Here is a 55,322-nt window from a genome sequence, read left to right on the forward strand (position 1 = left end):
GCTCACGGTCGCCGCCGCGAGACTCAAGAACGCCTGCAGCGAAGCCATGTCGATGCCGTCGAAGCGCGCGGGATCGAGCGCGTCGAGCGTCAGCAAGCCCCACGCGCGCCCGTTGATGACGAGCGGGCAGCCGAGACAATCGTGCACCTCCAGATCGCCGCTCACGCCCTTGACCAGTCCGTCGTAGGGATCGGGCAAGTCCGAGCCGGCGGCGAAGCGCGTCGGTTCAGCGCGCGCGAGAATGCGTGCGAACCGCGGGTGGTCGCTCACGCGAAAGCGCCGGCCGAGCGTATCGCCCGAAAGACCGTCGATGGCGAGCGGCACGAGCGTATCGCCGTCGAGCCGCAACAGCGCGGACGCATCGCTCGGAAACAGCGCGCGCGATGTGTGCAGCAAACGGCGGTAGCGCTCGGTGTCGGGCATCTCGCTCGACAGGTCCTCGATAAGCGGAACGAGCGCATCGAGCAGCACGCGTGAAGTCATTGCGACTACGTCAGCAGTCCTTTTGACTAGAGTCGAATCGACCATGTTTGATAATAAATGATTGATTTATCGACGATTCTACTCTGGCACGGATCGTGTATAGATTCTGCCGAAGAATTCAGACGCGAAAGCGCCCCGCTTTCGCCTTTATCACACGAGGAAACGAACAATGCTGTCAGCAGAACACCGTGCCATCGTCAAAGCGACCGTTCCCCTTCTGGAAAGCGGCGGCGAAGCCCTCACCACGCACTTCTATAACAAGATGCTCAGCGAGTATCCCGAGGTCCGCCCGATGTTCAACCAGGCGCACCAGGCAAGCGGCGCGCAACCACGCGCGCTCGCCAACGGCGTGCTGATGTACGCACGGCACATCGACGAACTCGAGAAGCTCGACGGGCTCGTCGGCCAGATCATCAACAAGCACGTCGCGCTGGACATCCAGCCGGAACATTATCCGATCGTCGGACGCTGCCTGCTCGCGTCGATCCGTGAGGTGCTCGGCGCGGAAATCGCCACCGACGCCGTCATCGAGGCGTGGGCCGCCGCCTACGGGCAACTTGCGGATCTGCTGATCGGACTCGAGGAAGGCATCTACAGCGAGCGCGAAAACGCGCCGGGCGGCTGGCGCGGCACGCGGCGTTTCGTCGTCGCGCGCAAGGAGAAGGAAAGCGACGAGATCACGTCCTTCTATCTCGTGCCGGAAGACGGCGGCGCGCTGCTCGACTTCCATCCGGGTCAGTACATCGGCTTGCGCCTGTTCATCGACGGCGAGGAACTGCGCCGCAACTACTCGCTCTCGGCCGCACCGAACGGCCGCGAATATCGCATCAGCGTGAAGCGTGAGGCGAATGGCAAGGTGTCGAATTTCCTGCATGAACACGTCGGCGAAAACAGCGTGCTCGATCTCTATCCGCCCGCAGGCGACTTCAAGCTCGAACACAACGACAAGCCGCTCGTGCTCATCAGCGGCGGGGTCGGCATCACGCCGACGCTCGCGATGCTGCAAGCCGCGCTCAAAACGCAACGCCCGGTGCACTTCATCCACTCGGCGCGGCACGGCGGCGTGCACGCGTTCCGTGCGGCGATCGAGGAACTGGCGGCGCGCCATCCGCAACTGAAGCGCTTCTACTGCTACGAGCACAAGCGCGATGGCGATCTCGAAGCGCACGGCATCGGCTTTGTCGACGAAAAGCTGCTCGATACGTGGCTGCCGAAGAACCGCGATGTCGATGCCTACTTCCTCGGGCCGAAGGCGTTCATGAAGGCGGTGAAAAAGCATCTGAAGGCGCTCGGCGTGCCCGAAGCGCAGAGCCGCTACGAGTTCTTCGGCCCGGCCGCCGCGCTCGACTGATTCCGTGCGTGGTGCGGCCCTCTCGACCCGCGGCGCATTTGGCCGCGGGGTTTTTTTGCGCGTTCCAGCCTTTGCAAGTGGTTACCTCGATTTTGTAGAAACCGGCCATTTCAAAAGGCCGGCCAGACGCCTAATCTGCTCTTGCCGCGTCGATCTGGCGCACTTTCAGAACCCAGGCAAAGAGGATACGCAAATGGAACCCCGTCTCGACTTCTACAAAGCCAATCCCGCAGCAATCAAGGCGCTGGTCGGCGTCGAGGAGCGCATCGCGAAGTCCGCGCTCGAGAAATCGCTGACCGAACTGGTACGGCTGCGCGCATCGCAGATCAACGGCTGCGCGTTTTGCGTCGACATGCATACGACCGATGCGCGCAAGGGCGGCGAAACTGATCGGCGGCTGGCGACGGTCGTTGTCTGGCGCGAGACGCCGTTCTTCACCGATCGCGAACGCGCCGCGCTCGAATGGACCGAGGCGTTGACGCTGGTGTCGCAAGACCACGTACCCGATGCCGTGTGGGAAGCCGTGAAGCCCCATTTCAGCGACGATGAAATTGTCGACCTGACGCTGCTCGTTTCCGCGATCAATAGCTGGAACCGTTTCGCGATCGCTTTCCGCAAGCTGCCGGCGTGAGGGCATCGACATGAGAAAGCGCGAAATTCTCGTGCTGGCGGCCGCGCTGACGATCGGTGCAGCGAGCGCCGGCGCGCACGACGCGGCGGGCGCGGAACTCGTCACGCCGATGATCAAGCAGGCCGTGCCGGAAGTGGCCGGCAAGAACGTGCTGATGGCGACCGTCTCGTACAAGCCGGGACAGTCGTCGGAGGCGCACATGCATCCGGGGTCGATCTTCGCTTACGTGCTGGAGGGCCGCGTGACTTCGCAGCTCGAAGGCGGAAGCGCGAAGACGTATGGCCCCGGCGAATCGTGGTACGAACCGCCGGGCGCGCATCACATCGTGTCGAAGAATGCGAGCGCGACGAAGCCGGCAAAGCTGCTCGTGTTCGCGATCGTCGGCGATGGCGATCCGGTCAAGCAGCCGATCCCGCATTGAGGACAACATGAAGATCGCAGAACCCGACACCGTTTTCATCGCGACGCCGCAGAAGCGTTCGCCGGAGCATCGGCCGCGTTTCGCGCTGTTCGATCTCGGCTTCCGGCCGTTCTACCTGTGCGGCGCGGCGTTCGGCGCGCTCTCGGTGACGGTGTGGCTACTGGTGCTGTCGGGCGTGCCGCTCTTCGGCGGCTATCTGCTGCGCGCGGATCCGGTCGCTTGGCACGCGCACGAGATGGTGTTCGGGTTCGCGGCGGCGATCGTCGCCGGCTTTCTGCTGACGGCCGTGCGCGCGTGGACCGGACGCGACACGGCCAAGGGCGCGACACTCGCATCGCTCGTGCTGCTGTGGCTCGCCGGGCGCGTGCTCGTGTGGAGCGGCCCGGCGCTGCCGGCGGCGATCGTCGATAGCGCGTTCCTGCCGGTCGCCGCGATTCTGCTGCTGCGGGTGCTCGTCGAGGCGGGCAACCGGCGCAACTACTTCATCGCGGTCGTTGTGTTCGCGTTCGGCGCGCTGAACGCCGCGTTCCACGCGTTCGCGATCGACGCGCGCCCCGATCTCGCGATGCGCGCGGTGTGTGCGTCGGCGGGCATCGTCGTGTTGCTCGTCGGCGTGATCGGCGGACGCGTGATCCCGATGTTCACCGCCAATGCAATGCCCGGTTTCATCGCACGGCGCTGGCGCTTCGTCGAGTTGATGGCCGCGCCGCTCACGATCGCGGCGTTTGTCGCGGACGCCTTCGCGCTCGATGGCGCGATCGTCGCGCCGATCGCCTTGCTGGCCTGCGGCGTGCATCTCGCGCGGATGATCGGCTGGCGCTCGTACGCGGTGCGCGGCCGGCCGATTCTCGCGATCCTGCATCTCGCTTATGCGTGGCTGCCGCTCGGCTTCGCACTGCTCGCGCTGTCGGCGCTCGGATGGACACGCGTGCCGCACAGTCTCGCGATGCATGCGTTCGCGGCTGGCGCGATCGGCGGCGCGATCATCGCGATGATCACGCGCACCGCGCGCGGGCATACCGGACGGCCGCTCGTCGCGGACACGCGCGATGTCGCGTGCTACGCGCTCGTGATGTCAGCGGGCGCACTGCGCGTGCTCGGGCCGCTCGTCGCGCCTTCGTGGCATTCGACGTGGGTCTTTGCGGCTGGGTCGTGCTGGGTTCTTGCGTTCGGGCTCTACGTCGCCGCTTATGCCGCGCCGCTCTTCAAGCCGCGTGCGGATGGCAAGCCAGGTTGAGACGGCGACGGATTTTGACATCGGGAAGCGAGGGTTCCGCGAGAATCGCGTCCGGCTTTCCCGATTCCGATTCCGATCCCGCCATGAAGCACCTTCGTTCTCTTTGCGCCGCGGCGACGCTCATCGCCGCTTTGCTCGCCCTGTCCGGCTGCGGCCTCTTCGGATGCAGCGGCTTTGCCACCAACGGCGGCGGCTTCGGCGGCTGCAGCGTCGGCACGCGGTTCTGATTCGATGGCGCGAGGCGGGCGACAAGCCGGGTCGCAAGGATCATCGTCATCACAGCGCAACGCCGCCCGCGGCCTTCGCCTTTTTGGCGCCCGAATACCTCGCCTTCAATCCGAGCGCCTGCTTCTCGATCAAATACCAAGAGAGCGCGCCCGCGAGCCAGGAACCGGGCAGCGCGATCAGCATCATCTGTAGCGCGGAGCCGTCCGGATAGAAGTGATTCACGACCTGCTGAATCGGCCAGCCATAGAGATAGATCCCGTACGAATAGTCTTCGATGGGTCCGAGATTGAGCTTTGGCGCGAAGGCGATCATGAACACGCCATAGGCAATCACCGCGCCGCAGGCAATCTCGAACGCCGGCTGACGGTAGGAAAGCACCGCCGCAAGCAGCAGCGCGAAGAGACCCTGGCGGTTCAGCGGGATGAAATCCCGGTTGACGTAGAGAAAGACACCAGCGGCGAAAAACACGGCAACGCGAAGGTTGGACGGATCGCCCGTGATGAACGGCATGTACGTCGGCGCGAAGAGTCCGATCGCGACCAGGGCGGCGATGCAGAGGTTAGCGACCCATCGACTGCGAAGCGCGCCGAGCGCGCCGAACACCAGTACCAGGACGTAAAGCCGGACCTCGACCCAGATGCTCCACAGCGTTCCGTTCACGGCGTTCCGCGCGTGATTGTCCGCGAAGACGCCGGGCAAGCGCTCGGCATACTCATACAGAGAGGCGTTGCGCCAGACAAAGCCGTACGTCTCGGGTGACTCGAAGTAGATTCCGCGCGAAAGCGTCGTCAACGACGGACCGAGCACGAAGGCGAGCAGCGCCATGCAAACGACCAGCGCCGGGAACAGACGCAGGGCGCGCGAGATGACGAAGTCTTTCACGCTGTGCCGACGATCGAAGCTGAACGTGATGAGAAATCCGCTGATGACGAAAAAGATATGCAGACCGAGATCGCCCGAATATCGGTAATGCAGGATCGACGTCGTGAAATCTCTGAGACCGTTGGTCGTGGCGGCAAGCGCGAACGAATGCCCATAGACAACGAGCGAAGCGGCGATAAGACGCAACAGCAGGAAATTATTACTGTCCTCTCGGCCGTTCTTATTAAAAGCTTGTCCCAGCGTTCTCATGAATGCCGCCTATTTGGAAGGCGGAATTGTAACGCGGTGTGACACAAATTAATAAGTTGCCGAAGCGGCGGCCCGTTTGACCCGCTCCCTTCTCCGCGCGGCTTCAGCCGAAGACGCGCGGAGAGAACCTTCACACGAGCACTGCCCGGCCACGAACCGGCACAAGGACGTTCGCGGACGACAGTGAAAACCAGGCTAATTTCAGGAAGATATCTGGTTCGTTTTGGTTAGCCCTTGTTGCATGAGACTTTGCTGGTTCTGCGAATGCGCATTGCGCATTGGCTTCAGCACGAAAAGCGCGAGCAGCGCCGATATCGCCGCCATCCCCGCCGCAAGCATGAACACGGCGTGCCAGCTGCCGGTCATCGTCGTGATGACGCTCGAGAACGGCACCAGCAACGCCGCCGTGCCCTTCGCCGTGTACAGCAGGCCCGCGTTCGTCGCCGCGAACTTCGGACCGAAGGTATCGCCGCACGTCGCCGGGAAGAGACTGTAGATTTCGCCCCACGCGAAGAACACGATGCCCGTCAGCACGACAAACGCGATCGGGCTATGCCCGTACTTCGACAACGCGACGATGCCCACCGCCTCGATCGCGAACGCGACGAACATCGTGTTTTCCCGTCCGATGCGATCCGAGACCCAACCGAAGAACGGCCGCGTCAGACCGTTGAGCACGCGGTCGATCGTGAGCGCGAAGGTCAGCGCGGGCAAGGTCAAGCCGAGTATCGACACGGGCGAATCGTGCAAGCCGAAGTCCTTCGCGATCGGACCGAGCTGCGCGGTCGCCATCAGGCCGCCGGCGGCCATCATCACGAACATCAGATACATGACCCAGAAGATCGGCGACTGCAGCACCTGCTTCGGACTCGCGTTGTAGACCGCGGCCTTGACCGTGCTCTTCACCGTCGCGAGCAACTGCGCGGGCGGCGCATAGAGCGCCATGCCGAGCAGGAAGACCACGAGGCCCTGGCCGAGACCGAACCACAGGAACGTCGCTTCATAGCCGCTCGATTTGATCATGTGCGCGATCGGCACGACGGTCGCGGCGGAACCCATCCCGAAGCCTGCCGCCGTGATGCCCGCAGCAAGTCCGCGCCGCGTCGGGAACCACTTGAGCGCGTTGCCGACGCACGTGCCGTACACCGCGCCCGCACCCACGCCACCGACCGCCGCGGCGAAGTACAGAAGCGGCAGCGACGACGCCACCGAGTTGATCGCCCACGCGATCGCGCATAGCAGCCCGCCACCGACCACCACCGGCCTTGGACCGTACTTGTCGACGAGATAACCCTCGATAGGCACGAGCCATGTCTCCGTCACGACGAAGATCGTAAACGCCACCTGAATGGCCGCGCGGCCCCAGTGGTACTTCTCGTCGATCGGATTGACGAAGAGCGTCCAGCCGTACTGCATGTTCGCGATCATCGCCATGCAAATCACGCCGAAAACCAACTGCACCCACGGCGACGCGAGGCGCGACGCCTTGTCATCGCGGCCCATCTGGTTCATTCCCATGCCTGTCTCCTTGGCAAATATGCCTTGTGTATGCGGACGTCGAACGACGCCTCCCGCGACGCCCATTCATGCTGCGCGCATATACACAGTATGTGATATATCAAGTAAGTCAAGCGAAAGAAATGGCGGGGTTTTCACTTAGAGGATGAAACGGTGTAAGCGCATGAAAGCTGCAGTGAGCGCGGATCGTACAGACGAAAAAAAGCCCGGCAGAGGGAGACCTGCCGGGCGATGAGCGTGGGCGAGACATGGCAATCCGCAGCACGCCCTCTCTTTATAAATGAAAGTTAAACGTAATGTAAACGGGTATTTTTGTAGGGTTTACGCTGCGGTGTTTTTAGGCGTTTTCAGAACACGTTCACAGGGACATTGACCATCAGCCGGTAGACGTCGCTCGTGCCGTCCGGATAGTACGCGCTATTGCTGTGATGATGCATGTAGTAGAACTTGATCGACGTGTTCTTGAACTTGCCGTCGGGAATCGTGTAGCTCGGGATCACGCCGATTTCGTAGTGCGTACCGCTGATCGGCTTGCCGTTCACCAGATAGTTAGCCGCCTGAGCGCTGTCGCCGTTAGCCATCGCGCTGCCATCCGCGCCCCAGCCGTAAGCACCCCACAACGCGAACTTCGCGCCGGGCAGGCCGTATTCCTTGAGGTTGAGCGAATACGACAGGCTCACCGATTTTTCATGCGGCTGGTTGTAGTCGACATCGAGCGAATTCGACAGATAATCGCCCGCAGATTGCCCCATGTAGTCGAACGTCTGATCGCTCACGATCTGCTGGAACGCGAACTGCACCGTATGCGCGCCGTGCGTGCCGGCGAGCGCGAGCGAATACGCGTTATTGTTGATCGACCCTTGACGCTTGTCGCCGATCGCGCCGGTGTAGTAGTAGTTCAACGAACCCGTCCAGCGGATGCTCTTCGGATCGCCGATGCTCTGCGTCGCCGTCAGGTAGTACTGCTGCCATACGTTGTTCGCGACGCTGCCGTAGAGCGAGACGGCCGTATCGTCACCGTGTGTCCAGTCGCCGCCGAAGTACGTGAACTGCGAGACGTGCGTGCCGCCGTATTCCGTCGTGAGGCCGGTGACGGTCGTCATGCCGCGCGCGATCACGCCATCGACCGTGCCGGCCTTGAGCGTCAGGTTCTTGATCTCGTCGCTGGCAAGCGAGAAGCCGCGATACGTCGGCGGCAACGCGCGGTTGTCGTGCGGCACGAGGAACGGGTTATCGAAGAGTTGCTGACCGTATTTAAGCACCGTGTTCGACACGCGCGCCTTCACGTCCCACACGCCCGGATACGCCCACGCGAGCTGGTTCGCGCCGCTCGGGTCGCCGCTCGAGGAAACGTGCACGCGATTGCCCGCGCCCTGCCCGCCGTTCAGCTTGAACGCACCGAAGAGCGACACGTCCGCACCCACGCCGATCAGCCCTTTCGTATAGCCCGACTCGAACACGGCCTGCGCACCGAGGACCCACGCGTCCTTCTTGCCTGCGCCCTTGAATTCGTCATGCTCTGTGAAGGACCGCATCAACAGATTCAAGTGCGACTCCTCGATGAATCCCTTCGATTTCGCCTGATTGCTGACGGGCGCATCGGCTTCCGTGTTGGGCGGCGAATCCGGTGCCAGCGCCTTTTGACGCGTGAGCAGATCATCGTCGGCGGATGGCTGCTGCGCCTGCGCGGTCTGCGTCGGCGCCTGTTGCGCATGTGCCGGAACGGCTGCGGCGATATAAGCGCCGAAAAGCAAAATGGACAATGCCGCTGACGTTTTTTGTTTTTTCATGAAAAGTATCTCCACTGACTCGACCCGCGAACTACATGAAATGAACAACTAGAAAGGATTCCGAATTACCTGATGAAGTGAACCGTGCCCGTCGATCGCGAAGGATCGGCACGAACGGTCCGTTCAGGGACGCGCTAGTAAAAGAGAAAGTGTCCCTTTACGCCGGGGCCATCACGCATACAGACAGGCGGCCGACGAACTCTCACCAAGCGCGCGCAACACCGGTACTTCGCGTGCGCAACGCGCGTCGGCCATCGGACAGCGCGTATGAAACACGCAGCCCGAAGGCGGATCGATCGGGCTCGGAATGTCGCCCGACAGAATCTGCACGGTCTTTGCGCGCTCGACGGCCGGATCGGGTACCGGTACCGCCGACAGCAACGCCCGCGTATACGGATGGCGCGGCGTGTCATAGAGCGCGTGCTTCTCCGCGAGCTCCATCACGCGGCCGAGATACATCACCATCACGCGATCGGAGATGTGCCGCACCACGGCCAGATCGTGCGCGATGAAGATGAGCGCGAGCTTCATCTCTTTTTGCAGCGACTTCAGCAGATTGACGATCTGCGCCTGAATCGACACATCGAGCGCGGACACCGGTTCATCGCAGATGACGAGCTTCGGCTCGACGATCAGCGCCCGCGCAATGCCAATGCGCTGACACTGCCCGCCCGAAAACTCGTGCGGATAGCGGTTGATCATCTGCTCGCGCAGACCGACCTTGGCCATCATCGCGCGCACGCGTTCTTCGACTTCGCGCGTGTTCATGCCCGGTCGATGCTCGACGAGCGGCTCCGCGATGATCTGCCCGATCGTCATGCGCGGATCGAGCGATGCGAGCGGGTCCTGAAAGATCATCTGCACGTCGCCGCGCACGCGATGCCATTCACGCGTCGAAGCGCCCGACAAGCGCGCGCCCATCCACACGATGTCGCCGCTCGTCGCGGGAATGAGATTGAGGATCGCGCGCGACAACGTGGACTTGCCGCAACCCGATTCGCCGACGACGCCGAGCGTCTCGCCCGCCTCGAGATCGAAGCTCACGCCGTCGACGGCCTTTAGCGTGCGGCGCGCCGCCCACGGCAGACGGTTCTTCGGCTTCACCTGAAAATGCACGCGCATGTCGCGCACGGAGAGAATCGTCGCGTCAGACATGGCTCGCTTCCTTCTTGATCAGATGAACCGGACGATGACAGGCCCGCAGCCAGCCCGGTCCGATCGCCTTCAGCGCGGGCGCATCGACGGCGCATTCATCGCTTGCATCGGCGCATCGTTCGTGGAACGGACAGCCCGCCGGCGGATGGGCCATGTTCGGCGGATTACCGGGGATGCCGGTCAGCTCGCCGCCGTCGTGATCGAGACGCGGCAACGCGCGCAACAGGCCGACCGTGTACGGATGCGAAGGCTGCGCGAACAACGTGTTCGCATCGCACTGTTCCATCACACGCCCGCCGTACATCACCATGACTTTTTCGCACAAGCCGGCGACGACGCCGAGATCGTGCGTGATCAATACGATCGACGTGCCGAAGTCATGCTGGAGATTGCGCAACAATTGCAGAATCTGCGCTTGCACGGTGACGTCGAGCGCGGTGGTCGGCTCGTCGGCGAACAGCACTTCGGGCTCGCACAGCAACGCCATTGCGATCATCACCCGCTGACGCATGCCGCCCGACAACTCGTGCGGATACTGCCCGATGCGATGCGCGGCCTCGGGAATGCGCACGGCTTCGAGCATCGAGATTGCGCGCTTCTTCGCTTCGCGGCGCGTGACGTTCTTGTGCAGTTCGAGCACTTCGGTCATCTGCCGCTCGATCGTGAGATACGGATTGAGCGAGCTCATCGGATCCTGGAAGATCATCGACAGGCGATTGCCGCGGATGCGGTTCATCGCGCGATTCGTCATGCCGATGAGATTCTCGCCGCGATACATCGCGCGTCCGCTCGCGCGCCCATTCGATGCGAGCAGGCCGAGCATCGCGAGCACGCTCTGGCTCTTGCCCGAGCCCGACTCGCCGACAATGCCGAGCGTCTCGCCCTCTTCCAGCGTGAAATTCACGCCGTTGACGGCGCGCACGGCGGCGTCGTGCGTCCTGAATTCGACTTGCAGATCGTTGACTTCGAGTAGCGGCATGGCTCACCTGTCCTTCGGATCGAGCGCGTCGCGCAGCCCGTCGCCGACAAAGTTGATGCAGTAAAGCGTGATCGAGAGCAGCGCCGCCGGGAACAGCAGAATCCACGGCGACGACTCCATCACGCCGACGCCGTCTTGAATCAGCACGCCCCAGCTCGTCATCGGTTCCTGCACGCCGAGGCCGAGGAACGACAGCACGGATTCCGTGAGGATGACGGCAGGCACGGTGACAGTCGTATAGATCGCGACGATGCCGAGCAGATTCGGCACCACATGCCGCGCGATGATGCGCCGCGTCGGCACGCCGATCGCGCGCGCCGCTTCGACATATTCCTTGGAGCGGATCGACAGCGTCTGGCCGCGCACGACGCGCGCCATGTCCATCCACGAAAAGATCGTGATGGTGATGACGACGAGATAGAACTCGCGGCCGAGCAGCGTCACCATCAGGATAGCGATGAGCAGATACGGAATCGCGTACATCATGTCGACGATACGCATCATCGCGTTATCGACGCGTCCGCCGACGAAGCCCGCGACCGCGCCCCACAGGATGCCGAGCGTCACCGACGTGAGCGTGGCGAGTGCGCCGATCATCAGGGACACGCGCCCGCCGATCAGGCAGCGCACGAGCAGATCGCGGCCAGTGTCGTCGGTGCCGAACAGATGCCAGTTGGCGAGCGTCGGCGCGACGCTCGTCGCGTTCCAGTCGGTCGAATCGAATTCGTTCGGCAACAACCACGGTCCGACGATGCACGCGAGCGTGATCAGCACGAGCAGCACGAGACTCACGACCGCCGCCTTGTTGCGCAGGAAACGCGCGCGCGCGTCCTGCCACGGGCTGCGGCCGGCGACCGCCCTTTCGAGCATCGGTGCAAGAGAAGCAGATTTCATCGCGCGCCCTTTCAGTAACGAATCTTCGGATCGAGCCACGCATACGCGAGATCGACCAGCAGGTTGAGCAGCACGGCCACCACCGTGACGAGCACGACGAGTCCGAGCACGAGCGTGTAATCGCGATTGGCCGCGCCGTTCACGATCAGCTTGCCGATGCCCGGCAGCGAGAACACCGATTCCGTGACGACCGCCGCCGTGATCGACGAGATCGCGAGCGGGCCGATCACCGAGACGACAGGAATGAGCGTCGGCTTCAGCGCATGGCGCAGCACGATGGTGCGCATCGGCAAGCCTTTCGCGCGCGCGGTGCGGATGTAGTTCGTGTTCAGCACTTCGATCAGACTCGCGCGCGTCACGCGGCCGACCGTGGCGACGTTGATCATCACGAGCAGCGCGACGGGCAGCGCCATATAGCGCAACTGGAAGTCGTTCCAGCCGCCCGCGGGCAGCCACTTGAGCAGGATCGCGAAGACGAGGATCAACACCGGCCCGAGCACGAACGACGGGAACGCATTGCCCGCGTTGCTGGCGAGCATCAGCACATAGTCCGCGATGCTATTGCGGCGCAGTGCCGCGGCGATGCCGAGCGCGACGCCGATCACGATGGCAAGCAGCATCGACACGCCGCCGATCGTCAGCGACACCGGCAGCGCACGAAGCACGAGATCGTTCACGCTCCAGTCGGCATAACGGAACGACGCACCGAGATCGCCGTGCAGAAGGTCTCGAAGATAGAACACATACTGCTTCCACAGCGGCTCGTCGAGGTGATACTTCGCCTGCAGATTCGCGAGCACTTCCGCCGGAATCTTGCGCTCACCATCGAACGGACCGCCCGGCGTTGCGTGCAGGAGCAGATAGCAGATCGTCACGACGATCAGCAGCGTCGGCAGCGTGAGCAACACGCGCCGCAAGGTATAGGACCACATGAAAGGCTCCTTGCCGTCAGTGCTTGACGATGTAGAGATCCTTGCTGCCGTAATGATCCATCGGATTCTTCAGCGAGTATCCGCCGACGTAGCTCTTCACGAGGCGCGGCAGGCCGTATTGCAGGAGCGGCAGCATCGGATAGTCGTCCATTACGATCTTCGCGGCCTGCGTCTGCAACTGCGTGCGCTTGGCTTGATCCGTGGTTTCGCCGGCTTCCTTGATGAGCGCGTCGGCCTTCGGGTTGCAGCTGAAATTGTCGTTCTGTTCCGACTTGCATTGCACGAGCGTGAGGAAGGTCGTCGCGTCGTTGTAATCGGCGACCCAGCCGTTGCGTGCGATCTGATAGTCGCCTTCATGGCGCTTCTTCAACAGCACCTTGAACTCCATCGATTCGATGTCCATCGTGAGGCCGAGCTTCGACTTCCATTCCGATGCGACGAAGATCGCCATCTTCTTGTTGTAATCGCTCGTGTTCATCGCGAATCGCAGCTTCGTTCCGGGCTTCACGCCCGCCTGTTCGAGCAGCTTCTTGGCTTCCTCGACCCGCTTGGCCATCGGCCACGTCGCCCATTCGTAATTCGACACGTCGGCGCCGCTCACGCCCTTCGGCAGCAGGCCGTAAAGCGGCGTCTGACCATCGGCGGTCACGCGTTGCGCGAGCAGGTCGCGGTCGATGACCATCGAGAGCGCCTTGCGCACGCGCACGTCCTTCAGCAGCGGATCGCGATTGTTGAAGCTGTAGTAGCGCGTGCCGAGAATCAGCGAGTTGCGGATGTCCTTCGGGAACTGCTGGCTGTACTTCGCATAGGTGCCGGTCGGAAGCTGATACGTCATGTCGTTCTCGCCGGACTGGAACAGCTTGACGTCGGTGTTCTCGTCTTCGACCGGCAGATACGTGACTTGCGTCAGTTGAACGTTCGCCTTGTCCCAGTAGTTCGCGTTCTTCGTCAGCACGAGCTTGCTGTTGACCTGCCAGTCCTTCAACTGGAACGCGCCGTTGCTGACGATGTTGCCCGGCTTCGTCCATTCCTTGCCGAATTTCTCGATCGTCGCGCGATGCACCGGCCCGAGGTTCGGATTCGACATCAGTTCCGGCAGGAACGGCACGGGTCCGGCGGTCTTGATTTCGACGGTGCTCGCGTCGATGGCGCGCACCCCGAGCGCGCTCGCCGGCTTCTTGCCCGCGGCGATATCCGCGCCGTTCAGCAGGAACGGGCCGTACACGCTCGCATACGACGACGCCGTTTTCGGGTCGAGGAAGCGCTGGCAGCCGTACACGAAATCGTTTGCGGTGACGGCGTCGCCATTGGACCAGCGGGCGTTCTTGCGCAGATGGAAAATCCAGGTCGTCGCGTCCTTCTGTTCCCATTTTTCCGCGACACCGGGCACGACCGTGCCGTCCGAATTCGTCGCGGTCAGGCTCTCGAACAGGTCGCGCGAGACGTTGGCCGCCACCACGGTTTCGACCAGCGCCGGATCGAGCGTCTCGACCTCCGAGCCGTTGTTGCGCACGAGTTCCTGCTTCGCGGCGAGCGCAACACCCGGCGGCACGATGGCGGCCGACGCGTTCAGCGCGGAGAACGCGAGCAGCGCCGCGGCGGCGGCGAGTTTCGTGCGTTGGATCGATGCGTGGGGAACGGCAAAAAACGTCATGGGGAATCCTCTTTCCTGTCTCGTTTATCGATTGTTGCCTTTCGCCGGGCTTTCGAAATTTGGCAGTCCTTCGTGTAGCGGATCGTTTATCGCCGTTGGGATAAACAAAGCAGCTTCAAGCCCGGAGAATCTAACGTATTGCTTTCTATCTTCTGTCGGCGCGCCAATGCCGATAACTCGTTGAAAACCGCGCGTCTGGCGGATATTTCTTACGTAGACGCTTTCATTCGTGCTTCAGGCTGGCGGCGAGTATTTCGTATCAATAAGACGGATGCCACTCACATGTGCTTATAGTCACTAAATTTTTCGAATAGTCGTTCAATTTGTTGGTTTAACGCACTTTCGGGCTTTGGTTAGCTGAACAGGGTTAAGGCAGCAAGTGTTTGTTTCCTATAAGATTGCGTCGCCGTATAACCGCCGCTTCAGAGCCGTCCGAAAGATGATCCGTTTCCGCCAGATCGAGGCATTTCGCAGCCTCATCATGACCGGCACCAGTGTCGGCGCAGCAAAAAAACTCCATGTGACGCAGCCCGCAATCAGCCGCCTGATCGCCGATCTCGAAGCCGATCTGGGCTTCAGCCTGTTCTCGCGCATCGGCGGCCGTCTCAATCCGACGACCGCCGGCCTGCGCTTCTACAAGTCCGTCGAGGAGAACTTCCTCGGCCTGGAGCGCTTGAAGCAGGTCGCCGCAATGATTCGCGAGGAAGCTTCAGACAGCCTCACGGTCGCATGCATGCCCGTGCTCGCGACCACGCTTTTGCCGCCCGTACTCGCCGATTTCACCGAACGTCATCCCGGCGTGCCGATCAAGGTCGATTCGGTGAAAGTGCCGGAAGTGCTGGTGAACCTGCAGAACCACAAGGCCGATGTCGCGTTGAGCCTGGCGTTTCCGGCGGTCGCGGGCATCGAGGTGGAGACGCTGCTCAAGGCGCGCGCGTCGTGCGCGATGCCCACGACGCACAAGCTCGCGAAGAAGAAGATCGTGCGCCCTTCCGACTTGCGCGGCGAAAAGCTCATCGGCTGGCTGCCGAACGCGCGCCAGCCGTACGAGGCGGAGCAATCGCTGATTTCATCGACGGAAGACCGGCCGCGTTACACCGTTTTCACCGACACGGCGCACACGCGTTACGCGATGGTGGCGGGCGGGCTCGGCATTTCGATCGTCGAGCCGTTCGCGGCCAAGGTCTGGCGCGCGCACGGCGTGGTCGTGCGGCCGTTCGAGACCGACATCGAGTATGAATACGTGCTGTCGTATCCGAGCAGCGGCATCCGCTCCGATCTCGTCGCATCGTTCCGAAGTTCGGTGAAGCGCGTGGTCGAGCACTATTCGTTCGAGGCCGCCGAAGAAGCGCCTATCGCGGAGGACTGACGCGCCGCGCGCCACTCGGCCGCCGATCGGTTTTCCGTTTCATACTCTCGTCTGTTGCGCCCGCTTCAAACCCTCATCCATACGGAGCACACATGCACGATCTGAAAGGCAAGTCGATTCTCATCACCGGCGCGAGCACCGGCATAGGCGCGGCGGCGGCGCGGGCGTTCGCGCAATACGGCGCGAATGTCGCGGTGCACTACAACAGCTCGAAAGACAAGGCCGAGGAAGTCGCGAAGGACGTGCGCGCGCTCGGCGTCACGGCGATCACCGTCGGCGCGGATGTGCGCGATTCAAAAGCCATCGATGCCGCCGTCGCGCAAGTCGCCGATACCTTCGGCAAGATCGACGTGCTCATCAATAACGCGGGCAGTCTCGTGAAACGCGAGCCGATCGCGTCCGCGAGCGACGAGCTCTTCGACGAGATCATGCACATCAACGCGCGCTCGGTCGTCGCGTTCACGCGCGCGGCGCTGCCGTCGCTGCGCTCGGGCGGCGGCGGCTCGATCATCAACGTGACATCGGTGGCGGCGCGCAACGGCGGCGGGCCGGGCGCGCTCCTCTACGCGGCGTCGAAGGGCTTCGTCAGCACCATCACCAAGGGCATGGCGAAGGAACTGATGCCGGATCGCATCCGCGTGAATGCGGTCGCGCCCGGCGTGATCCAGACGCCGTTTCAGGAGCGCTTCACATCGCCGGAACAACTCGAATCCTTCCGCAAGGCAATTCCGATGGGCTTCATCGGCGAGCCGGACGATTGTAGCGGCGCGTTCCTCTATCTTGCGTCGGAAGCGATGTCGCGCTATGTGACGGGCCAGATCATCGACGTGAACGGCGGCCAGTTGATGCCCTGAGCGTCGCGCGGCTCGTGGTATATAAAGCGCTGGTCTTTCGTCGCATGCAATAAAGGAGAACGCAGGAGATGCTTTTGAAAAAGGAACTTCGCATCCGCTCGGTCGCACTCGGCGCCATCGTCGCGTCGGCGCTCATGACGGCGGGATTCGTCGAGACGGCGCCGGCTTACGCAAAAACCACCGACAATCAGCCGGCGGTGCTGACCGCGTCGGCTGTCGCGGTCGCCGACAAATACGCCGCCGACACCGCGGAACAAATCTTCAAGCTCGGCGGCAATGCGGTCGATGCGGCCGTCGCGATCGCCTTCACGCTCGCCGTTACGTATCCGGAAGCGGGCAATATCGGCGGCGGTGGCTTCATGACGCTCTACGTCGATCATCGTCCGTACTTCCTCGACTATCGCGAGCGCGCGCCGCTTTCGGCCACGCGCAACATGTATCTCGACGACAAGGGCGAGGTCATCAAGGGCATGAGCCTCATCGGGCATCGCGCGGTGGGCGTGCCGGGCACGGTCCAGGGCATGTGGGAAGCGCAGAAGCGCTTCGGCAAGTTGAAGTGGAAACAGGTGCTCGCGCCGGCCATCAAGTACGCGCAGGACGGCTTCGAAGTCGACGATCAGCTCGTCTCGCGACGCGACAACGCATCGAAGGAGTTCGCCGGCAAGACCAACTTCGATCTGTACTTCGGCAGCATGAAGGCCGGTCAGGTGTTCAAGCAGCCGGATCTCGCCAAGACCTTGCAGCGCATCTCCGATAAAGGCGCGAAAGGCTTCTACGAAGGCGAAACCGCCGAGCTGATCGCCAAGTCGATGGAAGGCCACGGCCTCATCACGACGCGCGACCTGAAGGACTACAAGGCGGTGTGGCGTCAGCCGATCACGGCAAGCTGGAACGGCTATCGCGTGATCACCGCGCCGCCGCCGAGCTCCGGCGGCGTCGGCCTCGTGCAGTTGCTCAAGATGAAGGCCGACCTCAAGGACAAGTTCCAGGACGTGCCGCTCGATTCCGCGCAGTACATCCATCTCGTGGCCGAAATCGAGAAGCGCGTGTTCGCGGACCGCGCGCAATATCTCGGCGATCCGGACTTCTACAAGGTGCCGGTCGCGCAGCTCACCAACGACGACTACATCCTGAAGCGTGCGCAGGAAGTCAATCCCGACAAACCTTCGGACACGAAGAGCGTGCAGCCGGGACTCGGCACGTCGATGCCCGAGAAGGCGGAAACGACGCACTTTTCGGTCGTCGACAAATGGGGCAACGCGGTGTCGAACACGTACACGATCAACGGGTATTTCGGCTCGGGCGTGATCGCGGAAGGCACGGGCGTCGTGCTCAACGACGAAATGGACGACTTCGCGTCGAAGCCGGGCGTGCCGAACATGTTCGGCGTCGTCGGCAGCGATGCGAACGCCATCGCGCCGAAAAAGCGTCCGCTTTCGTCGATGACGCCGACCATCCTCACGAAGGACGACAAGGTCGCGATGGTGATCGGCACGCCGGGCGGCTCGCGCATTTTCACGTCGATTTTCCAGGTCATCACGAACGTGTACGACTTCGACATGCCGCTGGCGGAAGCCGTCGGCGCGACGCGATTCCATCATCAGTTGCTGCCGCCGGACACGATCTATCAGGAGCCGTTCCATCAGCTCGACGCGAGCGTCGTCAAGCAGCTCGAAGACAAGGGCTACAAGTTCACGATGCAGAACTTCAATGGCGACATTCAGGCGATCCGCATCGACGGCGACAAGCCCGAACCGATGTCCGATCCGCGCGGACGCGGCGTGTCGCGCGTCATCCAGTAACGCGCCTTACAACGTCGAACGAGTAAAATAGCGGCCCGGTCCGGACTAGGCGTTTCCCCTAGTCCGGCCTTTTTTCGCTCATGCGGGAGCCCCGTCCCGCGCGGGATTCGCGGCATATAAGCCGCTCGGCATGAGCGGCATGTTTTTCATGGGATTGGACCCCGCGTTCTGTTCCCCTAGTCTCTGTCCTGACCGAGTGCAGCCATCAGAGCGCGTCACCCGGCATTCATCCAGAACTACATACGAGACGACCCTGACGATGGACCCGCGGTGCCGGCGAGCTGACAAGCGCGGCGCACGGCGTTCCGTTTCAGCGTGCTGATAAAGGAGCAGCTCATGTTGGAATCCTCCGCCCAGCAGCTTGGCGACATCGACATCACCCCCACAGAACGAGAGGAAAGCGTTCAGACCGCCAGCGGCGGATTTCTCGATCGCTATTTCGGCATTTCCAAAACCGGCAGCACGGAAAAACGCGAGATCGTCGCGGGCGTTACGACGTTCCTCGCGATGGTCTACTCCGTGTTCGTCGTGCCGGGCATGCTCGGCAAGGCCGGCTTCGACACGAGCGCGGTGTTCGTCGCGGTGTGCCTCACGACCGCGTTCGGCTCGCTGCTGATGGGCGTGTGGGCGCGTCTGCCGATCGCGATCGGCTGCGCAATCTCGCTGACTGCGTTCACGGCCTTCGGTCTCGTGCTCGGCAAGGGATTGACGCCGAACATCGCGCTCGGCGCCGTGTTCCTGATGGGCGTCGTGTTCACCGCGATCTCCGTCACCGGCGTGCGTTCGTGGATCCTGCGCAATCTGCCGACGGGCGTCGCGCACGGCACGGGCATCGGCATCGGCTTGTTCCTGCTGCTGATCGCATCGAACGATGTCGGGCTCATCATCAAGAATCCCGCGCCCGGCATGCCGGTGTCGCTCGGGCATATCACGGCGTTTCCGGTGCTGATGTCGGTGGCGGGCCTCGCCGCGATCTTCGGTCTGGAGCGCCGGCGCGTGCCGGGCGGCATCCTGCTGGTGGTGATCGGCCTGTCGGCGATCGGCCTGATCTTCGATCCGTCCGTGCGCTTTCATGGCGTGTTCGCGCTGCCGGCGTTGTCGGCGCCGGGCCATGCATCGCTGATCGGTGCGATGGACATCAAGGGAGCACTCTCGATGGCCGTACTGCCGAGCGTGCTCGCGCTCGTGATGACCGCCGTGTTCGACGCGACCGGCACGATCCGCGCGGTCGCGGGCCAAGCGGGCCAGATCGACAAGAACGGACGCATCGTCAACGGCGGCCGCGCGCTGACCGCCGATTCGCTCAGCTCGATCTTCTCCGCCTGCTTCGGCGGCGCGCCGGCTGCGGCGTATATCGAATCGTCGGTGGGCGTGGCGGCGGGCGCGAAGACGGGTCTCGCGGCAAGCGTCGTCGGCGTGCTGTTCCTGGTGGTGATGTTCCTGTCGCCGATCGCCGCGCTCGTGCCTTCCTACGCGACGGCGCCTGCGCTGATGTACGTCGGCCTGCTGATGCTCGGCAACGTGAGCAAGCTGCATTTCGAGGACACGGTCGACACGATGTCGGGCCTCGTTTGCGCGGTGTATATCGTGCTGTCGGCGAATATCGTGACGGGCATCATGCTCGGCTTTTGCACGCTCGTGATCGGCCGCATCGTCGCGGGCGAATGGCGCAAGCTGAATGTCGGCACGGTGGCGATCGCGGTCGTGCTCGCGGTTTTCTATCTCGGCGGCTGGGCGATCTGATCGACGGCTCGATCGCGTGAAGCGAAACGGCGCGCTACCCGAGAGGACAGCGCGCCGTTTTTCATGGCCGTGTTACTTCGTGACGAGCGCGACGGAACCCGTCTCCAACAACGACTTCAAATTCGACAGAATCTTCGGCCATCCGCCCGACACGGCCTCGATGAACGGTTTGCTCTCGCTGACGTGCGTGACCGTGAGCTTGACCGCATCGCCGAGCGCCTCGATGTTGTAGGTGCAGCGCGACCAGCCCGCGTCCTTCAGATCGTCGCGAAATTCGTTGCGCCATTTCAGCACGAGGCGTTTGCCCGGCTCGGCTTCGAGCACTTCTCCGGCATCCGCGACGCGTCCATCGGAAAACAGCATCTTCCACGCGGAGCCTGCTGACCAGTCGGATTCCTGATGCATCCCGAACCAGTACTGCCGAACGAACTCAGGCGTCGTCAGCGCTTCCCACAGCTTTCCCGGCGTCGTGCGGATGTAGGTCACATACACAAACGTGTCGCTACTCATGATCGTCTCCTTCAAGCGTGCGTTTCAGGTCGGACAAAGCGTCCAGCCGCGGACGCTCGAACTTGCTGATCCAGCGTTGCGCGATCTCGTGGATCGGCACCGGATTAAGGAAATGACGCTTCTCGCGGCCATGACGCTGCGTCGACACGAGATTCGCGTCTTCGAGTATCGCGAGATGCTTCGACACGGCCTGCCGCGTCATGACGAGGCCGTCGCATAAATCGCCGAGCGTCTGGCCGTTCGCCTCGCGAAGCCGGTCGAGCAGTTGCCTGCGGCTCGCGTCGGCGAGCGCGCGAAAAACCGAATCGTCATCCATGAACGGATTATGCAACCATTTGGTTGCATGTCAAGCGCAAAAACGACAACGCCCCGGAAGCTCTTCACTTCCGGGGCGTTGCGGATGATGCTCTTGACCGGGATGCTGTCGCGCGCGGCTTACTTGCGGCGATACGATTCGACGAGAATCTCGCAGTTCTGAAGATGCAGTTGCAGCGCACGGTTCCACTCACGACGCACCGCAGCCTTTGCCGCGCGCAGCCAGGAACCGAACGAAACGACCAGGGATTGTTGTGCGGTGGTTTTCATGTGGGTCTCTCAGGGTAAGTAGCTAGGGAATAACCCTAACTATACGCTTTTCTCGCTGCACCGCAACACGTTTTCAAAAAAGCAACAGGGTATTCCCTAAGTCGATCGGTCAATTTTTCTCCGGCGCGTCGGGCGCCAACTGCACGCCCTTTTTGAAGATGAAGCAGCCGTAACCCCGAGATTCGCCGGTGGCGATCACGCAATACGCGTTCTTCGCGCGCTCGTAGAAGGCAAAACGCTCGATCGACGCCAGCGGCACGGCGCGCCCCTCGGCGTCATCGACTTCACGCTGCGCTTCGCGTTGCACGGCGGGCAGCGCGGCCGCGTCGCCGACGACCTCCATGCGCTGAGCAGGATGATCGACGAACGTATCGAGCGGCAGCACCGACAGCACCGCCCGCACCGCGCGCGGCGAACTCACGCCGTCGAGCCGCAGCACGCGCCCGAGCACCGTCTGTCGCGCGACGGAATCGGCGGGAAAGTTGGCGTCGCAGATCACGACTTCGTCGCCGTGACCCATCGCGCAGAGCGCGTGCAGGATGTCCGCGTTGAGCAGCGGATCGATGTTCTCGAGCATGTTTCTTGTTCTCCATGACGTAAGGCCGGCCGAATCTATGGTACCCGCCGCCGCGCAACCGAGGCGCAGCTAAGGCACGAGCAGGTCGCCCTGCCGCGCCGCGTCCGCGCCCGCGATGCGCGCGACCAGCATTCCCGCCGTCGCGAAGCGCGTCCAGTGCCGCGCGTAGAGCAGCCCTTCCGTCTGCGCCACGAGCGGCACGAGGCGATCGTCGAGCGGATCGAGCACGTCGGCGATGACGTCGCCCGCGCGAATCCGCTCGCCGATTTCCCGCCGATGCAGAATCACGCCCGACATCGGCGCGTGGATGTACTCGCATCCCGCAAGCGGGGTCGCGGGATTGCGCAGCGGCGGCGGCTTCGGCGCATCGCCTGCGATCATGCCGATGTGCGTCAGATAATCGACGATCGCCTGTGCATCGCGCGCCGCCATCTCGTGCGACACGTCCCGCACGCCGCGCAGTTCGAGCGTGACGGATTGCGCGCCCATCGGAATCGGAAAGCGCTCGCCGAGCGCACCGCGCAGATAGCGCCACGCCGCCGTGCACGCCTCGTCGAACGGCTCGCCGCCCGACACGTCCGCAAGCAATTGCGCCTCGCTGCCGAGATAGCGCGCGAGCGGTTCGATCGCGGGCCACGCGCCGGGCGTCGTGTAGAGATGCGCGACGGCTTCCCAGTCGCAATGCAGGTCGATGACGAGATCCGCGTCGCACGCGAGTTTCATCAGCTCGATGCGTTGCGATTCGAGCTCGGTCGCCGCTTCGAGCGCCGCCAGATGCTCGCGCAGCGCCGCGCGGATGAGCCGAGCGTTCCGCGTCGCGTCGCCCGTCAGACGGTTCTTGAGTTCGAGCGCCAATTCCGCGCCGAACTCGGGAAAGCGCCGGTTGAAGTCCTGCCCCGAGCGCATCTCGAAGCGGCCCATTTGCGTGCCGAACCAATGCTGGTTCAATCCCGCCGGATTCGCGACCGGCACGACTACGACACGCGCGTTCAGTTTCCCCGCTGCTTCCAGTTCGGCGAAGCGCCGCTTGAGATACCACGCGACGACCATGCCCGGCAATTCGTCGGCATGCAGCGAAGCCTGGATATAGACCTTCGGCGCCGCGTCGCCGTCTTGCGGACCGAATCGATAGCTCGTGATCGCGCGCCCTGTGCCGAGCGACGCGCCGACGAGCGGATGATGATGAACCTGCATCTTCGATGTATCTCTCGTCGAAAGCGAAAAGAAAAGGCATCGCGAACGATGCCTTTCCGGTCGAAAACGAATGCGGCGGACGGCGCTTACTGGATCGAGATATCCGTCTCGAAATACTTCGCCATGATGCGCTTGAACGTGCCGTTCTTCTTGATCTCGGCGAACGCGTTGTTCAGGCCGTTCTTCAGATCGGCGTCGCCCTTGCGCAGACCGATGGCCGTGCCCGGACCGATGATCGCCTTGTCCTCGACGATCGGGCCGACGAGCGCGAACGGCTTGCCCTGCGGCTTCTTCAGAAAGCCGATGGCGGCTTGCGCGGCGTCGGTGAAGATCGCGTCGATGCGGCCCGCGACGAGATCGGCCTCGACCTGTTCCTGATCGCCGTAAGCCACGACGGTCACGCCTTGCGGCTCCCATTTCACTTTCGCGTAACGCTCCTGCACCGTGCCTTGCTCGACGCCGACGCGCTTGCCCTTCAATGCCTGCGGCGTCGGCAGGATGCCCGAGCCGGCGCGCGCGACGAGTTGCGCGTGCGTGTCATAGAGCGGATCGGTGAAATCGATCTGCTTCAGGCGCTCTTCGGTGATGCCCATGTCGGACAACACGGCGTCGAATTTGCGGGCCTTGAGGCCGGGAATCATGCCGTCGAAATTGTTTTCGACCCACACGCACTTGACCTTCATCTGCGCGCAGAGCGCATTGCCGAGATCGATATCGAAGCCGGCGAGCTTGCCGTCGGCCTGCTTGGATTCGAACGGCGGATAGGACGGATCGACGGCGAAACGGATTTGCGTGATTTCCTTCGCTTGCGCCGAGAACGACACGGCGGCGAGTGCTGCAAGCATCGCGAACGATGCGGACTTCTTCAATGACATGCTTTTCCTTCAGGACTTTCGATGAGACCGCGAAACGTCGCGCGCGGACGCGCGCGAAAAACCGTGAATGGTAACAAAATCGCACGATTGATCGGACGACGCGCGTCAAGGCACGACCGAAAGAAACAGGAAAGCCGCAAAGATCACGAGATGCACGACGCCTTGGAGCACGGTCGAGCGGCCCGTGCCGAGCGTAATGACGGACACGAGCAGCGTGAGCGCGAGCATGACGATTTCCTTGGGCGCGAGCCCGAGCGAAATCGGCTGGCCCATGAAGATCGACACGACGGCCACTGTGGGAATGGTCAATCCGATGCTCGCGAGCGCCGAACCGAGCGCGAGATTCAAGCTCGTCTGGAGGCGGTTCAGGCGCGCCGCGCGCAAGGCGGCGAGTCCTTCCGGCAGCAGCACGAGCGCGGCGATCACCACGCCGACCACAGCCTCGGGCGCGCCCGCCGCCGCGACGCCCGCTTCCACCGCCGGCGACAGCAGCTTCGCCAGCCCGACCACCGAAACCAGCGAAAGCATCAGAAAGATGAGCGCGACCCACGCCTCCCGGTTGCTCGGCGGCGGCGCGTGCGGCGCCTCGTCCTCGTCCTGCACGCCCGCGGCGACCGGCGGCGTGAACGGCAGGAAATAATCGCGATGGCGGATCGTCTGCACGAACACGAACGTCACGTACAGCACGAGCGAAATCACGCCGACGAAGATCAGTTGCGACGTCGAAAGCGCGGGACCGGCGACCGTGCTCGTGAAATTCGGCAAGACCAGTGTAAGCACGGAAAGCGCGCACAGGATCGCGAGCGCGGCGCTCGCGCCTTGCAGCTGAAAATCCTGCACGTGATGCCGCAAGCCGCCGATCAGCAGACACAGCCCGACGATCCCGCAACTGCAGATCATGATCGCGGCGAACACCGTGTCGCGCGGCAGACCGGCTTTTTCCGGGCCCCCGGAAAGCATCACGGAGACGATCAGCGCGACTTCGATCACCGTGACGGCGACCGCGAGCACCAGCGTGCCGAACGGCTCGCCGACGCGATGCGCGACCACTTCCGCGTGATGCACCGCCGCGAACACGGCGAACGCCAGCGCGATGGCCGCGAGCACGATCAGCGCGCCGCTGTGTATGAAAGCGGCCGCGGCCAGCACGACGAGCGCGAGAATCGGGGAAACGAGGGTCCAGTCCAGCTTGAATTTCATCGGCGCTCCGGGCGGATCGGTTGAATGGGATCGTCGGCTCTTGCGATGTAGCCACGAGGTTGCAGCAAAAACGCGCCGAATGCATCGGACCTGCGCGAGCGCCGCGCGTGCGAAGGGATTGCCGTGACAAAGGGCCGCAGACCATCGGCATCATAGCGAAAACGCAACCGCGCGCCTTCGGCACGAACGGGTGTATTTATTGCGCAATTGTCAGAGAATAACGGCTCCAGTGGTTACGTTAAGCACGGAGACACATGCTCGTCGCACCGATACCCGAGAACGAATCCGCCCGCCTTGCCACCCTGCGCACGCTCGGCATCCTCGATACGCCCGCCGAAGAACGCTTCGACCGGTTGACGCGTCTCGCGCGCCGCGTCTTCGACGTACCCATCGCGCTCGTCTCGCTCATCGACGAAAACCGTCAGTGGTTCAAGTCGTGCGCGGGTCTCGGCGTGCAGGAAACCTCGCGCGACATTTCTTTCTGCGGACACGCGATCCTGCAAGACGACGTCTTCATGATTCCCGACGCCCGCGCAGACGTCCGCTTTCACGACAACCCGCTCGTCTCGGGCCATCCGGGCATCCGTTTCTACGCCGGTCAGCCGCTCATGGTGCCCAACGGCAGCAAGCTCGGCACACTCTGTCTCATTGACACGCGCCCGCGCGAGCTGGACGGCGACGAACGCGGCCTGTTGCGCGATCTCGCGCATATCGCGGAACAGGAGATCGCGGCGATCGAGCTCGCGACCGTCGACGAGCTGACGCTCATCGCGAACCGGCGCGGCTTCGAAGCGCTCGCGCAGCATGCGCTGAACGTCTGCAAGCGCCTTGAGCGCGACGCGTCGCTGCTCTTCTTCGATCTCGACGATTTCAAGCAGATCAACGACACCTTCGGTCATGCGGAAGGGGATCGCGCGCTCGTGACCTTCGCCGCCGCGCTGCGCGAATCGCTGCGGGAGAGCGATGTCATCGGCCGTCTGGGCGGCGACGAATTCGTCGCCCTTCTGACCGACGCCCGCGAAGACGAAACGCGCCGCGCGCTCGATCGCCTGCGCGAATTGCTCGCGGCGAGCAATGCGGCATCGGCGCCGGGTTATCGGATTCGCTTCAGCGTCGGGCAGACACAGTTCGACGCCGCTCGGCATTCGTCGGTGATCGATCTGCTCGCGGCAAGCGACAGCAAGATGTACGCGCAGAAAGCCGCGCGCAAAAGCGCTCCGGCGCGCTAGCGCCAACGAGCATTGCGATCTGTGCATTGATCCGAAAGAGATTGCGCTTATTCAAATAAAAGGCGTCGCAGGCAGCGATTGTCCAGCGCGACGCCAAACGAAATACTTATTCAACGCGCCGAAAATACGGCGGGAATAAGTTCGACGTCAAAAAACGTAATAATTGCGTCAGCCGGGCACGAAGCAAAAACCGAAAATCAGTGTTTCAGTTGAACTGACGCACTTCCATCATATAATTTATTTCAATCGGCAAAGAAAATTTACGCGGACTAAATCATGTTCCTATAACAAAAAGGTATTCTCTGATGATTATCTCGTCGAATTTCAATCATCAATTCAGGAGAAGACAATGACGACTATCTTCGCGAAACTCGCGCTGTGCGCCGCGGTTGCAGGCGCGTTATGCAGCATGGTAAGCGCATCGGCGAAGGAAACGGCGACCGCGCATAAACCAGATCCCGCCGCAATGGAAGCGCTGGCCAAAATGAGCGCTTATATGCAAACCGTGAAGCAGTTCGTTCTGGATGTCGATTCGACGACAGATCAAATCATGGTGGACGGTAAAACGGCACAATTGGTCCAGTTGTCGCACACGACGAAGCTGACCGTAAATCGCCCCGATCATCTCAAGGCGGATATTTCCGGCGGTGCGCCTGGCAGCAGTCGTCACGCCTATTTCGACGGAAAGCACTTCACGCTTTACACTGAGCCGGGCAAATACTATGCGACGGTGCCGGCGCCGGCCACCATCAAGGAACTGATCAACGATCTCGGCGACAAGTACGGAATCGAATTGCCGTTAAGCGATATTTTCACGCTGGGAGCGAATCCGGACGACATGAAAAGAGTGCTTTCCGCCGCCTATCTCGGTGACGAGACAATAAACGGCGCGACGTGCTCACATTATGCATACCACGAAAAATCGGTCGATTGGCAGCTCTGGGTTCAGAAAGGCGATAAACCGCTGCCGTGCAAGTTGAATATCGTGACATTGTCGGACAAGGAGCGGCCGCAATACACGGCGATTTATCGCTGGAACCTCAATCCTGAAATCGGAAATGGCGCATTCGCATTCTCGGCCCCTGAGAACGCGCGCGAAATCAAAATCGTGCAGGTCAAAGACACGCAATAATCGATTAATGTAGAGATCATCATCATGAATTTGAAGAACTTCTCAAGCACGGCATGCGCGGCGCTCTTACTGGCAGCAATCGCGTCGACGGCAAGCGCCTTTCAAGTCCGCGGCGGCGCTCAAACGTCCGTGAATAGCGGCGCCTGGCAGAGCGCGCATGAAACCAATGTCGCGACACGGCAAGCCAACCGCACGACGCGTGAGGGCAACCGGCAGGACACCGTTCAGCAGGTCAGTTCGAACCGAACGAACGCGGCGACAAACATCAGCAATAACCGGATGAATGCGGCGCAGAACATCAGTGACAACCACGGCTGCTGCTACAACAACGGCGGCTGGTACAACGACCATCCGGTGGCAACCGCTGCCGCCGTCACGACAACCGTGGTCGCGACGGCAGCCATAGTCGGCTCCATCGTTCATACACTGCCGCCCAGTTGCTCCGCGATCAGCGTCAACGGCGTGACGTATCAGCAATGCGGCTCGACGTGGTATCAGCCGCAATACTCGGGCACGTCCGTTCAGTACGTGGTGGTCAACGCGCCTCACTGACCGGCGGTCGAGTTCGCTTCACTCGCTGCCGCTCTCGCGGAAATACAGGCGGCGCGGCAGGCCCCACACGATCAGCATCGCGCCCAGCAGGCACGCGCATGCGATCGCATAGAGGCCGGGCGTCGCGCTGCCGGTCATCGTCTTCACTTTGCCGACCATGTACGGACTGATGATCCCGCCGAACTGCCCGATCGAATTGATGAGCGCGATGCCGCTCGCCGCCGCGATGCCGGTGAGAAAGCGCGTCGGCAGAATCCAGAACAGCCCGAGCGACGTAATGATGCCCGTCGCGGCGATCGTGAGGCCGATCACGAGCATCACCGTGTTCGTCGGGAAGAAGCCGCACAGCACGTAACCGATCGTGCCCGCGAGCGCGCATGCGCCGAGGTGCCAGCGCCGTTCGCCGGTCCGGTCCGAATGCTTGCCGATCAGGATCATGCCGATGCCCGCGACCGCGTAAGGCAGCATCGAGATCAGGCCGATCATGAACGGATCGCTCGTGCCCGCGGTTTTCACGAGCTGCGGCATCCAAAAGACGAGCCCGTAGATGCCCATCGCGAGGAACAGATAGATGAGCGCCATCACGAGCGTGACGGGCTGGCTGAACGCGGCCTTCAGCGAATGCACTTCGCCGACTTTCGGATCGCGCGCGAGTTGCGCTTTCAGCGCGCGCTTTTCGCCGGCGTCGAGCCACTTTGCGTGATCGACGTCGTCATCGACGAACGCGAGCACGACAAAGCCGAGCAGCACCGACGGAATGCCTTCGAGCAGAAAGAGCCATTGCCATCCGGGCATGCCGTTCAGGCCATCGCAGAACTTCATGATCGCGCCCGACAGCGGGCTGCCGATGATCCCGCACAGCGCGATCGACGCCATGAAAAACGAGTTGATGCGCCCGCGCCGCGACGACGGAAACCACTTCGTGAAGAAGTACAGCGCGCCCGGCACGAAGCCCGCTTCGAGCGCGCCGATCAGAAAGCGCAGCACGTAGAACCACGTTTCGCTGCGCACGAACATCATGCACGCCGACGCGATGCCCCACGTAATCATGATGCGCGCGATCCAGCGCTTCGCCCCGACGCGATGCAAAACGATATTGCTTGGCACTTCGAATAAAAAGTATCCGACGAAGAATACGCTCGCCCCGAAGCCGTACATGGCGTCGGAGAAGCCGAGCTCGCTTTGCATCTGCAGCTTCGCAAAGCTGATGTTGATGCGATCGAGATACGAAAACACGAAGCACGCCACGAACAGCGGCACGAAGCGCCAGAACACTTTCTTGTAGATGCGGCTGTCGTCGAGCGTCGCCTCGCGCGGGGCGGCGAAGGTATTCATGTGGCTTGTCTCCTTGATTTTCTTGTCTTGACGCGTGTGTTCAGTAAGTCGCGCGTCCTCCGGAGAGATCGAAGACCGCGCCCGTCGTGAACGAGTTCTCCGACGAAGCGAGGAACGCGACCATCGATGCGATCTCGTTCACTTCGACGAAGCGTCCGCGCGGAATCTTCGACAGCATGTAGTCGATGTGCTCCTGCTTCATCTGCTCGAAGATTTTCGTGCGCGCGGCGGCGGGCGTCACGGCGTTCACCGCGATATCGAGGCCGGCCGTTTCCTTGCCGAGACTCTTCGTCAGCGCGATCACGCCCGCCTTCGCCGCACTGTACGCCGACGCGTTCGGATTGCCTTCCTTGCCCGCGATCGACGCGATGTTGACGATGCGTCCATAGCCGCGCGCGATCATCGCCCTGACGATCGCCTGATTCACATGGAACGCCGCGTTGAGGTCGACGTCGATCACGCGCGACCATTCTTCCGGCGCGTAATCGGCGACCGTCGCGTTCGCGCCCGCGATGCCCGCGCTGTGCACGAGCACGTCGATTTGCCCGAAGCGCTCCAGCGTGCGCGACGTCGCGTTGGCAACTGCATCGCGATCCGTCAGATCGACGAGCACGGTCTGAACGTCGCCCAGACGCGCGCGGGCATTCGCCAGCGCGGCTTCATCGCGATCCCACAACGAGACGCGCGCGCCGCCTTCGAATAGACGCTGCGCCACCGCGTAGCCGATGCCCTGCGCGCCGCCCGTCACGACAGCCGCGCGATTCGTGAAGTCGTATCGGTTCATGCGTCCACCGTGCGTTGTTGTTGAACGCCCAGACCTTCGATGCCGAGGCGCATCGTCTGTCCCGCGCGCAAATAGATGGCGTCCGGCTTCTGCCCCATGCCGACGCCCGGCGGCGTGCCCGTCGAAATGACATCGCCCGGTTGCAGGCTCATGAAGCGCGAGAGATACGCGACGATCTCGCCGACCTTGAAGATCATCGTGCTCGTGTTGCCGTTCTGATAACGCTTGCCGTCGACTTCGAGCCAGAGCGGGAGCTTGTGCGGATCGGGCACTTCGTCGGCGGTGACGAGCCACGGACCGATCGGGCCGAACGTATCGCAGCCCTTGCCCTTGTCCCAGGTGCCGCCGCGCTCGATCTGATATTCGCGCTCGGAGACATCGTTGATGACGCAATAACCGGCGACGTGACTCATCGCATCGGCTTCGTCGATATACGCGCCGCCCTTGCCGATCACGACGCCCAGTTCCACTTCCCAATCGGTCTTCTTCGAGCCGCGTGGAATGCGCACATCGTCGTTCGGGCCGACGACCGCCGAGAGCCACTTGTTGAACACGACCGGCTCCGACGGCACCGGCAGATTCGATTCCGCCGCGTGATCGGCGTAATTGAGCCCGATGCAGATGAACTTGCCGATGCGTCCGACACACGGCCCGATGCGTTCGTTCGAAGGCACGACGGGCAGCGTCGATGGATCGAGCTTCGCGAGACGTGCGAGCGATTCGGGCAGGAGCGCATCGCCCGCGATATCGCCGACGACGCCGGACAAGTCGCGGATCGCGCCGCTGGAATCGAGAAGGCCGGGTTTTTCGCGGCCGGGAGCGCCGTATCGCAGCAGCTTCATGAGTCGGTATTTCCTTGACGAGGTGAACGGAACCCACAATGTAGAGAACGCTGCATCGCTTGAATAATGAAAGCTGCTGCCGGGGCAATAACTTTCCGTTATCTTCTCGTTGTCCCTATGCCTGCCGAAACCATGCTGCCGAATGCCGATTCCATCGCCGCGCGCTTGCGGCTCAAGCAACTGCGCCTGCTGATCGCGCTCGACGATCATGGCTCGCTGCATCGCGCCGCCGACGAAATGGCGCTTACGCAGCCCGGCGCGACCAAGGCGCTGCGCGAGATCGAAGCGACGCTCGGCGCCACGCTCTTCACGCGTTCGGCGCAAGGCATTCAGCCGAACGAACTCGGGCGCTGCGTGATCCGCTATGCGCGGCTGATTCACATGGACGTCGCGCATTTACGCGAGGAAATGGCGGGCATTCTGCAAGGCACGGGCGGACGGCTCGCCATCGGCGCGATCACCGGCGCGGTGTCGGGCGTGCTCGTCGATGCACTCGCGCGACTGCGCGAGCGGCAGCCGGCGCTGACCATCGAAGTCGTCGAAGACACGAGCGCGCGCCTGCTCGCGCTGCTGGATCAAGGCAGGCTCGACGTCGCGATCTGCCGTGCGAGCGTCGCGCGTCAGCCGGATCATTACCACTACGTCGAGTTGCGCGACGAACCGCTCGCGATCGTCGCGGGCGTCTCCCATGCGCTCGTCGATGCACCGCGCGTCGAGTTGAGCGAACTCGCTTCGAGCCGATGGATCGTCTATCCGGCCATCATGCCGATCCGCAGCCTCTACGAGCGCGAGTTCAAGGAAGCGGGGCTGCCGCTGCCCTTGCATCCGATCGAAACGGCATCGACCATCACGACCGTCCTGCTGCTGCAGCGCGATCCGACGCTCGTCGCGATGATGCCGCTCGACATGGCGACGTTTCTCGCCGGACACGGACTCGCGAAGCGGCTTGCCATCGCGGTGCGTTCGCGCACGGAGCCGTATGGCGTCGTGACCAGAAAAGGCGCGGCATTGCCGGCGCCCGCGCGGCTCATCATCGAGGAACTGACGCGCGAAAAAAACGCGGACGGGTGATGTGCCCGTCCGCGTTTTCGGCTTCGACTGCCACGCCGCTTACGACACCAGCTCGGCGTTCAACGTGATCTTCGCGTTGCCCGCAAACAGCTTCGACACCGGACAGCCCTCTTTCGCGGCCTGCGCAGCCTTGTCGAAAGCGGCTTTGTCGGCGCCGGGAATCTTCGCCTTGAGATCGAGCTGGCAGGCGGTGATCGTGAAGCCGTCGCCGTCTTTATCGAGCGTCACGGTCGACTTGGTTTCGAGGCTCTCGGCCTTCATGCCGGCCAGCTCGAGTTGCAGCGAGAGCGCCATCGTGAAGCAGCCCGCGTGCGCCGCGCCGATCAGCTCTTCCGGATTGGTGCCCGGACCTTCCTCGAAGCGCGACTTGAAGCCGTACGGCGCCTCGTTGAGCACGCCGGTCTGCGTCGAGATGAAACCCTTGCCGTCCTTGATGCCGCCGCTCCATTTTGCCGATGCTGTCTTTTGCACGAGAGTTCTCCAGAAGATGAATTGGAACCGACGATTCGCACGCGCCGTGCCCGAACGGCGCCCTTCGATAGCCCGAGCGCTTGCATCGTAGCCGATCGCTCGAGCGGGTGCAGGGAGCCTGCGCATTGGACTATCATCGCCCGTTCGCGTTTAACACAACACCACATCACATGGGTCCACCTACCGAACGCATCACCGAAGACCGCACGCCGCCCGATCACGTCGATGTCGTCGTCGTGGGCGGCGGCGTCATCGGCATCAGCACGGCGCGCGCGCTCGCCGAAAAAGGCTTGTCGGTCGCCGTGTGCGAAAAGGGCTATATCGCCGGCGAGCAATCGAGCCGCAACTGGGGATGGTGCCGCGCGACGCATCGCGACCTGCGCGAACTCGAACTGAGCCTCGAAAGCCTCAAGCTCTGGCGGCGCATCGATGCGGAACTGGGCATCGACACCGGCTTTCGCGAATGCGGCATTCTCTACGCCGCCGACGATGCCAAAGCCCTCGCCGATCACGAAGCATGGCTCGCGCGCGCCGTCGCGCTCGTCGGCCGCGACGCGCTCGATTCGCGTATCACGTCGCCCGACGAAACCGGCGCGTTGATGTCCGGCACGTCGCGACGCTTCGCGGGCGGCATCTACACACCGAGCGATGGCCGCGCGGAACCGCAACGCGCCGTGCCCGCCATGGCCGCAGCGCTGCGCGAACGCGGCGTGAAAGTGCTCACGCCCTGTGCGGTGCGCGGCATCGAAACGAGCGGCGGCGCGATACACGGCGTGGTCACGGAACACGGACGCATCCGCTGTTCGAGCGTGGTCATCGCGGGCGGCGCGTGGACGCGCTATTTCGCGGGCAGTCTCGGCGTAGATGTGCCGCAACTCATGGTGCGTTCGTCGGTCATGCGCACCGCGCCGCTCGACGGCGGACCCGACGTCAGCGCGTGCAATCAGGAAATGGGCTATCGCAAGCGTCTGGACGGCGGCTACACCATCGCGAATGCGTTTCACAGCTATCACGACATCACGCCCGACAGCTTTCGGCTCCTCGTCAAATTCCTGCCCGCGCTCAGGAGCCAGATCGGTTCGATCAAGCTCGGACTCAACGCGCGCTTCTTCGAGGAACTTCGACGCCCGCGCCGCTGGCCGCTCGACCGGCCGACCGTCTTCGAAACCGCGCGCACGCTCGATCCGGTGCCGGTCGAATCGTTCAACGAAGCGGCGGTCACGGAGTTCCGCAAGCTCTTTCCGGCGCTGAATCCATTGCGCATCGAACAAGCGTGGGCGGGCTATATCGACGTGACGCCAGATGCCGTGCCGGTCATCTCCCGCGTGGATGGCAAACCGGGGCTTTTCATCGCGACGGGTTTCTCGGGGCACGGCTTCGGCATCGGTCCGGGCGCGGGCCGACTGATGGCGGATATCGTCGCGAACGACGCACCGATCGTCGATCCGCGCGCGTTTCGCCTGTCGCGCTTCTTCGACGGCAGCAAGATCGAGCTCGACGGCGGATTCTGATGCGTCGCGCGACCGCGCGTCGGCCGCGCGCACGCGCTAACATACCGGTTTTGCGGACGTCGCCGGAGACGCGGCGTTCGCCCGGTTCAGTCAAACGGCGCAAACACGCGCCGTTCGTTTTTGAGGCTCACATGGCATCCACGTCAGTTCTTTATATCGACGTCTGGTCGGACTTCGTGTGTCCGTTCTGCTATCTCGAGACGCCCGTGCTCGACCAGTTCCGCAACGCATACGGCGATGCGGTCGAGATTCGCTGGCACGCGTTCGAATTGCGTCCGGAGCCGACGCCGCTCGTCGATCCGAACAGCGAGCAGATCGTCGAATCGTGGGAGAAATCGGTGCGTCCGCTCGCGGAAGAACGCGGCGTGACGATGCGTATGCCGCCGGTCGCGCCGCGCAGCCGCAAGGCATTCGAGACGGCGATGTTCGCGCGCGAATCCGGCCGCTACGATCTCGTGCATCGGGCGATTTTCAAGGCGTATTTCGAGGAAGGCATCGATATCGGCGATACCGACGCGCTGCTCGACATCGCGGCGACCTGCGGCGTGGATCCCGAACTGCTCGAGGAAGCGCTCGATGACGGCACGTACACCGATCTCGTGATCGAAGACGAAGAGTTCGCGAAGAAGCTCGGCGTGACGGGCGTGCCGTTCGCTGTGCTGTCGCGCGAGCCCGCGCCCGGCCAGGAACCGCCGCCGCCGATCGCGCTGCGCGGCGCCGCGCCGATTCAGCATTTCGAGGCGGCGGTCGAGCGGCTCTTTCCCGACGGCTTTCCGGGCGCCTGAAGCGCGTCGAGGCCGCTTAGCTGTGCTCGGCCATGAACGATTTCAGCGCGATCCGCTGCGACGGTTCGAGCGTTTCGAACTCGAGCCCGTACGCCGCGCTGCCATCGGCAGGATCGGTCGCGCCGACATGGCGCACGATCGCGATGGTCTCGATCTTCACCTCGACGCCATCGGTCCTGAACTGAAATGAAAGTTGCAGACGCTCGCCCATGTGCGCGACCGGATTCGCGACGGTCAGCGACATGCCGTACGGACTGATGTCGCTCACGCGGCCCAGTTGCAGGGCGCTCTGCGGCTCCCCGACGGCCGCGAAATGCGCCGCGAGACGAGTCGGCATCCGCGCGAACTTGCGCGTGCGCAATCGGCGGATCGCGCCCGGCGCCGATAGCACCGCGTAATTGAACGGCTCGCGGCAGGTGGCATCGACGGTGCAGGCGAAGCGGAACACGCCCCGCCCCGTCAGCGCGACCAGATCGACCTGCTCGCCCAGCGTCAGAACGAGCGGATCGAATCCCGCCATCAAAGGCTGCGTCACGAAGAGCGAACGCTCGCCATTGCGGCGCGGCGTCGAAAAGCCGATCACGCGGCTCGCGTACATGGCAGAACCCGTGCCGCCCGTGCCGCGCAAGCCGACCCGCGCGCCGATCGTGAGACCGATGTCCTCCAGCGTCAGCGGCCCGTCCTTCGCGAACTCTTCCTCGGGCGCGCTCGGCGCTGCCGCCTGAATCGCACGATTCGGCTCGAAGTGCCGGAACATGAATTCGAGCGCCGCGCCGTCCGGCACGACGGCGCCGGCGTCGAACAAGATCGCGCCATCTGCGGCGACGATCGGCCATTCGAGCGGCGTGCCAAGCGGAATCTCGGACGGTTCGAGACGCGCCAGCGACTGGCGCGCATCTGCGACGGTTTCTTCGGTCATCTTATCGGACGATTCTTAGGTGTTTTCCGCAATCGTCGTGCTTGCCGGGGTTGCCGTCAAGTGCTGTATGGCAAGTTTTACGTTAGCGTACTGATATTTTTTCCGCGCGATGGATTTTCTACCGGGCCAAGCGTCGGCATGAGTTTATGCGCACAAAGTTTCGCTGCGACTCATGTTCAGCGAACCGTAGCGCCCGATTCGGCCGAATGAGGAACGGGTTTTTGCGGCGAATTCGTCACGCTTTCGATGGCAGCCAGCACTTGCGGCACGTCGGGAGGTGCGCCCTCTTCGCCGATCGACACCGACCGTCCGGGATCATTCACGCCGAAATGCTCTCGCGAGGTCGCGGCAAACAACATGACGGTGCGGCGCTGCAAGGCGTGCGCGAGATGCACGAGCCCGGTATCCGCGCCGACAACGAGTTCAGACGCCTGAATCCAGTGCGCGCATTCCACGACCGACAGCTTCGGCAGCACGGTCGCACCCGGCACGAGCGCGGCGATGGCTCGCGCCTCGTCCTGCTCGCGCTCCGTTCCCCACGGCAGCGCGATCGAATAACCGCGCGCGGTCAGCCAGCGGCCGACTTCGCCCCAATGCGACTGCGGCCACTTCTTCACGTCCGCCGACGTCGCATGAAACAGCATCGCGATGCGCGCGTCGCGCGGAATGTTCAGCTCGCGGGTGAGCGCGGGCAGGCGGATGTTGAAGTCGGGCGGGTCTTCCAGACGATAGCCGAGCGCATCCGCGACGCTCACGCGCATGCCGCGCCAGGCATCGGTGAGCGGACGCGGACCGAAGCGCGCGTTGTACGCGAAAGCCGCGCCGCGCTCGCCGAGATCCTGATTCAGATACCCGTAACGCCGCCGTCCGCGCGCGATGAACGCGATGATCGCGCTCTTGTAGACACCGTGAATATCGACGATCACGTCGTATTTTTCCGCGCGCAACTCACCGATCGACGCGCCGATCTCCTTCAGATCGTTCCAGCTGCGCGCCTTCTTGAACTTGCGCAAGGGCGCGCTCAGCACGCGATCGACGCCGGGATTCCAGCGGATGATATCGGCGAAGGCGGCGTCCGCGGCCCAGTCGATTTTGGCGGAAGGAAACGCGCGCCGCAGATCGGCAACGACGGGTAGCGTCTCGACGATATCGCCGAGAGACGTGACTTTGACGATCAGAATTCGCTTCATGAACGGGACGAGAATGTTCCGGTGCGAGTCGCGGCCAGCGGCAATGCTGGGCCGAACCCGGAAAACCAGCGATTCTAATGAATTTGAGACGAACGCGATGTCAGCGTTTGTAAGGACTATCCGGAAACGGACGCTGCGACGGCTTCAGAATAGACCAATTCACAGCGTCCGGTTGCCGCGACGCGCGCCCGTCGATCAGAGCGAACGCGTCGAGAACGTGTCGCACTGGGCGACATCGCCCGATGACATGCCGCGCCGCAGCCAACGCTGGCGTTGCGCGCTCGTCCCGTGCGTGAACGCCTCGGGCACGACGCGACCTTGCGATTGCTGTTGCAGACGGTCATCGCCGATCGCGGCCGCCGCGTTCAAGCCTTGCTCGAAATCGCCCGGCTCGATCAGCTTCGCGTTCTCGCGCTGCGCGACCGCGGCCCAGACGCCCGCGAAGCAATCCGCCTGCAACTCGACGCGCACCGACAGCGCGTTCGCCTGCTCGCGCGACATTTGCGAGCGCGCCTGATCGACCTTGTTCATGATGCCGAGCACGTTCTGAACGTGATGCCCGACTTCATGCGCGATCACATACGCCTGCGCGAAATCGCCACTCGCGCCGAAGCGGTCGCGCAACTCGCGATAGAACGAAAGATCGATGTACACCTTGCGGTCGTTCGGGCAATAGAACGGGCCCATGGCTGCCTGCCCGGTGCCGCACGCGGTTTGCGTGGCGCCGGAAAACATCACGAGCCGCGGCGCCGGATAGTCCTGATTGAACTGCGCGCGAAAGATGTGCTGCCACGTCTGTTCCGTGTTGCCGAGCACGCGGCGCACGAACACGGCGCCGGGATCGTTGGCCGGTTGCGCATTGGACGGTGCGGCCTGCTGTTGCGGCGCGTTGCCATGCAGAACTTGCGCGCCGTTGATGATCGTCATCGGATTGATGCCGAAGAAATACGACGCCGCGAGCGCCACGACGATCGTCCCGATGCCGATCGATCCGCCGCCCATTCGAAAACCGCCCCCGCCGCGCCGGTCCTCTACATTCTGACTTTCCTGCTGGTCATCGAGGCGCATGATGCTTCTCCTTCCTACGCGCACGTCGCGCGTGTCAAAAGCGATTATGGTAACCGCGCCTGTCGCACGTCCCGTGCCGCGACAACGTAAAAGTTCTTTCTGAACCGATCAAAACCGGCGCCTCTTGCGCGCGGCGATTCCAGTGCGGTCGATTGTCGCGAAAACGCGTGCGCGATCTTGCCGCGCCGCACTATATCTCCATCTCGAAATCATCGAGAAATCAATCCGATAGCGGTGCTAAACCCTTGAAACTGCGGCATTGCGCGCAATGACAATTCACTGACGCAGCGCAACACCCGTCTCGAAATAGAGCTAAGCTCCGGCCCGTCGCACGTCTCGATCAGCACAGGACACAACCGCTCCCGACTGCGGGCGCGCGTGAATTTCAAGGCACAAGTCATCATGCATTCGACTCCCGAAGCACTCGATCTGGCGCGCATCCAGTTCGCGTTCACCGTCTCGTTCCACATCATCTTTCCGGCGCTTTCCATCGGGCTCGCGAGTTTCATCGCCGTGCTCGAAGGCGCGTGGCTCAAAACCGGCAAGCCGGTCTACAAGGAGCTGTGTCTCTTCTGGTCGAAAGTCTTTGCCGTCGCGTTCGGCATGGGCGTCGTGTCGGGCGTCGTCATGGCGTACGAATTCGGCACCAACTGGGGCGGCTTTTCGAGCTTCGCCGGTCCGATCACCGGGCCGCTGCTCACCTATGAAGTGATGACCGCGTTCTTCCTCGAAGCGGGCTTCCTCGGCATCATGCTGTTCGGCTGGAACAAGGTCGGCCCGAAGGCGCACTTCGGCGCAACGCTGATGGTCGCCATCGGCACGCTCATCTCCACCTTCTGGATTCTCGCCTCGAATAGCTGGATGCAGACGCCGCAGGGCTTTCGCATCGAAGGCGATCATGTCGTACCGGTCGACTGGTGGGCGATCATCTTCAATCCGTCGTTTCCGTACCGGCTCGCGCATATGGCGATTGCGGCGTTCATCGTGGCGGCGCTCGTCGTGGCCGCGACCGGCGCGTGGCATCTGCTGAAAGGCCGGCGCGATCCGGCCATCAAGAAGATGTTTTCGATGTCGCTCTGGCTGCTGCTCGCCCTGACGCCGATTCAGGCGCTCGTCGGCGACGCGCACGGCCTCAACACGCGCGAACATCAGCCGGCGAAGATCGCGGCGATCGAAGGCATCTGGGAAACGGAGAAAGGCGGCACCGCGCTCAATCTCTTCGGCATTCCCGACATGGAAGCCGAAACGACGAAATACGCCGTGCAGATTCCGCATCTCGGCAGCCTGATCCTCACGCATAGCTGGGACGGCGAGATTCGCGGCCTGAAGGAATTCCCGAAGGAAGATCGTCCGAACTCGACGCTCGTGTTCTGGAGCTTCCGCGTGATGGCCGGACTCGGCGTGCTGATGATCGTGATGTCGTTCGCGGCGTGGTGGCTGCATCGCAGGCGCAAGCTGTTCGAGGCGCGCTGGTTCCATCGCTTTGCGCTTGCGATGGGTCCGAGCGGATTCATCACGCTGCTCGCGGGCTGGGTCACGACCGAAGCCGGACGCCAGCCTTGGGTCGTGTACGGCGTGATGCGTACTGCCGATGCCGTCTCGCCGGTCACGGCGCAGCAAGTCGGCGTGTCGCTGCTCGCGTTCGTGATCGTCTACACGATCGTCTTCGGCACGGGCATCTACTACTTGCTGAAGCTGCTGCGTCACGGCCCCGCGTTGCCGGGCGCGTCGACGCAGCCGTCGGACGGCAGCGCGCGGCGTCCGCTCAGCCTTCCGAATCAGTCCATCGAAGGAGCTTAAGAACATGGACCTCACACTCGCCTGGGCCGCGATCATCGCGTTCGGCCTGTTCCTTTACGTCGTGCTCGACGGCTTCGACCTCGGCATCGGCATTCTCTTCCCGTTCTTTCCGGATCAGCACGATCGCGACGTGATGATGAACACCGTCGCGCCCGTCTGGGACGGCAACGAAACGTGGCTCGTGCTCGGCGGCGCGGGATTGTTCGCCGCGTTCCCGATGGTTTATTCGACCGTGCTGTCCGCGCTGTATCTGCCGCTCGTGCTGATGCTCGTGTGCCTGATTTTCCGCGGCGTGTCGTTCGAAATCCGCGCGAAGGCGCAGCGCACGAAGCATATGTGGGATCTGGCGTTCATCGGTGGATCGGCGGGCGCGACGTTCTTTCAGGGCGTGGCGCTCGGCGCGTTTCTCGACGGCATTCCGGTCGCCGACGGCCGTTTTTCCGGCGATGCCTTCGGCTGGTTCACGCCCTTCTCGATCTTCACGGGCGGCGCGCTGGTCGTCACTTATGCGCTGCTCGGCGCGTGCTGGCTGATCGCGAAAACGGAAGGCGATCTGCAGCGGCGGATGTATCGCGTCGTGTGGCCGCTGACCGTTCTGCAACTCGCGACGATCGCGGTCGTCAGCATCTGGACGCCGTTGCAAGACGCGGGCATCGCGTCGCGCTGGTTCGATTCGCCGTGGTTCTATCGCATGTTGCCGGTGCCCGTGCTCGTCGCGGTTTGCGCGTGGGCGATGCGCCGCTCGATCGCATCGCGTCACGAGAAGCGGCCGTTTGCCGTCGCGCTCGGCTTCGTGTTTCTCGGCTACTCGGGTCTGGTGCTGAGCGTGTCGCCGCACGAGATTTTCCCCGGCGTTTCGATCTGGGATGCGGCCGCGCCCCGTTCGAGCCAGCTCTTCACGATCGTCGGCGCGGCGGTGATTCTGCCTGTGATCGTCGCTTACACGACGCTAGGCTATTGGGTCTTCAGAGGAAAGGTGCGTCATGGCGAACATCACTACCATTGAGCGCGCGCGCAAGGTGTTCTGGTTCGTCGCATTGTGGATGGCGGGCGTCGGCGGCGCGATGCTGCTCGCGCTGCCGTTCAAGTTGCTGATCAAGGCGGGCGCGGCGATTCATTGAGGCGCCGCGCGCGTTCAGAACACCGCCGCCGCAATCACCCCGCCAACGATCCCGAACACCACGACCGACGCCGCCACGAACGCGAGCACGCGCGGCGGAAACGACCGCGCGAGCATCGCGAGCGACGGCACGCTGACGGGCGGCAAGGTCATCAAGAGCGCGCCGGCCGGTCCCGTCGCCATGCCGAGCGAAAGCATCGCCTGAATGATGGGCACTTCGCCGGCGGTCGGAATCACGAAGAGCGTGCCCGCGACGGCAAACGCCGCGATCCACCACATGCCGTTGCCGATATCCGGACCGATGTGCGGAAAGAGCCAGGCGCGCGCCGCGCCAAGCAGCAGCACGAGCACGATGTATTCGGGCACGAGCCGCAACGTCATGCGTCCGAGAATTTTGATCCAGCGCGAAAACGCCGTGCCCGGCTCGTCCTCTTCGATCAGCTTGGCAAGCGCCTGACGCGACGACGACGCCTGCGCCGGCGTCACCATCCGGTTGATCGCGTAGCCGAGGCCGAACACCATCAGCACGCCGAGCACGAGCCGCAAACCGGTCCACTGCCAGCCGAGCACGAAGCCCATGAAAACCAGCGCCGCCGGATTGAGCACGGTATTGCCGAGCCAGAACGCGACGGCCGCGCCCGGCGCCGCTTCGCGCGCACGCAGCCCCGCGACGACGGGCGCGGCGCAACACGTGCACATCATGCCGGGCAAGGACATCAACCCGCCGTTCACGACGCTGCCGAAGTTGTGCTCGCCCAGCGCCCGCGCGACCCAGCGCGGCGGAATCAGCGCCTGCACCGCGGAGCCGAGCAGAAGGCCGAGCACCATCGCCTGCCAGATAGCCTTGCCGTAGGCGATCGCGTAGTCGAGCGCGGCTTGCCACGACGGCTCCGGCGCGCTCGCCGACGTGCCCATCAGAATGGATTTGCCGATCGAATGCTGGCTCGCCGCGACGAACGCGCGGTTGTAGTACGGAAACCATTTCACGTAGAACAGGCCCACGACGGCGATCAGCAGGAATACCAGCCAGCCGCGTGCGACGCGAGGTTGTGAAAACGTGGTCATATCTTTTTCTTTCGAGTGATGAGGTTGAATCAGAGCGCGGGCGTCGTCTCGGCGAGCCGGGCGAGCAAGGCTTTCGCCTGATCGACGCTGTCCGCGTCGTTCGGACGGAACAGCACGTGCGCCGCATGCGGCAGCTTCGTATAGAGCGCCTGGCTGCTGCGTCCATACGCCGGATCGTAATGACGGTCGATCAGTTCGGCGAAAAGCTCCGCGCGCGCGTTGTCATCGATCAGCCGATGCCAGTGCGCGACGCGCTCCCGGCTATGCAGCGCGACGAGCTTCGACAATTGCGCCTTGAAAAACGCGGGATCGTCGAAAAGATGCGCGTAATCCTGCAGCAAGAACGCGATGCGGTCCTCGCGCCGCGCCTCGACTTCCACGCACGATGCCGCGTGCAGATTGTCGAGGATGGCGTCGGGCATCGTGATCGATCCGATGCGCCGCCCTTCCGCTTCGACAAAAACCGGTTTCGCCGGATCGAAGCCCGAAAGCGTCTTCAGGAGCGCCGAATCGAACGCTTTTTGCGTCGGCTGCGGGCGTCCCGGCAGCGCGCCGAGCAAGGAACCGCGATGCGCGGCGAGTCCTTCGAGATCGAGCGTCTGCGCGCCCGCCGCGTCGAGCGCCTTCAGCAGCCGCGTCTTGCCGCTGCCCGTATGGCCGATCAGCGCGACATAGCGAAAACGTCCGGGCAGCGTGCCGAGCCGCTCGATCACGTCGCGCCGATAGCTCTTGTAGCCGCCGTCGAGTTGCCGGGCCTGCCAGCCGATCATGTTGAGCCACGTCGTCATCGAGCCGGAGCGCTTGCCGCCGCGCCAGCAATAGACGAGCGGACGCCAGTTGCGCGGCTTGTCGGCGAAGATCGTGTCGAGATGCATCGCGATATTGCGCGCGACCATCGCCGCGCCGACGCGCGTCGCCTCGAACGGCGAGACCTGCTTGTACATCGTCCCGACGATCACGCGCTCTTCGTTGCTGAGCACGGGCGCGTTGATCGCGCCGGGAATGTGATCCTCGGCGAATTCGAGCGGTGTGCGGACGTCGACGATTTCATCGAACTCGCTCAGGCGATCGATGGGAACGAGCAGGTTTTTCACGGGCTTGCGGGCGGGTTTTGGCTGAATCGAGCGAAAAATTATCGCATGCGGGCGGATTTCGGCCCGGACGCGCTTTTTTTGACCGACGCGCGATGCCCACGAAAGCGGCTAAAGTGCATGAATCGATGCTTCCGAGAGGAAAGCGATGAGCTTTCACGAGACGATTGGCGCGCGCCGCTACCGCTTCGACGATCTGAAGACGCTGCTCGCGCGCGCCAGCCCGCGGCGCTCCGGCGACGAACTCGCGGGCATCGCGGCCGCCACCGAGGAAGAACGCGTGGCCGCGAAAATCGCGCTCGCGCAGTTGCCGCTCGCCGCGTTTCTCGACGAGCCGCTCATTCCCTACGAGGACGACGAAGTCACGCGCCTCATCGTCGATACGCATTCGCGCGAAGCGTTCGCGCCGATCGCGCACCTGGCGGTCGGCGAATTCCGCGAGTGGCTGCTCGCCGATACCACCGACACCGCCGCGCTCGAACGCATCACGATGGGCGTGACGCCGGAGATGGCCGCCGCCGTTTCCAAGCTGATGCGCAATCAGGATCTGATCCTCGCTGCCAGAAAACGCCCGGTCGTCACGCGCTTTCGCACGACGATCGGCCTGCCGGGGCATCTCTCGGTGCGCCTGCAGCCGAATCATCCGACCGACGATCCGAAGGGCATCGCCGCATCGATGCTCGACGGCCTGTTGTACGGCTGCGGCGATGCCGTCATCGGCGTGAATCCCGCATCGGATTCGCCCGCCGCCATCGGCAAGCTGCTTGCGATGATGGACGATTTCCGCCAGCGCTACGACGTGCCGATGCAGTCGTGCATCCTCACGCACGTCACCAACACGCTCGCCGCCATCGAGCAAGGCGCGCCCGTCGATCTCGTGTTCCAGTCCGTCGCGGGCACGGAGCGCGCGAACGCGAGCTTCGGCGTGTCGCTCGCGTTGCTGGAGGAAGCGCGCGACGCGGCGCTCTCGCTCAAACGCGGGACCGTCGGCGATAACGTCATGTACTTCGAGACGGGGCAAGGCAGCGCGCTGTCGGCGAACGCGCATCACGGCGTCGATCAGCAGACCTGCGAAGCGCGCGCGTACGCGGTCGCGCGCCGCTTCCAACCGCTTCTGACGAACACGGTGGTCGGCTTCATCGGCCCGGAATATCTCTATGACGGACGGCAGATCATCCGCGCGGGACTCGAAGACCACTTCTGCGGCAAGCTGCTCGGCGTGCCGATGGGCTGCGACATCTGCTATACGAATCACGCCGAAGCCGATCAGGACGACATGGACACGCTCCTCACGCTGCTCGGCGTGGCGAACGTCAACTTCATCATGGGCGTGCCGGGCGCGGACGACGTGATGCTCAATTATCAAAGCACGTCGTTCCATGACGCGCTCTATATCCGCCGCGCGCTGAACCTGAAACGGGCGCCGGAATTCGAAGCGTGGCTCGCGAAGATGCGCGTCACCGATGGCCGCGGCAATCTGCTCGCCGCGCCCACGCAACCTTTGCTCGACTGGATCGACTCATGACGAACGCCGATGCCTGGGACGCGCTGCGGCGCTTCACCAACGCGCGCATCGCGCTCGGCCGCGCGGGCAGCAGCCTGCCGACCGCGCCCTTGCTCGCATTCGAACTCGCGCATGCGCAGGCGCGCGACGCGGTGCATCAGCCGCTCGATACGGCCGCGTTGCGCGAAGCCGTTCGCGCCGCCGGCTTCGATACGCTCGATGCGCAAAGCGCCGCGCCGGATCGCGATCGCTATCTGCGTCGGCCGGATCTGGGCCGCGTGCTGAACGATGAAAGCGCGCAACGGCTTGCAGCGCACGCATCCGAAAGCGATATCGTTTTCGTCGCCGCCGATGGCTTGTCGGCCTTCGCCGCGCAACGTCACGTCGCGCCCTTGCTTGCGACATTGCGTGCGCGGCTCGACGGCTGGAACGTCGGTCCCGTCGTGATCGCGACGCAGGCGCGCGTCGCCCTCGGCGATCGCATCGGTGAGCTTTTGCGGGCGCAGATCGTCGTCGTAATGATCGGCGAACGGCCGGGGCTCAGTTCGCCCGACAGCCTCGGTCTTTACGTGACCTACGCGCCGCGCGCCGGACGCAACGACGCCGAGCGCAACTGCATATCGAATGTGCGGCCCGAAGGACTCGACTACGAAATCGCCGCATTCAAGCTGATGTGGCTGCTGAACGAAGCGCGCCGCCTGAAGCTCACCGGCGTCGGGCTGAAGGATCACAGCGGCGCGTTGCCCGCGTCCGACGCGAAATTGCCAGCCGATTAAACGCGCAACTTCCGATACAGCGTCGTGCGCGATATGCCGAGCGCGCGCGCCGTCGCGGATACATTGCCGCCGTGCGCCTTGAGCGCGGCGCTCACCGCGCTCGCTTCGATGTCGACAAGACGCGCGCCGTTCGCGGGCGGCGTTGCGTTATCGAATTTGGGCTGTTCGCCGAGTTCATCGACGAAATCGTGCGGAAGATGTTCGATGCGGATATGCGTGTCGTGATCGTCGAGCATCGCGGACGCCGTGCGCAGGACGTTGCTCAACTGCCGTATGTTGCCCGGCCACGGATGACGCGCGAAGAGCGCGAGCACGTCGTCGTCGACGTGCACGACGCGCCCGGCGAAACGCTCGTGCCGCAGAATCTTGTCGACGACCGCGCGCAGGTCGGAGCGCGCGGCAAGCGGCGGCAGCGTCACCGAAAGACCGTTGATCCGGTAATACAAATCTTCGCGGAATTCGCCCTGCGCGACGCGCTCGCGCAGCTTGCGATTGCTCGCGCAGACGAGCATGAAATCGACCGGCACCGCGCGCGCGGCGCCGAGCGGCTCGACGACGCGTTCCTGCAGCACGCGCAGCAGACGGCTTTGCATCGCGAGCGGCATGTCGCCGATTTCATCGAGAAAGAGCGTGCCGCCGTTCGCCTGCACGATCTTGCCGATCGCGCCGCGCTTCGCCGCGCCCGTGAACGCGCCCTGCGCATAGCCGAAAAGCTCCGATTCGATCAGCGTCTCCGGCAGCGATGCGCAGTTCACCGCAACGAACGGCCCCGCGCGGCGCGGCGAATCGTCGTGGATCGCGCGCGCGAGCATTTCCTTGCCCGCGCCCGTTTCACCGCCGATCAGAATCGGTATGTTCTTGCCGATGACCTTGCGCACGCGCGCGACGATGTCGTTCATCTGCGCATCGCCGGTACAGAGATCGGCGAGGCTCGAACCGGCGCGCTCGCGTGTGGGAATCGTGCTCGTCGTGCTCGGGACGCTCGACATGTTCCGCGCGTGAAAATCGACGCTCGCGAACACCGCGACGCCGCTATGCAGTTCGAGCCGGCAAGGCGCATCGCCCGCGCGCGCGATGAGTTCATCGACGCGCTCGCCGAACAGCGCATCGAGCGTCTGCGAACGCAAAGCGCCGAGTTCGAGACCGAGCTGAAACTGCGCGCTGCGGTTCGCGCAGAGCAGGCGCCCGTCGAGATCGAATACGGCGATGCCTTCCATCAACGTGCCGATGAACTCGGGCCGGCTATGGAAACGGATGCGCAGGCCGTCGCTGAAGCCGCTCGCGATCAGTCGGTTCTCGATCATCTGCGCGGACATTTTCACGAGCGCCATCGTGTGCTGGTGATAGCCGCGTCGGTCGCCGGTGACATCGAGCACGCCGGAGAGATTGCCGTGCGGATCGAGGATCGGCACGCTGGAACACGTCAGAAAGTGATTGGCGCGCAGGTAGTGCTGGTCGCCGTGCACGGTGACGGCCGTGCGCTCGGCGATCGTCGTGCCGATCGCGTTCGTGCCCTGATGCTCCTCGCTCCAGAGCGCGCCCGCGCGCAGCGCGACTTTTTCGGCCCGCGCGAGGAAGTCGTCGTCGCCGAGTGAATGCAGGATCAATCCGCTCGCGTCGGTGAGCGCGATCATGCTGTGCGTATTGGCGATCTGCGCGTACAGCGTTTCCATCACCGGCAGCGCGTGAGCGAAGAGCGCACGGCTTTCATCGAGCTTGACGGCGAGCTCCGTGCCCGACAGCACGGCGTAATCCGGGCGCATCGTCTCGCACAGCCCGAACGTGGCCGAGCGCTCGTGCGAATGACGGATGACGTCGCGTTGCGCCGGCTGCAAGGCCGCGCCGATGGCATGCTGCATCGCCTCCTCCTTTTCGATTCACGGTCGCGTGAATGTCTTCTCGGGGCAATGTAACACCGTCGCCGCACGCGGGTCGATGCGAGGAACCACGCGGTACGGCGCCCGGCGCTTTCCCGCGCTACAGCACGAGCGAGCCCGCCGAAATCGCGACGACGAGGAATATGACGAACAGAATCAGGAAGATGAAGAAGCAGATCTTCGCGATGCCCGCCGCACCCGACGATACGCGCGTGAAGCCGAAGAATCCGGCGACGACAGAAATGATCGCGAAAAGAATGGCGAGCTTGAGCATGGCAGATCCGATTTTTGTGTTGTGTTCGGTGACTGTTTGCAAGACCTGTGCCTCGGTTCTTCGCGGGCGGTGCTTATCGGAGTCGGCGGCAAAATCAGACGGTTAGTTGCAATGAAAGCGCGATAAAAAAGCGGGCAGTTCGACTGCCCGCTTCGAAGAGATCACCGTATGCCGCGCGCCCGATTGTCGGCTGCGGCGACCGTCGCGGGTGCGGCGGCGGCCGTCCCCGGGACAGGCTGACGGGTGCCGAGCCAGTTCGAGATCCGCTGATGCACATGCGGCACGGCAAGCAGCGCGCCGATCGCGATGGCGTCGGCGGCGAGTCCGGCAGGCACGTTGATGAGGCCATCGGTCAACGTGAACAGGATCGAATCGACGACGAGCGAAATCACCGTTCCCGCTACGAATGACACCATGCCCGCGCGTCCCAATGCGCCGACCCACGGCAGGCGCGTCGCCACCGCCTTGACGACGCCGTAGCGCGCCAGATTCGCCGCGATCCACGCGATGGCGAGGAAATTCACGACGCGCGGACCAGCAAGGTCGCGCTTGAAGGCGCTGTCCAGCACCGGCGGCAGCACGAGCAGCTTGTAGTACGCCATGCCGGCGATCAGCGCCACGGCGCCCGCGCTCACGATCCAGCCGAAGCGGTTCGCGCTCACGCGTTGATAGATCGGCTGGCAGCGCGCCAGCACGCCGAGCACGAACATCAACTGCCAGGCGGCGGGATTGAAGTCCCACAGATTGTCGTCGACGGACGGCATGAATTCGCCGATCTGCGCCGCGAACGCCCACAACGCGAGGCTTAGACCGAGCAGCAGCCAAGGCTTGCTGCGCGCGAGCGGCAGCATGAGCGGCACGGCGAGTGCGAAGAGCGCGTACATCGGCAGGACGGCCGAGAGATAAGGCTGGCGCTCGAATGTGAGAATTTCCGCGATCGAGGAAACCGGCTGCGACATCAGCGTGTCCAGATCATGCAGCGCGAGATTCGGCGCGTGGCCAAAAAAGGGCCGCAGCAGGAACGAAGCGACGAGCATCAGCGCCGCCGTGACGAGAAACGCGCGATAAAGCTCGAACGCGCGTTTCACGAAGCGCCTGCGCGCCGCGCTTTCGGAGCGGCGCTCCGCGAGCGACGCGTAGGCCGTCGCCGTGGCGAAGCCGCCGAGGAACACGAAGACTTCGGCGGCGTCATTGAGCGCGAAGGCATGCAGCGTGAAACGCGACACCATGCTGCCGCCGATATGATCGACGACGATGATCAGCAGTACCAGTCCCCGGAAGAAGTCCAGCTCGACGAGACGTTTTGATTTTTGCTGCATGCGGCTTGCTCAGTGTCCTTGCGGCGACAGTTAAACACGGCCGCGGACACGCGGCGCGAAAGCATTGGAGTTTACCCGTATTTGCGGCAGTGCATCACGCGAACAAATGCAAATAAGCGTTTCAAATCCGATATTTGTCGGTTTGAACAACATCTCGCGTCGAGGATTGTCACCGGCTGGTTTCGATCAGGCGCAAGCTTTCAAGTTCATTTCATTTTTCCCGCCGAACAGGCTAATATCTCGCCCTCATCTCGAACGCTCCCGAACCATGGACTATCTCGTTGCCCTTCTCGCCGATCCCGCCGCCTGGGCCGCACTCGCGACGCTCGTCGTCATGGAAGTCGTGCTCGGCATCGACAACCTGATCTTCATTTCGATCCTGACCAACAAGCTGCCCGCGGCGCACCGCGAACGCACGCAGCGCATCGGCATCGCGCTCGCGCTCGTGATGCGGCTCGGCCTGCTCGGCACGGTCGCGCTGATCGTCCGCCTCACCACGCCGATCTTCGAAGCGTTCGGGCACGGCTTTTCCTGGCGCGACCTGATTCTCATCGCGGGCGGCGTGTTTCTCGTCTGGAAGGCGACGACGGAAATCCGCCACCACGTCACGCACGACGCCGACGAACACGCCGGCCCCGCGTCGGGCAAGAGCCTGACGCCGCTGTCGGCGATCGGCCAGATCCTGCTGCTCGATCTCGTGTTCTCCATCGACAGCATCGTGACGGCGGTCGGCATGACCGAGCACATTCCGATCATGTTCGTCGCGGTGATCGCCGCCGTCACCGTGATGCTGTTCGCGGCCGGTCCGCTGTCGCGCTTCATCGAGCGCAATCCGACGATCGTCATGCTCGCGCTCGGCTTCCTGCTCGTGATCGGGATGACGCTGATCGCCGAAGGCTTCGGAACACACGTGCCGAAGGGCTACATCTATGCGGCGATGGCGTTCTCGGCGCTGGTCGAGGGCCTGAACATGCTCGCGCGGCGCGCCAAGGGACGCGTTCGCGAGTAACGCGCGCGGGCGGACGTTCGCTAAAGTTTCGGCGCCATCCGGCCGATATCGGACGGATGAGCACCCAACCCGCTTCCATCGAACGCGCGCCCGGTCGGCGCTGGCTCAACGGCTCGCGCGTGAGCGCTTATTGCGCGACGATCCTCGTCGTGCTCCAGTGTTACGGGCTCGTTCTCGCCGTGCGCAGTGCCGTGGCGGAGAAAGGTCATCCGGCCGGCTGGGACTTTCTGACGTTCTGGTCGGCTGCGCGCCTCGCGCTCGCGGGGCATCCGCTCGACGCCTATTCGGCGGACGCGATCAAGCACGTCGCGCAGCAACTGGGGCCGCACATCATCCTGCCGGGGCCGTGGTTCTATCCGCCGAACTTTCTGCTGCTGGTGCAGCCGTTCGGCTTGCTGTCGGCGCCGCTTGCCTACGCGCTGTTCGCTTCGATTTCGTCGGTCGTCTTCGTGCTGCTGGCCCGCCGCGCGCTGCCGATCCCCGACATGATCATGTGGATCGTCGCGTTTCCCGGCCTCTGGCTCAACGCGGCCCAAGGACAGAATGCCGCGCTCACCGCGAGTCTCGCGCTCGCCGCATTTCTCTCGATGCCAAAACGGCCGATGCTCGCGGGCGTCTTCATCGGCCTGCTTTCGATCAAGCCGCATCTGGCCATCCTGTTTCCGCTCGCGCTGGCGTGCGCGGGCATGTGGACGACCTTCATCGCCGCCGCGCTGACGACGATCCTGTTCACCACGGTTTCGGTCGCCGTCTTCGGCCTCGACATCCTGCCGGTCTTTCTCCACGGACTGCACGATGCCAACGGTTTCACCGCGAGCGGCAGTCTTCCTTGGTTCCAGATGGCGAGCCTCTTCGCGAGCCTGCGCATGGCGCACGTCGCGACCGGTCCCGCCTATGTCGCGCAGGCGTGTCAGGCGACCGTGGCGATCTGCGCCGTCGCGTGGGTATGGCGCAATGCGAAAGGACTGGAAGTTCGCGCGACGGCGCTCGTCGCCGCGACGTTCATGATCAGCCCCTACATCTATAACTACGACGGCGTGTGGCTCGGCATCCCGCTGGCACTCATCGCCGCGCGCGCGCTGCGCGACGGATGGCTGCGCGGCGAGCCCGCGATCCTGTTTTTCGCGTGGATCTATCCGCAGTTGGGAAATCAGTTGGCCAAGGACTGCGGCGTAGGTGTAGGACCGCTGGTTTTCGCGTTGCTGATTTTCGTGGCGGTGCGGCGCGCGCGTCTCGAAGCCGCGGGCGCCGATCCGTCGCGTTAAAGCGCGTCAGAAAGGCAGTTCGCGCTGCGGATTGTCGGGCGCGGGCTGGTTCGACGCCGCCGGCAGCGGTTGCGCGCGCAGCCAGCGTTCGATGGCATCGACGACATGTTGGCGCTCGGCGTCGTCGAGCGCTTTTCCCGCCGCGATGCCGTGCCATTTCGCGAGACACGAGCGGCAGCACGTCGCCGTCGCGTGCTGCGCGATGAAGACAGGATGCCCGCGAAACGGTGTCTGCTTGCCGTCGTTCAGCGGCGCTTGCGGCGCAAGCCGCTTGCCGATCAGCTCATGCGCCTGCGCGACGACCGTGTCGACGCCCTTCTCCCTTAAAACTTTCCCCTCACGCACGCCGAGCGCGAAACGGCGTCGGAATGCCGATTTCGCGAGCGCATCGAAGACGGCGTCGAGGTCGCGCATCGCGTCATCGATCCTTCGCGTAGAGCGTGGACTCCGCGAAGCCGTCGGCGGCCAGCACGCGTCCGACGAGAATCATCGCCGTGCGTTCCATGCCCGCCTCGCGCACTTTCGGCGCGATGTTCGCGAGCGTCCCTTCGACGCGCGTCTCGTCCGGCCAGCTCGCGCGAAACACGACCGCGACGGGACAGTCCGCGCCGTAATGCGGCACGAGCTCCGCGACGATGCGCTCGATATGCCGCACGCCCAGATGAATCGCGAGCGTCGCGCGATGACGCGCGAGATCGGCGAGGCTCTCGCCTTCGGGCATCGACGTCTTCGTCGCGTAGCGCGTGAAGATCACGGTCTGCGAGATGCCGGGCAGCGTCAGTTCGCGCTTCAGCGCCGCCGCCGATGCCGCCGTCGCCGTGACACCCGGCACCACTTCGTAGGGAATCGCGAGCGCGTCGAGCCGGCGAATCTGCTCGCCGATCGCGCCGTACAGCGACGGATCGCCCGAATGCACGCGCGCCACGTCGTGCCCGTTCGCGTGCGCTTCCTGCAGGAGCGCGACGATCGCGTCGAGATCGAGCTCGGCCGTGTCGATGCATTTCAGCGCGCGATGTCCGTCGAGGACTTGCGTCGGCACGAGCGAGCCGGCGTAGAGAATCACGGGACATGCGCGGATCAGCCGCTGCCCCTTTACTGTGATGAGTTCGGGATCGCCCGGTCCGGCGCCGATGAAATAAACGGTCATGGTCTGGTGAGCCAGTGTTGAAGCGCGTCGCGGGCGCTGGCGGCGTCGTCGAAAATACGGTCGGCGTCGGGAAGCGCGGGCCGCGTGAGCATGACGACGGCGATACCGCGTTCCCGCGCGACCGCGAGCTTCGCCTCGGTCGCCCGCCCGCCGCTGTTCTTGCTGACGACGACATCGATACGCGCCGCGTCGAACAAGGCGCGCTCGCCGGCGAGATCGAACGGACCGCGCGCATCGACAATGCTCGCGCGCGCGTTGCCCGGATGCGCGTCGAGACAGCGAATCGTCCAGTGCTGCGACGCGGGAATGTCGCGCAGATGCGCGAGCGCCTCGCGCCCGAGCGTGAAAAGCGGCCGATGAAACGGCGCGATGCATTCGACGATCTCGCGCCAGTCCGACGCCTCGCGCCAGTCGTCGCCCGCCTGCGGCTGCCATGCGGGACGGCGCACCGCCCAGAGCGGCACGTCGGCGAGCGCGCAGGCATCGAACGCGTGGCGGCTCATCTGCGCGGCATAGGGATGCGTCGCATCGACGACGAGCGTGATGTGCTCGTCGCGCAGATATCGCACGAGCCCGTCGATGCCGCCGAAACCGCCGACGCGCACCGTGCACGCCAGATCGCCCGGCACGCGCCCGAGGCCCGCGAGACTGTAGACGTGCGTCGCAGGAAGCGCACGCGCGATCGCGAGCGCATCGCCGGTGCCGCCGAGCAGCAGCACGCGCGTCATGCCGCGCTCCCGACGATATTGCCCTGCCGGTCGATCGCGAAGGTCTCGACTTCGATGCCTGGCGGCAGCGCGTCGAGCGCGACATCGCGCGCGCGTCGGCAGACGATATCGCCGAGCGCGATGCCTTCGGCGCGTGCGAGCTTGAGCGCTTCCTGACTCGTGTTGGCCGCGCGCATCGACGCCAGCAGTTCGGCGTTCGCGCCCGCATCGGCGGCCCAGACGGCGAGCAGCGGCAAGTCGATGCTCGAACTGCGGCTGTGCAGATCCATATGCCCCGCCGCGAGCTTGGACAGCTTGCCGAAGCCGCCGCACAGGCTCAGCTTGTCGACGCTCGCGCGGCGCAAATGCTTGAGCACCGCGCCCACGAAATCGCCCATTTCGATCAATGCGATGTCGGGCAGGCCGTAGCGCGCGCGCATCGCGTCCTCGCTCTGGTTGCCGGTGCACGCGGCGATATGCCGATACCCGTTCGCCCGCGCCACATCGATGCCCTGATGAATCGACGCGATGTACGCCGAGCACGAAAACGGTCTGACGATGCCGGTCGTGCCGAGTATCGACAATCCGCCGACGATGCCGAGACGCGGATTCATCGTCTTCTGCGCGAGGGCTTCGCCGTTCTCCACGCCGATGGTCACGTCGAAACCGCCGCGATAGCCGACGCTTTTTGCGAGCGCGTCGAGATGCTCGGTCATCATCTTGCGCGGCATCGGATTGATCGCCGGTTCGCCGACGGCGAGCGCGAGGCCCGCGCGCGTCACCGTGCCGACGCCCGCGCCCGCATGAAAACGCACGCCCGGTTCCTCCGACAGTCGCACGCGCGCGAACACGAGCGCACCGTGCGTGACGTCGGGATCGTCGCCCGCATCCTTGATGACGCCGGCTTCGGCGGCGGCGCTTTCATCGGGTAAACGGCGGCAGAACGAAAGCATCATCGTCACGCGCTGGCCCTTCGGCAGGACGATCTCCGCGCGCTCGCTCGTCTCGCCGAGCAGCAAGAGGCGCGCGGCCGCGAGACTCGTCGCGGTCGCGCAGCTTCCTGTCGTGTAGCCGCTGCGCAGCGGCGCGGCTTTCTCCGGCGTCTCTTCACGCATGACGCATCACGGTTTGCTCGCGTGCAGGACGGTGATCGGCAGCGCCTGACGCCACGTGTCGAAGCTGCCGAGCGGTTCCGCCTGCGCGACGCCGATGCGCGTCAGCTCGCCGCCGTGCCGCGCGCGCCATTCGACGAGCGCCGCCTCGCTTTGCAGCGTCACCGCATTGGCGACGAGCCGCCCCCCCTGACGCAGACGCGCCCAGCACGCATCGAGCAGGCCCGGCACCGTCAATCCACCGCCGATGAACACCGCGTCCGGCGCGGGAAGGCCGTCGAGCGCGGCGGGCGCTTCGCCTCTGACGAGTTGCAGCGCGGGCACGCCGAGCGCATCGCGGTTGTATTCGATGAGACGCTGACGGCTCTCGTTCGCTTCGATCGCGATCGCCCGACACGCGCCGTGCGCGCGCATCCATTCGATGCCGATCGAGCCGCAGCCCGCGCCGACGTCCCACAGCAGTTCGCCGGGCTGCGGCGCGAGGCGCGCGAGCGTCACGGCGCGCACGTCGCGCTTCGTCAACTGGCCGTCGTGGCGGTAGGCGTCGTCGGCGAGACCGGGCGTGAGCGGCGGCCCGGCGTGGCCGGCGTGCGTCCGGCACTCGATCGCGATGAGATTGAGCGCGGCAACGACGGGCTCGCGCCAGTCGTCGGCACGCTCGTCGATGCGGCGTTCGTCGCTGCCGCCGAGATGCTCGAAGACGGTCATGCGGCTCGCGCCGAAACCATGCGCGGTCAGAAGCGTGGCGACGGCGGCGGGCGTCGTGCCGTCCGCGCTCAGCACGATGAGGCGCACGCCGCGATGCAGATTCGCGAGCAGCGACGCCGCCGGCCGCCCGACGAGCGATACGCAGACGGCGTCTTGGAGCGCCCAGCACAGGCGCGCCGCCGCGAGCGACAGCGACGACGGCGCGGGAATGACGCGCATTTCGCCGTTGGCGACTTCGCGCGCGAGCGTCGCGCCGACGCCGAAGCACATCGGATCGCCGCTCGCGAGCACGCAGATGCGCGTCTTGCCGTCGCCGCGGTCGGCGAGCACGGCATCGAGCGAAAAGGGTTTCGGCCACGGCATGCGGCGCGCGGCGATGCGATCCGGCAGCAACGCGAGATGACGTTCGCCGCCGTGGATCGACTGGGCGTCGAGAAGCGCGCGACGCGCGGCGCGGGAAAGTCCGTGCCAGCCGTCTTCGCCGATGCCCACCACGGTCAGCCAGTTCGACATGCGCGGTCTCCTTGCAGCGATTCCGATCGCGTT

General features: G+C 63.8%; 55 protein-coding genes (1 of these 55 only partly in view). 22 read left to right on the plus strand and 33 right to left on the minus strand.

The window, feature by feature from the left end; all coding sequences use genetic code 11:
* Nucleotides 1–528 carry the 5' portion of a nitric oxide reductase transcriptional regulator NorR gene (norR, locus tag NCS03_RS17875; protein ID WP_250503015.1) on the minus strand. Its footprint begins 1,074 nt before the window's first position, so 528 of the gene's 1,602 nt are visible here — the first part of the coding sequence; its start codon is at nucleotides 526–528; the stop codon falls past the left edge of the window.
* A gap of 124 nt (nucleotides 529–652) precedes the next feature.
* On the opposite strand from norR, the gene hmpA reads away from it, so the two are divergent.
* From hmpA to NCS03_RS17900, 5 genes are all read left to right on the plus strand, one after another.
* On the plus strand, nucleotides 653–1,834 hold the full coding sequence (hmpA, locus tag NCS03_RS17880) for an NO-inducible flavohemoprotein (RefSeq protein ID WP_250529505.1): 1,182 nt from the start codon (nucleotides 653–655) through the stop codon (nucleotides 1,832–1,834).
* A 193-nt stretch (nucleotides 1,835–2,027) separates the two neighbouring features.
* Nucleotides 2,028–2,465 carry a carboxymuconolactone decarboxylase family protein gene (locus NCS03_RS17885; protein ID WP_008353193.1) on the plus strand — a complete coding sequence of 146 codons (438 nt, stop codon included), beginning with the start codon at nucleotides 2,028–2,030 and terminating at the stop codon, nucleotides 2,463–2,465.
* A 10-nt stretch (nucleotides 2,466–2,475) separates the two neighbouring features.
* The gene (locus NCS03_RS17890) at nucleotides 2,476–2,886 is read left to right on the plus strand and encodes a cupin domain-containing protein (protein WP_250440652.1); all 411 of its coding nucleotides are present in this window, start codon (nucleotides 2,476–2,478) and stop codon (nucleotides 2,884–2,886) included.
* Between the two features lie 7 nt (nucleotides 2,887–2,893).
* Nucleotides 2,894–4,123, plus strand: a complete 1,230-nt coding sequence (locus NCS03_RS17895) for an NnrS family protein (RefSeq protein WP_008353189.1) — start codon at nucleotides 2,894–2,896, stop codon at nucleotides 4,121–4,123.
* A gap of 83 nt (nucleotides 4,124–4,206) precedes the next feature.
* A complete protein-coding gene (locus tag NCS03_RS17900) occupies nucleotides 4,207–4,350 on the plus strand; it encodes a hypothetical protein (protein WP_167561851.1) in 144 nt (47 codons plus the stop codon).
* Nucleotides 4,351–4,399: 49 nt separating this feature from the next.
* Here NCS03_RS17900 and NCS03_RS17905 read toward each other — a convergent pair whose 3' ends face one another.
* From NCS03_RS17905 to NCS03_RS17940, 8 genes are all read right to left on the minus strand, one after another.
* Nucleotides 4,400–5,482, minus strand: coding sequence for an acyltransferase family protein (locus NCS03_RS17905; RefSeq protein ID WP_250456811.1), 1,083 nt, complete (start codon nucleotides 5,480–5,482; stop codon nucleotides 4,400–4,402).
* A 201-nt stretch (nucleotides 5,483–5,683) separates the two neighbouring features.
* Entirely contained in the window at nucleotides 5,684–7,000 is a 1,317-nt protein-coding gene (gene oxlT / locus NCS03_RS17910; RefSeq protein WP_250503019.1) for an oxalate/formate MFS antiporter, read from the minus strand.
* 347 nt (nucleotides 7,001–7,347) lie between these two features.
* On the minus strand, nucleotides 7,348–8,790 hold the full coding sequence (locus tag NCS03_RS17915) for an OprD family outer membrane porin (RefSeq protein WP_250529506.1): 1,443 nt from the start codon (nucleotides 8,788–8,790) through the stop codon (nucleotides 7,348–7,350).
* 171 nt (nucleotides 8,791–8,961) lie between these two features.
* Nucleotides 8,962–9,945 carry a murein tripeptide/oligopeptide ABC transporter ATP binding protein OppF gene (gene oppF, locus NCS03_RS17920; protein ID WP_250529507.1) on the minus strand — a complete coding sequence of 328 codons (984 nt, stop codon included), beginning with the start codon at nucleotides 9,943–9,945 and terminating at the stop codon, nucleotides 8,962–8,964.
* Nucleotides 9,938–10,924: an ABC transporter ATP-binding protein gene (locus NCS03_RS17925; RefSeq protein WP_175979411.1), complete on the minus strand. Its 987-nt coding sequence runs from the start codon at nucleotides 10,922–10,924 to the stop codon at nucleotides 9,938–9,940. The genes oppF and NCS03_RS17925 overlap by 8 nt, the downstream gene beginning before the upstream one ends.
* Nucleotides 10,925–10,927: 3 nt before the next feature.
* Complete coding sequence (locus tag NCS03_RS17930; RefSeq protein ID WP_372492481.1) at nucleotides 10,928–11,818, minus strand: ABC transporter permease subunit; 891 nt, start codon at nucleotides 11,816–11,818, stop codon at nucleotides 10,928–10,930.
* An 11-nt stretch (nucleotides 11,819–11,829) separates the two neighbouring features.
* Nucleotides 11,830–12,750, minus strand: a complete 921-nt coding sequence (oppB, locus tag NCS03_RS17935; RefSeq protein WP_008353177.1) for an oligopeptide ABC transporter permease OppB — start codon at nucleotides 12,748–12,750, stop codon at nucleotides 11,830–11,832.
* 16 nt (nucleotides 12,751–12,766) lie between these two features.
* The gene (locus NCS03_RS17940; RefSeq protein WP_008353176.1) at nucleotides 12,767–14,404 is read right to left on the minus strand and encodes a peptide ABC transporter substrate-binding protein; all 1,638 of its coding nucleotides are present in this window, start codon (nucleotides 14,402–14,404) and stop codon (nucleotides 12,767–12,769) included.
* A 439-nt stretch (nucleotides 14,405–14,843) separates the two neighbouring features.
* On the opposite strand from NCS03_RS17940, the gene NCS03_RS17945 reads away from it, so the two are divergent.
* The 4 genes from NCS03_RS17945 (at nucleotide 14,844) to NCS03_RS17960 (ending at nucleotide 20,172) form a co-directional block, all read left to right on the plus strand.
* The gene (locus tag NCS03_RS17945; RefSeq protein ID WP_250529508.1) at nucleotides 14,844–15,773 is read left to right on the plus strand and encodes a LysR substrate-binding domain-containing protein; all 930 of its coding nucleotides are present in this window, start codon (nucleotides 14,844–14,846) and stop codon (nucleotides 15,771–15,773) included.
* A gap of 92 nt (nucleotides 15,774–15,865) precedes the next feature.
* On the plus strand, nucleotides 15,866–16,627 hold the full coding sequence (locus NCS03_RS17950) for an SDR family NAD(P)-dependent oxidoreductase (RefSeq protein ID WP_008353174.1): 762 nt from the start codon (nucleotides 15,866–15,868) through the stop codon (nucleotides 16,625–16,627).
* A gap of 134 nt (nucleotides 16,628–16,761) precedes the next feature.
* The gene (gene ggt / locus NCS03_RS17955; RefSeq protein ID WP_502801530.1) at nucleotides 16,762–18,429 is read left to right on the plus strand and encodes a gamma-glutamyltransferase; all 1,668 of its coding nucleotides are present in this window, start codon (nucleotides 16,762–16,764) and stop codon (nucleotides 18,427–18,429) included.
* Nucleotides 18,430–18,765: 336 nt separating this feature from the next.
* Complete coding sequence (locus tag NCS03_RS17960; RefSeq protein WP_250529510.1) at nucleotides 18,766–20,172, plus strand: NCS2 family permease; 1,407 nt, start codon at nucleotides 18,766–18,768, stop codon at nucleotides 20,170–20,172.
* Between the two features lie 72 nt (nucleotides 20,173–20,244).
* Here the strand turns inward: NCS03_RS17960 and NCS03_RS17965 are convergent, their stop codons facing one another.
* The 7 genes from NCS03_RS17965 to NCS03_RS17995 form a co-directional block, all read right to left on the minus strand.
* The gene (locus NCS03_RS17965; protein WP_250529511.1) at nucleotides 20,245–20,682 is read right to left on the minus strand and encodes an SRPBCC family protein; all 438 of its coding nucleotides are present in this window, start codon (nucleotides 20,680–20,682) and stop codon (nucleotides 20,245–20,247) included.
* Nucleotides 20,675–20,998, minus strand: coding sequence for an ArsR/SmtB family transcription factor (locus NCS03_RS17970; RefSeq protein WP_250456814.1), 324 nt, complete (start codon nucleotides 20,996–20,998; stop codon nucleotides 20,675–20,677). Before NCS03_RS17970 ends, NCS03_RS17965 begins: the two co-directional genes overlap by 8 nt.
* A gap of 119 nt (nucleotides 20,999–21,117) precedes the next feature.
* Nucleotides 21,118–21,267 carry a hypothetical protein gene (locus tag NCS03_RS17975; RefSeq protein WP_157695790.1) on the minus strand — a complete coding sequence of 50 codons (150 nt, stop codon included), beginning with the start codon at nucleotides 21,265–21,267 and terminating at the stop codon, nucleotides 21,118–21,120.
* A gap of 109 nt (nucleotides 21,268–21,376) precedes the next feature.
* The gene (locus NCS03_RS17980; RefSeq protein WP_250529512.1) at nucleotides 21,377–21,844 is read right to left on the minus strand and encodes an RbsD/FucU family protein; all 468 of its coding nucleotides are present in this window, start codon (nucleotides 21,842–21,844) and stop codon (nucleotides 21,377–21,379) included.
* A 69-nt stretch (nucleotides 21,845–21,913) separates the two neighbouring features.
* Entirely contained in the window at nucleotides 21,914–23,038 is a 1,125-nt protein-coding gene (locus NCS03_RS17985; protein ID WP_008353162.1) for a succinylglutamate desuccinylase/aspartoacylase family protein, read from the minus strand.
* Between the two features lie 86 nt (nucleotides 23,039–23,124).
* The gene (locus tag NCS03_RS17990) at nucleotides 23,125–23,913 is read right to left on the minus strand and encodes an ABC transporter substrate-binding protein (RefSeq protein ID WP_008353160.1); all 789 of its coding nucleotides are present in this window, start codon (nucleotides 23,911–23,913) and stop codon (nucleotides 23,125–23,127) included.
* Between the two features lie 105 nt (nucleotides 23,914–24,018).
* Nucleotides 24,019–25,113 (minus strand): calcium:cation antiporter, encoded by a 1,095-nt coding sequence (locus NCS03_RS17995; protein WP_250529513.1) that lies wholly within the window; start codon nucleotides 25,111–25,113, stop codon nucleotides 24,019–24,021.
* Nucleotides 25,114–25,367: 254 nt separating this feature from the next.
* Between NCS03_RS17995 and NCS03_RS18000 the strand changes: the two genes are divergently transcribed.
* The 3 genes from NCS03_RS18000 to NCS03_RS18010 all read left to right on the plus strand — a co-directional run bounded on the left by NCS03_RS18000 (nucleotide 25,368) and on the right by NCS03_RS18010 (nucleotide 28,026).
* Entirely contained in the window at nucleotides 25,368–26,342 is a 975-nt protein-coding gene (locus NCS03_RS18000) for a GGDEF domain-containing protein (RefSeq protein ID WP_175979417.1), read from the plus strand.
* 349 nt (nucleotides 26,343–26,691) lie between these two features.
* Nucleotides 26,692–27,474 carry a DUF2092 domain-containing protein gene (locus tag NCS03_RS18005; protein WP_250529514.1) on the plus strand — a complete coding sequence of 261 codons (783 nt, stop codon included), beginning with the start codon at nucleotides 26,692–26,694 and terminating at the stop codon, nucleotides 27,472–27,474.
* Between the two features lie 129 nt (nucleotides 27,475–27,603).
* Nucleotides 27,604–28,026 carry a DUF6515 family protein gene (locus NCS03_RS18010; RefSeq protein WP_309792415.1) on the plus strand — a complete coding sequence of 141 codons (423 nt, stop codon included), beginning with the start codon at nucleotides 27,604–27,606 and terminating at the stop codon, nucleotides 28,024–28,026.
* An 18-nt stretch (nucleotides 28,027–28,044) separates the two neighbouring features.
* Here NCS03_RS18010 and NCS03_RS18015 read toward each other — a convergent pair whose 3' ends face one another.
* The 3 genes from NCS03_RS18015 to NCS03_RS18025 are packed head-to-tail and all read right to left on the minus strand — an operon-like array spanning nucleotide 28,045 to nucleotide 30,987.
* A complete protein-coding gene (locus NCS03_RS18015; protein ID WP_250529515.1) occupies nucleotides 28,045–29,361 on the minus strand; it encodes an MFS transporter in 1,317 nt (438 codons plus the stop codon).
* A gap of 40 nt (nucleotides 29,362–29,401) precedes the next feature.
* The gene (locus tag NCS03_RS18020) at nucleotides 29,402–30,145 is read right to left on the minus strand and encodes an SDR family oxidoreductase (protein WP_008353153.1); all 744 of its coding nucleotides are present in this window, start codon (nucleotides 30,143–30,145) and stop codon (nucleotides 29,402–29,404) included.
* The gene (locus tag NCS03_RS18025) at nucleotides 30,142–30,987 is read right to left on the minus strand and encodes a fumarylacetoacetate hydrolase family protein (protein WP_008353152.1); all 846 of its coding nucleotides are present in this window, start codon (nucleotides 30,985–30,987) and stop codon (nucleotides 30,142–30,144) included. The genes NCS03_RS18020 and NCS03_RS18025 overlap by 4 nt, the downstream gene beginning before the upstream one ends.
* A gap of 132 nt (nucleotides 30,988–31,119) precedes the next feature.
* Between NCS03_RS18025 and NCS03_RS18030 the strand changes: the two genes are divergently transcribed.
* Nucleotides 31,120–32,058 (plus strand): LysR family transcriptional regulator, encoded by a 939-nt coding sequence (locus NCS03_RS18030; protein ID WP_008353151.1) that lies wholly within the window; start codon nucleotides 31,120–31,122, stop codon nucleotides 32,056–32,058.
* 39 nt (nucleotides 32,059–32,097) lie between these two features.
* On the opposite strand, the gene NCS03_RS18035 is transcribed toward NCS03_RS18030, so the two are convergent.
* Nucleotides 32,098–32,529 (minus strand): OsmC family protein, encoded by a 432-nt coding sequence (locus NCS03_RS18035; RefSeq protein ID WP_008353150.1) that lies wholly within the window; start codon nucleotides 32,527–32,529, stop codon nucleotides 32,098–32,100.
* Between the two features lie 170 nt (nucleotides 32,530–32,699).
* Between NCS03_RS18035 and NCS03_RS18040 the strand changes: the two genes are divergently transcribed.
* Both NCS03_RS18040 and NCS03_RS18045 read left to right on the plus strand, forming a co-directional pair.
* Nucleotides 32,700–34,040 carry an NAD(P)/FAD-dependent oxidoreductase gene (locus tag NCS03_RS18040; protein ID WP_008353148.1) on the plus strand — a complete coding sequence of 447 codons (1,341 nt, stop codon included), beginning with the start codon at nucleotides 32,700–32,702 and terminating at the stop codon, nucleotides 34,038–34,040.
* 131 nt (nucleotides 34,041–34,171) lie between these two features.
* Nucleotides 34,172–34,825 (plus strand): DsbA family oxidoreductase, encoded by a 654-nt coding sequence (locus NCS03_RS18045; RefSeq protein WP_033537055.1) that lies wholly within the window; start codon nucleotides 34,172–34,174, stop codon nucleotides 34,823–34,825.
* Nucleotides 34,826–34,841: 16 nt separating this feature from the next.
* Here NCS03_RS18045 and NCS03_RS18050 read toward each other — a convergent pair whose 3' ends face one another.
* The 3 genes from NCS03_RS18050 to ypfJ all read right to left on the minus strand — a co-directional run bounded on the left by NCS03_RS18050 (nucleotide 34,842) and on the right by ypfJ (nucleotide 38,002).
* A complete protein-coding gene (locus NCS03_RS18050) occupies nucleotides 34,842–35,744 on the minus strand; it encodes a flagellar brake protein (RefSeq protein WP_175979421.1) in 903 nt (300 codons plus the stop codon).
* 176 nt (nucleotides 35,745–35,920) lie between these two features.
* Nucleotides 35,921–36,934, minus strand: a complete 1,014-nt coding sequence (gene waaC, locus NCS03_RS18055) for a lipopolysaccharide heptosyltransferase I (protein WP_250435909.1) — start codon at nucleotides 36,932–36,934, stop codon at nucleotides 35,921–35,923.
* Nucleotides 36,935–37,129: 195 nt separating this feature from the next.
* The gene (ypfJ, locus tag NCS03_RS18060) at nucleotides 37,130–38,002 is read right to left on the minus strand and encodes a KPN_02809 family neutral zinc metallopeptidase (RefSeq protein ID WP_175979423.1); all 873 of its coding nucleotides are present in this window, start codon (nucleotides 38,000–38,002) and stop codon (nucleotides 37,130–37,132) included.
* A 402-nt stretch (nucleotides 38,003–38,404) separates the two neighbouring features.
* On the opposite strand from ypfJ, the gene NCS03_RS18065 reads away from it, so the two are divergent.
* From NCS03_RS18065 to NCS03_RS18075, 3 genes are read left to right on the plus strand one after another with little or no spacing between them, the layout of a single operon-like run.
* The gene (locus NCS03_RS18065; RefSeq protein WP_175979424.1) at nucleotides 38,405–39,802 is read left to right on the plus strand and encodes a cytochrome ubiquinol oxidase subunit I; all 1,398 of its coding nucleotides are present in this window, start codon (nucleotides 38,405–38,407) and stop codon (nucleotides 39,800–39,802) included.
* A 4-nt stretch (nucleotides 39,803–39,806) separates the two neighbouring features.
* Nucleotides 39,807–40,808, plus strand: coding sequence for a cytochrome d ubiquinol oxidase subunit II (cydB, locus tag NCS03_RS18070; protein ID WP_008353140.1), 1,002 nt, complete (start codon nucleotides 39,807–39,809; stop codon nucleotides 40,806–40,808).
* Nucleotides 40,786–40,923, plus strand: coding sequence for a hypothetical protein (locus NCS03_RS18075; protein WP_167357759.1), 138 nt, complete (start codon nucleotides 40,786–40,788; stop codon nucleotides 40,921–40,923). The genes cydB and NCS03_RS18075 overlap by 23 nt, the downstream gene beginning before the upstream one ends.
* A 14-nt stretch (nucleotides 40,924–40,937) precedes the next feature.
* Here the strand turns inward: NCS03_RS18075 and NCS03_RS18080 are convergent, their stop codons facing one another.
* Both NCS03_RS18080 and mnmH read right to left on the minus strand, forming a co-directional pair.
* On the minus strand, nucleotides 40,938–41,987 hold the full coding sequence (locus NCS03_RS18080) for a permease (protein WP_250529516.1): 1,050 nt from the start codon (nucleotides 41,985–41,987) through the stop codon (nucleotides 40,938–40,940).
* Nucleotides 41,988–42,016: 29 nt separating this feature from the next.
* Nucleotides 42,017–43,081: a tRNA 2-selenouridine(34) synthase MnmH gene (gene mnmH, locus NCS03_RS18085; protein WP_008353138.1), complete on the minus strand. Its 1,065-nt coding sequence runs from the start codon at nucleotides 43,079–43,081 to the stop codon at nucleotides 42,017–42,019.
* A gap of 145 nt (nucleotides 43,082–43,226) precedes the next feature.
* On the opposite strand from mnmH, the gene NCS03_RS18090 reads away from it, so the two are divergent.
* Both NCS03_RS18090 and eutC read left to right on the plus strand, forming a co-directional pair.
* A complete protein-coding gene (locus NCS03_RS18090) occupies nucleotides 43,227–44,603 on the plus strand; it encodes an ethanolamine ammonia-lyase subunit EutB (RefSeq protein WP_250529517.1) in 1,377 nt (458 codons plus the stop codon).
* Nucleotides 44,600–45,358 (plus strand): ethanolamine ammonia-lyase subunit EutC, encoded by a 759-nt coding sequence (eutC, locus tag NCS03_RS18095; protein ID WP_250440661.1) that lies wholly within the window; start codon nucleotides 44,600–44,602, stop codon nucleotides 45,356–45,358. The genes NCS03_RS18090 and eutC overlap by 4 nt, the downstream gene beginning before the upstream one ends.
* Here the strand turns inward: eutC and NCS03_RS18100 are convergent.
* The 3 genes from NCS03_RS18100 to NCS03_RS18110 form a co-directional block, all read right to left on the minus strand.
* On the minus strand, nucleotides 45,355–47,217 hold the full coding sequence (locus tag NCS03_RS18100) for a sigma-54-dependent Fis family transcriptional regulator (protein WP_250529518.1): 1,863 nt from the start codon (nucleotides 47,215–47,217) through the stop codon (nucleotides 45,355–45,357). The genes eutC and NCS03_RS18100 overlap by 4 nt on opposite strands.
* 118 nt (nucleotides 47,218–47,335) lie before the next feature.
* Nucleotides 47,336–47,509: a DUF1328 domain-containing protein gene (locus tag NCS03_RS18105; protein WP_008353131.1), complete on the minus strand. Its 174-nt coding sequence runs from the start codon at nucleotides 47,507–47,509 to the stop codon at nucleotides 47,336–47,338.
* 161 nt (nucleotides 47,510–47,670) lie between these two features.
* A complete protein-coding gene (locus NCS03_RS18110; protein ID WP_250529519.1) occupies nucleotides 47,671–48,828 on the minus strand; it encodes an OpgC domain-containing protein in 1,158 nt (385 codons plus the stop codon).
* Between the two features lie 268 nt (nucleotides 48,829–49,096).
* Here NCS03_RS18110 and NCS03_RS18115 point away from each other — a divergent pair, with 268 nt between their 5' ends.
* Together NCS03_RS18115 and NCS03_RS18120 are read left to right on the plus strand one after the other, a co-directional pair.
* A complete protein-coding gene (locus NCS03_RS18115; RefSeq protein ID WP_008353127.1) occupies nucleotides 49,097–49,837 on the plus strand; it encodes a TerC family protein in 741 nt (246 codons plus the stop codon).
* Nucleotides 49,838–49,893: 56 nt separating this feature from the next.
* Complete coding sequence (locus NCS03_RS18120; protein ID WP_250529520.1) at nucleotides 49,894–51,102, plus strand: glycosyltransferase family 87 protein; 1,209 nt, start codon at nucleotides 49,894–49,896, stop codon at nucleotides 51,100–51,102.
* A gap of 6 nt (nucleotides 51,103–51,108) precedes the next feature.
* Here NCS03_RS18120 and NCS03_RS18125 read toward each other — a convergent pair whose 3' ends face one another.
* Genes NCS03_RS18125 through cbiE form a run of 5 tightly spaced genes read right to left on the minus strand, consistent with a single transcriptional unit; the run spans nucleotide 51,109 to nucleotide 55,289 of the window.
* On the minus strand, nucleotides 51,109–51,516 hold the full coding sequence (locus NCS03_RS18125) for a DUF4186 domain-containing protein (protein WP_008353123.1): 408 nt from the start codon (nucleotides 51,514–51,516) through the stop codon (nucleotides 51,109–51,111).
* Between the two features lie 4 nt (nucleotides 51,517–51,520).
* A complete protein-coding gene (gene cobM, locus NCS03_RS18130) occupies nucleotides 51,521–52,249 on the minus strand; it encodes a precorrin-4 C(11)-methyltransferase (protein ID WP_175979431.1) in 729 nt (242 codons plus the stop codon).
* Nucleotides 52,246–52,977, minus strand: a complete 732-nt coding sequence (locus NCS03_RS18135; protein ID WP_250529521.1) for a cobalt-precorrin-6A reductase — start codon at nucleotides 52,975–52,977, stop codon at nucleotides 52,246–52,248. The genes cobM and NCS03_RS18135 overlap by 4 nt, the downstream gene beginning before the upstream one ends.
* Entirely contained in the window at nucleotides 52,974–54,071 is a 1,098-nt protein-coding gene (locus NCS03_RS18140; RefSeq protein ID WP_175979433.1) for a cobalt-precorrin-5B (C(1))-methyltransferase, read from the minus strand. The genes NCS03_RS18135 and NCS03_RS18140 overlap by 4 nt, the downstream gene beginning before the upstream one ends.
* Before the next feature lie 6 nt (nucleotides 54,072–54,077).
* Entirely contained in the window at nucleotides 54,078–55,289 is a 1,212-nt protein-coding gene (cbiE, locus tag NCS03_RS18145) for a precorrin-6y C5,15-methyltransferase (decarboxylating) subunit CbiE (protein WP_175979434.1), read from the minus strand.
* Nucleotides 55,290–55,322: the final 33 nt, after the last annotated feature.

The organism is Caballeronia sp. ATUFL_F1_KS4A, from assembly GCF_023630905.1.
Taxonomy (GTDB): domain Bacteria; phylum Pseudomonadota; class Gammaproteobacteria; order Burkholderiales; family Burkholderiaceae; genus Caballeronia; species Caballeronia zhejiangensis.

Bases quoted from the DNA above. Each gene is read 5' to 3' on its own strand.
- hmpA (WP_250529505.1), top strand. From the start codon at position 653: ATGCTGTCAGCAGAACACCGTGCCATCGTCAAAGCGACCGTTCCCCTT.
- NCS03_RS17885 (WP_008353193.1), top strand. From the start codon at position 2,028: ATGGAACCCCGTCTCGACTTCTACAAAGCCAATCCCGCAGCAATCAAG.
- NCS03_RS17890 (WP_250440652.1), top strand. From the start codon at position 2,476: ATGAGAAAGCGCGAAATTCTCGTGCTGGCGGCCGCGCTGACGATCGGT.
- NCS03_RS17895 (WP_008353189.1), top strand. From the start codon at position 2,894: ATGAAGATCGCAGAACCCGACACCGTTTTCATCGCGACGCCGCAGAAG.
- NCS03_RS17900 (WP_167561851.1), top strand. From the start codon at position 4,207: ATGAAGCACCTTCGTTCTCTTTGCGCCGCGGCGACGCTCATCGCCGCT.
- NCS03_RS17905 (WP_250456811.1), bottom strand. From the start codon at position 5,482: ATGAGAACGCTGGGACAAGCTTTTAATAAGAACGGCCGAGAGGACAGT.
- oxlT (WP_250503019.1), bottom strand. From the start codon at position 7,000: ATGGGAATGAACCAGATGGGCCGCGATGACAAGGCGTCGCGCCTCGCG.
- NCS03_RS17915 (WP_250529506.1), bottom strand. From the start codon at position 8,790: ATGAAAAAACAAAAAACGTCAGCGGCATTGTCCATTTTGCTTTTCGGC.
- oppF (WP_250529507.1), bottom strand. From the start codon at position 9,945: ATGTCTGACGCGACGATTCTCTCCGTGCGCGACATGCGCGTGCATTTT.
- NCS03_RS17925 (WP_175979411.1), bottom strand. From the start codon at position 10,924: ATGCCGCTACTCGAAGTCAACGATCTGCAAGTCGAATTCAGGACGCAC.
- NCS03_RS17930 (WP_372492481.1), bottom strand. From the start codon at position 11,818: ATGAAATCTGCTTCTCTTGCACCGATGCTCGAAAGGGCGGTCGCCGGC.
- oppB (WP_008353177.1), bottom strand. From the start codon at position 12,750: ATGTGGTCCTATACCTTGCGGCGCGTGTTGCTCACGCTGCCGACGCTG.
- NCS03_RS17940 (WP_008353176.1), bottom strand. From the start codon at position 14,404: ATGACGTTTTTTGCCGTTCCCCACGCATCGATCCAACGCACGAAACTC.
- NCS03_RS17945 (WP_250529508.1), top strand. From the start codon at position 14,844: ATGATCCGTTTCCGCCAGATCGAGGCATTTCGCAGCCTCATCATGACC.
- NCS03_RS17950 (WP_008353174.1), top strand. From the start codon at position 15,866: ATGCACGATCTGAAAGGCAAGTCGATTCTCATCACCGGCGCGAGCACC.
- ggt (WP_502801530.1), top strand. From the start codon at position 16,762: ATGACGGCGGGATTCGTCGAGACGGCGCCGGCTTACGCAAAAACCACC.
- NCS03_RS17960 (WP_250529510.1), top strand. From the start codon at position 18,766: ATGTTGGAATCCTCCGCCCAGCAGCTTGGCGACATCGACATCACCCCC.
- NCS03_RS17965 (WP_250529511.1), bottom strand. From the start codon at position 20,682: ATGAGTAGCGACACGTTTGTGTATGTGACCTACATCCGCACGACGCCG.
- NCS03_RS17970 (WP_250456814.1), bottom strand. From the start codon at position 20,998: ATGGATGACGATTCGGTTTTTCGCGCGCTCGCCGACGCGAGCCGCAGG.
- NCS03_RS17975 (WP_157695790.1), bottom strand. From the start codon at position 21,267: ATGAAAACCACCGCACAACAATCCCTGGTCGTTTCGTTCGGTTCCTGG.
- NCS03_RS17980 (WP_250529512.1), bottom strand. From the start codon at position 21,844: ATGCTCGAGAACATCGATCCGCTGCTCAACGCGGACATCCTGCACGCG.
- NCS03_RS17985 (WP_008353162.1), bottom strand. From the start codon at position 23,038: ATGCAGGTTCATCATCATCCGCTCGTCGGCGCGTCGCTCGGCACAGGG.
- NCS03_RS17990 (WP_008353160.1), bottom strand. From the start codon at position 23,913: ATGTCATTGAAGAAGTCCGCATCGTTCGCGATGCTTGCAGCACTCGCC.
- NCS03_RS17995 (WP_250529513.1), bottom strand. From the start codon at position 25,113: ATGAAATTCAAGCTGGACTGGACCCTCGTTTCCCCGATTCTCGCGCTC.
- NCS03_RS18000 (WP_175979417.1), top strand. From the start codon at position 25,368: ATGCTCGTCGCACCGATACCCGAGAACGAATCCGCCCGCCTTGCCACC.
- NCS03_RS18005 (WP_250529514.1), top strand. From the start codon at position 26,692: ATGACGACTATCTTCGCGAAACTCGCGCTGTGCGCCGCGGTTGCAGGC.
- NCS03_RS18015 (WP_250529515.1), bottom strand. From the start codon at position 29,361: ATGAATACCTTCGCCGCCCCGCGCGAGGCGACGCTCGACGACAGCCGC.
- NCS03_RS18020 (WP_008353153.1), bottom strand. From the start codon at position 30,145: ATGAACCGATACGACTTCACGAATCGCGCGGCTGTCGTGACGGGCGGC.
- NCS03_RS18025 (WP_008353152.1), bottom strand. From the start codon at position 30,987: ATGAAGCTGCTGCGATACGGCGCTCCCGGCCGCGAAAAACCCGGCCTT.
- NCS03_RS18030 (WP_008353151.1), top strand. From the start codon at position 31,120: ATGCTGCCGAATGCCGATTCCATCGCCGCGCGCTTGCGGCTCAAGCAA.
- NCS03_RS18040 (WP_008353148.1), top strand. From the start codon at position 32,700: ATGGGTCCACCTACCGAACGCATCACCGAAGACCGCACGCCGCCCGAT.
- NCS03_RS18045 (WP_033537055.1), top strand. From the start codon at position 34,172: ATGGCATCCACGTCAGTTCTTTATATCGACGTCTGGTCGGACTTCGTG.
- NCS03_RS18050 (WP_175979421.1), bottom strand. From the start codon at position 35,744: ATGACCGAAGAAACCGTCGCAGATGCGCGCCAGTCGCTGGCGCGTCTC.
- waaC (WP_250435909.1), bottom strand. From the start codon at position 36,934: ATGAAGCGAATTCTGATCGTCAAAGTCACGTCTCTCGGCGATATCGTC.
- ypfJ (WP_175979423.1), bottom strand. From the start codon at position 38,002: ATGCGCCTCGATGACCAGCAGGAAAGTCAGAATGTAGAGGACCGGCGC.
- NCS03_RS18065 (WP_175979424.1), top strand. From the start codon at position 38,405: ATGCATTCGACTCCCGAAGCACTCGATCTGGCGCGCATCCAGTTCGCG.
- cydB (WP_008353140.1), top strand. From the start codon at position 39,807: ATGGACCTCACACTCGCCTGGGCCGCGATCATCGCGTTCGGCCTGTTC.
- NCS03_RS18075 (WP_167357759.1), top strand. From the start codon at position 40,786: ATGGCGAACATCACTACCATTGAGCGCGCGCGCAAGGTGTTCTGGTTC.
- NCS03_RS18080 (WP_250529516.1), bottom strand. From the start codon at position 41,987: ATGACCACGTTTTCACAACCTCGCGTCGCACGCGGCTGGCTGGTATTC.
- NCS03_RS18090 (WP_250529517.1), top strand. From the start codon at position 43,227: ATGAGCTTTCACGAGACGATTGGCGCGCGCCGCTACCGCTTCGACGAT.
- eutC (WP_250440661.1), top strand. From the start codon at position 44,600: ATGACGAACGCCGATGCCTGGGACGCGCTGCGGCGCTTCACCAACGCG.
- NCS03_RS18100 (WP_250529518.1), bottom strand. From the start codon at position 47,217: ATGCAGCATGCCATCGGCGCGGCCTTGCAGCCGGCGCAACGCGACGTC.
- NCS03_RS18105 (WP_008353131.1), bottom strand. From the start codon at position 47,509: ATGCTCAAGCTCGCCATTCTTTTCGCGATCATTTCTGTCGTCGCCGGA.
- NCS03_RS18110 (WP_250529519.1), bottom strand. From the start codon at position 48,828: ATGCAGCAAAAATCAAAACGTCTCGTCGAGCTGGACTTCTTCCGGGGA.
- NCS03_RS18115 (WP_008353127.1), top strand. From the start codon at position 49,097: ATGGACTATCTCGTTGCCCTTCTCGCCGATCCCGCCGCCTGGGCCGCA.
- NCS03_RS18120 (WP_250529520.1), top strand. From the start codon at position 49,894: ATGAGCACCCAACCCGCTTCCATCGAACGCGCGCCCGGTCGGCGCTGG.
- NCS03_RS18125 (WP_008353123.1), bottom strand. From the start codon at position 51,516: ATGCGCGACCTCGACGCCGTCTTCGATGCGCTCGCGAAATCGGCATTC.
- cobM (WP_175979431.1), bottom strand. From the start codon at position 52,249: ATGACCGTTTATTTCATCGGCGCCGGACCGGGCGATCCCGAACTCATC.
- NCS03_RS18135 (WP_250529521.1), bottom strand. From the start codon at position 52,977: ATGACGCGCGTGCTGCTGCTCGGCGGCACCGGCGATGCGCTCGCGATC.
- NCS03_RS18140 (WP_175979433.1), bottom strand. From the start codon at position 54,071: ATGCGTGAAGAGACGCCGGAGAAAGCCGCGCCGCTGCGCAGCGGCTAC.
- cbiE (WP_175979434.1), bottom strand. From the start codon at position 55,289: ATGTCGAACTGGCTGACCGTGGTGGGCATCGGCGAAGACGGCTGGCAC.